Annotated in this window: 50 protein-coding genes and 1 pseudogene (2 of these 51 running past the window's edge); 31 read left to right on the top strand and 20 right to left on the bottom strand. The window is 68.8% G+C overall.

The window, feature by feature from the left end:
* The 4 genes from argS to BTH_RS13980 form a co-directional block, all read left to right on the top strand.
* Positions 1-1,731 carry the 3' portion of an arginine--tRNA ligase gene (gene argS / locus BTH_RS13995; RefSeq protein WP_009893259.1) on the top strand. The gene continues 54 nt to the left of window position 1, outside the view, so the window shows 1,731 of its 1,785 coding nt (coding positions 55-1,785); the start codon falls outside the window, past its left edge; the stop codon is at positions 1,729-1,731.
* A gap of 83 nt (positions 1,732-1,814) precedes the next feature.
* Positions 1,815-2,663: an SPOR domain-containing protein gene (locus BTH_RS13990; protein ID WP_011401740.1), complete on the top strand. Its 849-nt coding sequence runs from the start codon at positions 1,815-1,817 to the stop codon at positions 2,661-2,663.
* 51 nt (positions 2,664-2,714) lie between these two features.
* Positions 2,715-3,353, top strand: coding sequence for a thiol:disulfide interchange protein DsbA (dsbA, locus tag BTH_RS13985; RefSeq protein ID WP_009893263.1), 639 nt, complete (start codon positions 2,715-2,717; stop codon positions 3,351-3,353).
* Positions 3,354-3,372: 19 nt separating this feature from the next.
* Complete coding sequence (locus tag BTH_RS13980) at positions 3,373-4,152, top strand: SDR family oxidoreductase (protein WP_009893264.1); 780 nt, start codon at positions 3,373-3,375, stop codon at positions 4,150-4,152.
* A 30-nt stretch (positions 4,153-4,182) separates the two neighbouring features.
* Here the strand turns inward: BTH_RS13980 and BTH_RS13975 are convergent, their stop codons facing one another.
* Entirely contained in the window at positions 4,183-4,896 is a 714-nt protein-coding gene (locus BTH_RS13975; protein ID WP_009893266.1) for an SDR family oxidoreductase, read from the bottom strand.
* Positions 4,897-5,179: 283 nt separating this feature from the next.
* Between BTH_RS13975 and BTH_RS13970 the strand changes: the two genes are divergently transcribed.
* The 4 genes from BTH_RS13970 (at position 5,180) to BTH_RS13955 (ending at position 9,641) form a co-directional block, all read left to right on the top strand.
* A complete protein-coding gene (locus BTH_RS13970; RefSeq protein WP_009893268.1) occupies positions 5,180-5,596 on the top strand; it encodes a MarR family winged helix-turn-helix transcriptional regulator in 417 nt (138 codons plus the stop codon).
* A 211-nt stretch (positions 5,597-5,807) separates the two neighbouring features.
* Positions 5,808-6,095 carry a hypothetical protein gene (locus tag BTH_RS13965; RefSeq protein WP_127446427.1) on the top strand — a complete coding sequence of 96 codons (288 nt, stop codon included), beginning with the start codon at positions 5,808-5,810 and terminating at the stop codon, positions 6,093-6,095.
* A gap of 80 nt (positions 6,096-6,175) precedes the next feature.
* The gene (locus BTH_RS13960) at positions 6,176-7,762 is read left to right on the top strand and encodes an ABC transporter substrate-binding protein (protein WP_009893270.1); all 1,587 of its coding nucleotides are present in this window, start codon (positions 6,176-6,178) and stop codon (positions 7,760-7,762) included.
* 232 nt (positions 7,763-7,994) lie between these two features.
* Positions 7,995-9,641, top strand: coding sequence for an ABC-F family ATP-binding cassette domain-containing protein (locus BTH_RS13955; protein ID WP_009893271.1), 1,647 nt, complete (start codon positions 7,995-7,997; stop codon positions 9,639-9,641).
* A 201-nt stretch (positions 9,642-9,842) separates the two neighbouring features.
* On the opposite strand, the gene BTH_RS13950 is transcribed toward BTH_RS13955, so the two are convergent.
* Entirely contained in the window at positions 9,843-10,922 is a 1,080-nt protein-coding gene (locus tag BTH_RS13950; protein ID WP_009893273.1) for an MBL fold metallo-hydrolase, read from the bottom strand.
* Positions 10,923-11,210: 288 nt separating this feature from the next.
* Here BTH_RS13950 and aceK point away from each other — a divergent pair, with 288 nt between their 5' ends.
* From aceK to bioB, 10 genes are all read left to right on the top strand, one after another.
* Positions 11,211-13,022, top strand: a complete 1,812-nt coding sequence (aceK, locus tag BTH_RS13945) for a bifunctional isocitrate dehydrogenase kinase/phosphatase (protein WP_009893275.1) — start codon at positions 11,211-11,213, stop codon at positions 13,020-13,022.
* 61 nt (positions 13,023-13,083) lie between these two features.
* Positions 13,084-13,836 (top strand): carbonate dehydratase, encoded by a 753-nt coding sequence (gene can / locus BTH_RS13940; protein ID WP_009893276.1) that lies wholly within the window; start codon positions 13,084-13,086, stop codon positions 13,834-13,836.
* Entirely contained in the window at positions 13,823-15,016 is a 1,194-nt protein-coding gene (locus tag BTH_RS13935; protein ID WP_009893278.1) for an acetyl-CoA C-acetyltransferase, read from the top strand. Before can ends, BTH_RS13935 begins: the two co-directional genes overlap by 14 nt.
* A gap of 32 nt (positions 15,017-15,048) precedes the next feature.
* On the top strand, positions 15,049-15,726 hold the full coding sequence (locus BTH_RS13930; protein WP_009893280.1) for an SDR family oxidoreductase: 678 nt from the start codon (positions 15,049-15,051) through the stop codon (positions 15,724-15,726).
* A gap of 32 nt (positions 15,727-15,758) precedes the next feature.
* Positions 15,759-16,211 (top strand): YchJ family protein, encoded by a 453-nt coding sequence (locus BTH_RS13925; protein ID WP_009893282.1) that lies wholly within the window; start codon positions 15,759-15,761, stop codon positions 16,209-16,211.
* A gap of 103 nt (positions 16,212-16,314) precedes the next feature.
* Positions 16,315-17,616: a dienelactone hydrolase family protein gene (locus BTH_RS13920; protein ID WP_009908380.1), complete on the top strand. Its 1,302-nt coding sequence runs from the start codon at positions 16,315-16,317 to the stop codon at positions 17,614-17,616.
* 513 nt (positions 17,617-18,129) lie between these two features.
* Positions 18,130-19,476, top strand: a complete 1,347-nt coding sequence (bioA, locus tag BTH_RS13915; RefSeq protein ID WP_009893284.1) for an adenosylmethionine--8-amino-7-oxononanoate transaminase — start codon at positions 18,130-18,132, stop codon at positions 19,474-19,476.
* Entirely contained in the window at positions 19,473-20,657 is a 1,185-nt protein-coding gene (bioF, locus tag BTH_RS13910; RefSeq protein ID WP_009893287.1) for an 8-amino-7-oxononanoate synthase, read from the top strand. The genes bioA and bioF overlap by 4 nt, the downstream gene beginning before the upstream one ends.
* The gene (gene bioD, locus BTH_RS13905; RefSeq protein ID WP_009893288.1) at positions 20,654-21,376 is read left to right on the top strand and encodes a dethiobiotin synthase; all 723 of its coding nucleotides are present in this window, start codon (positions 20,654-20,656) and stop codon (positions 21,374-21,376) included. The genes bioF and bioD overlap by 4 nt, the downstream gene beginning before the upstream one ends.
* Positions 21,377-21,434: 58 nt before the next feature.
* On the top strand, positions 21,435-22,445 hold the full coding sequence (gene bioB / locus BTH_RS13900) for a biotin synthase BioB (protein ID WP_025369635.1): 1,011 nt from the start codon (positions 21,435-21,437) through the stop codon (positions 22,443-22,445).
* Positions 22,446-22,551: 106 nt separating this feature from the next.
* Here bioB and BTH_RS13895 read toward each other — a convergent pair whose 3' ends face one another.
* The 6 genes and pseudogenes from BTH_RS13895 to BTH_RS13870 all read right to left on the bottom strand — a co-directional run bounded on the left by BTH_RS13895 (position 22,552) and on the right by BTH_RS13870 (position 29,620).
* Positions 22,552-23,265 carry a copper homeostasis protein CutC gene (locus BTH_RS13895; RefSeq protein WP_009893291.1) on the bottom strand — a complete coding sequence of 238 codons (714 nt, stop codon included), beginning with the start codon at positions 23,263-23,265 and terminating at the stop codon, positions 22,552-22,554.
* 394 nt (positions 23,266-23,659) lie between these two features.
* Positions 23,660-24,481 (bottom strand): annotated as a pseudogene (locus tag BTH_RS13890) (hypothetical protein).
* A gap of 14 nt (positions 24,482-24,495) precedes the next feature.
* On the bottom strand, positions 24,496-25,896 hold the full coding sequence (locus BTH_RS13885; RefSeq protein ID WP_009893292.1) for an alkaline phosphatase: 1,401 nt from the start codon (positions 25,894-25,896) through the stop codon (positions 24,496-24,498).
* Between the two features lie 31 nt (positions 25,897-25,927).
* Positions 25,928-27,367, bottom strand: coding sequence for an alkaline phosphatase (locus tag BTH_RS13880; protein ID WP_009893293.1), 1,440 nt, complete (start codon positions 27,365-27,367; stop codon positions 25,928-25,930).
* A 317-nt stretch (positions 27,368-27,684) separates the two neighbouring features.
* Positions 27,685-28,062: a hypothetical protein gene (locus BTH_RS13875; RefSeq protein ID WP_009893295.1), complete on the bottom strand. Its 378-nt coding sequence runs from the start codon at positions 28,060-28,062 to the stop codon at positions 27,685-27,687.
* Positions 28,063-28,330: 268 nt separating this feature from the next.
* Entirely contained in the window at positions 28,331-29,620 is a 1,290-nt protein-coding gene (locus BTH_RS13870; RefSeq protein WP_009893296.1) for an EAL domain-containing protein, read from the bottom strand.
* 312 nt (positions 29,621-29,932) lie between these two features.
* Between BTH_RS13870 and BTH_RS13865 the strand changes: the two genes are divergently transcribed.
* Positions 29,933-31,600: a Na+/H+ antiporter gene (locus tag BTH_RS13865; RefSeq protein WP_009893297.1), complete on the top strand. Its 1,668-nt coding sequence runs from the start codon at positions 29,933-29,935 to the stop codon at positions 31,598-31,600.
* Between the two features lie 232 nt (positions 31,601-31,832).
* Here the strand turns inward: BTH_RS13865 and BTH_RS13860 are convergent, their stop codons facing one another.
* From BTH_RS13860 to BTH_RS13840, 5 genes are all read right to left on the bottom strand, one after another.
* Positions 31,833-35,408, bottom strand: coding sequence for an indolepyruvate ferredoxin oxidoreductase family protein (locus tag BTH_RS13860; protein ID WP_009893298.1), 3,576 nt, complete (start codon positions 35,406-35,408; stop codon positions 31,833-31,835).
* Between the two features lie 217 nt (positions 35,409-35,625).
* Positions 35,626-36,648, bottom strand: coding sequence for an ion channel (locus tag BTH_RS13855; protein ID WP_025404063.1), 1,023 nt, complete (start codon positions 36,646-36,648; stop codon positions 35,626-35,628).
* Positions 36,649-36,791: 143 nt separating this feature from the next.
* Positions 36,792-37,196 (bottom strand): hypothetical protein, encoded by a 405-nt coding sequence (locus BTH_RS13850; RefSeq protein WP_025404062.1) that lies wholly within the window; start codon positions 37,194-37,196, stop codon positions 36,792-36,794.
* 70 nt (positions 37,197-37,266) lie between these two features.
* Complete coding sequence (locus BTH_RS13845; protein WP_011401731.1) at positions 37,267-38,970, bottom strand: S10 family serine carboxypeptidase-like protein; 1,704 nt, start codon at positions 38,968-38,970, stop codon at positions 37,267-37,269.
* Between the two features lie 533 nt (positions 38,971-39,503).
* On the bottom strand, positions 39,504-40,517 hold the full coding sequence (locus BTH_RS13840) for a sulfate ABC transporter substrate-binding protein (protein ID WP_009893307.1): 1,014 nt from the start codon (positions 40,515-40,517) through the stop codon (positions 39,504-39,506).
* Between the two features lie 293 nt (positions 40,518-40,810).
* On the opposite strand from BTH_RS13840, the gene BTH_RS35170 reads away from it, so the two are divergent.
* Positions 40,811-41,044, top strand: a complete 234-nt coding sequence (locus tag BTH_RS35170; RefSeq protein ID WP_227739568.1) for a hypothetical protein — start codon at positions 40,811-40,813, stop codon at positions 41,042-41,044.
* A gap of 131 nt (positions 41,045-41,175) precedes the next feature.
* Positions 41,176-42,063, top strand: a complete 888-nt coding sequence (dapA, locus tag BTH_RS13830; RefSeq protein ID WP_009893309.1) for a 4-hydroxy-tetrahydrodipicolinate synthase — start codon at positions 41,176-41,178, stop codon at positions 42,061-42,063.
* Between the two features lie 270 nt (positions 42,064-42,333).
* Here dapA and BTH_RS13825 read toward each other — a convergent pair whose 3' ends face one another.
* From BTH_RS13825 to BTH_RS13815, 3 genes are read right to left on the bottom strand one after another with little or no spacing between them, the layout of a single operon-like run.
* Positions 42,334-43,167 carry an alpha/beta fold hydrolase gene (locus BTH_RS13825; protein WP_009893311.1) on the bottom strand — a complete coding sequence of 278 codons (834 nt, stop codon included), beginning with the start codon at positions 43,165-43,167 and terminating at the stop codon, positions 42,334-42,336.
* Positions 43,164-43,466 carry an AzlD family protein gene (locus tag BTH_RS13820; RefSeq protein ID WP_009893313.1) on the bottom strand — a complete coding sequence of 101 codons (303 nt, stop codon included), beginning with the start codon at positions 43,464-43,466 and terminating at the stop codon, positions 43,164-43,166. The genes BTH_RS13825 and BTH_RS13820 overlap by 4 nt, the downstream gene beginning before the upstream one ends.
* Complete coding sequence (locus BTH_RS13815) at positions 43,463-44,191, bottom strand: AzlC family ABC transporter permease (protein WP_009893316.1); 729 nt, start codon at positions 44,189-44,191, stop codon at positions 43,463-43,465. The genes BTH_RS13820 and BTH_RS13815 overlap by 4 nt, the downstream gene beginning before the upstream one ends.
* A gap of 124 nt (positions 44,192-44,315) precedes the next feature.
* Here BTH_RS13815 and BTH_RS13810 point away from each other — a divergent pair, with 124 nt between their 5' ends.
* From BTH_RS13810 to BTH_RS13800, 3 genes are all read left to right on the top strand, one after another.
* Positions 44,316-44,774 (top strand): Lrp/AsnC family transcriptional regulator, encoded by a 459-nt coding sequence (locus BTH_RS13810; protein WP_009893317.1) that lies wholly within the window; start codon positions 44,316-44,318, stop codon positions 44,772-44,774.
* Positions 44,775-45,128: 354 nt separating this feature from the next.
* Entirely contained in the window at positions 45,129-45,437 is a 309-nt protein-coding gene (locus tag BTH_RS13805; RefSeq protein WP_009893319.1) for a hypothetical protein, read from the top strand.
* Between the two features lie 46 nt (positions 45,438-45,483).
* Positions 45,484-47,601: a phosphocholine-specific phospholipase C gene (locus tag BTH_RS13800; RefSeq protein ID WP_009893320.1), complete on the top strand. Its 2,118-nt coding sequence runs from the start codon at positions 45,484-45,486 to the stop codon at positions 47,599-47,601.
* A gap of 386 nt (positions 47,602-47,987) precedes the next feature.
* On the opposite strand, the gene BTH_RS13795 is transcribed toward BTH_RS13800, so the two are convergent.
* A complete protein-coding gene (locus BTH_RS13795) occupies positions 47,988-48,626 on the bottom strand; it encodes an RBBP9/YdeN family alpha/beta hydrolase (protein WP_009893322.1) in 639 nt (212 codons plus the stop codon).
* A 149-nt stretch (positions 48,627-48,775) separates the two neighbouring features.
* Here BTH_RS13795 and BTH_RS13790 point away from each other — a divergent pair, with 149 nt between their 5' ends.
* The 5 genes from BTH_RS13790 to BTH_RS13770 all read left to right on the top strand — a co-directional run bounded on the left by BTH_RS13790 (position 48,776) and on the right by BTH_RS13770 (position 52,062).
* Positions 48,776-49,213 carry a VOC family protein gene (locus BTH_RS13790; protein WP_009893323.1) on the top strand — a complete coding sequence of 146 codons (438 nt, stop codon included), beginning with the start codon at positions 48,776-48,778 and terminating at the stop codon, positions 49,211-49,213.
* Positions 49,214-49,217: 4 nt separating this feature from the next.
* Positions 49,218-50,159, top strand: a complete 942-nt coding sequence (locus tag BTH_RS13785; protein ID WP_009893324.1) for a 2-hydroxyacid dehydrogenase — start codon at positions 49,218-49,220, stop codon at positions 50,157-50,159.
* A gap of 85 nt (positions 50,160-50,244) precedes the next feature.
* Positions 50,245-51,177, top strand: a complete 933-nt coding sequence (locus BTH_RS13780) for a hydroxymethylglutaryl-CoA lyase (protein ID WP_009893326.1) — start codon at positions 50,245-50,247, stop codon at positions 51,175-51,177.
* 49 nt (positions 51,178-51,226) lie between these two features.
* Positions 51,227-51,733, top strand: a complete 507-nt coding sequence (locus BTH_RS13775; protein ID WP_009893328.1) for a YbaK/EbsC family protein — start codon at positions 51,227-51,229, stop codon at positions 51,731-51,733.
* Entirely contained in the window at positions 51,730-52,062 is a 333-nt protein-coding gene (locus BTH_RS13770) for a DUF1289 domain-containing protein (RefSeq protein WP_009893330.1), read from the top strand. Before BTH_RS13775 ends, BTH_RS13770 begins: the two co-directional genes overlap by 4 nt.
* Positions 52,063-52,288: 226 nt before the next feature.
* Here the strand turns inward: BTH_RS13770 and BTH_RS13765 are convergent, their stop codons facing one another.
* Complete coding sequence (locus BTH_RS13765) at positions 52,289-53,203, bottom strand: DMT family transporter (RefSeq protein WP_009893331.1); 915 nt, start codon at positions 53,201-53,203, stop codon at positions 52,289-52,291.
* A gap of 111 nt (positions 53,204-53,314) precedes the next feature.
* Here BTH_RS13765 and BTH_RS13760 point away from each other — a divergent pair, with 111 nt between their 5' ends.
* On the top strand, positions 53,315-53,803 hold the full coding sequence (locus BTH_RS13760) for an Lrp/AsnC family transcriptional regulator (RefSeq protein ID WP_009893333.1): 489 nt from the start codon (positions 53,315-53,317) through the stop codon (positions 53,801-53,803).
* Positions 53,804-53,883: 80 nt separating this feature from the next.
* On the opposite strand, the gene BTH_RS13755 is transcribed toward BTH_RS13760, so the two are convergent.
* Positions 53,884-54,777 (bottom strand): alpha/beta fold hydrolase, encoded by an 894-nt coding sequence (locus BTH_RS13755; RefSeq protein ID WP_009893334.1) that lies wholly within the window; start codon positions 54,775-54,777, stop codon positions 53,884-53,886.
* Positions 54,778-55,073: 296 nt separating this feature from the next.
* Between BTH_RS13755 and BTH_RS13750 the strand changes: the two genes are divergently transcribed.
* Positions 55,074-56,033, top strand: a complete 960-nt coding sequence (locus BTH_RS13750) for an NAD(P)H-dependent flavin oxidoreductase (protein ID WP_009893335.1) — start codon at positions 55,074-55,076, stop codon at positions 56,031-56,033.
* A gap of 185 nt (positions 56,034-56,218) precedes the next feature.
* Here BTH_RS13750 and BTH_RS13745 read toward each other — a convergent pair whose 3' ends face one another.
* Positions 56,219-56,680: the 3' portion of a LysR family transcriptional regulator gene (locus BTH_RS13745; RefSeq protein ID WP_009893337.1), read on the bottom strand. 501 nt of this gene lie beyond the right edge of the window; the window shows 462 of its 963 coding nt (coding positions 502-963); its start codon lies off the right edge, out of view; the stop codon is at positions 56,219-56,221.

Genomic DNA, 56,680 nt, shown 5'->3' with positions numbered 1-56,680 from the left:
CAGGTCGTCCAGGCGTCGAAAGGCGACGCCGACGCCGCGTTCGTCCTCCCCGCGATCGCGCTCGAGCGCCCGAAGGTCGCCGCGCACGGCGACGTCGCGTGCAACGTCGCGCTGCAGCTCGCGAAGCCGCTTGGCGCGAATCCGCGCCAGCTCGCCGAGCGGATCGTCGCCGCGCTCACCGCGCAGCCCGCGGCGGCGGGCCTCGTCGACGCGGCCGAGATCGCCGGCCCCGGCTTCATCAACCTGCGCCTCACGCCCGCGTCGAAGCAGGCGGTGATCGGCGCGGTGTTCGCGCAAGGCCGCGCGTTCGGCGCGTCCGAGCGCGAACACGGCAAGCGCGTGCTGCTCGAATTCGTGTCCGCGAACCCGACGGGCCCGCTGCACGTCGGCCACGGCCGGCAGGCCGCGCTCGGCGACGCGCTCGCGAACGTGCTCGCGAGCCAGGGCTACGCGGTGCACCGCGAGTTCTACTACAACGACGCGGGCGTGCAGATCGGCAATCTCGCGATCTCGACGCAGGCGCGCGCGCGCGGCCTCAAGCCCGGCGACGCCGGCTGGCCGGAGGCCGCATACAACGGCGAGTACATCGCCGACATCGCGCGCGACTACCTGAACGGCGAGACGGTCGCGGCGAGCGACGGCGAGCCGGTGACGGGCAAGCGCGACGCCGATGATCTCGAGGCGATCCGCAAGTTCGCGGTCGCGTACCTGCGCCGCGAACAGGACATGGACCTGAAGGCGTTCGGCGTGAAGTTCGACCAGTACTATCTGGAATCGTCGCTCTACACGGAAGGCCGCGTCGAGAAAACGGTCGACGCGCTGATCGCGGCCGGCATGACCTACGAGCAGGAAGGCGCGCTGTGGCTGCGCACGACCGACGAGGGCGACGACAAGGATCGTGTGATGCGCAAGACGGACGGCACGTACACGTACTTCGTGCCGGACGTCGCGTACCACGTGACGAAGTGGGAGCGCGGCTTCACGAAGGTCATCAACATCCAGGGCTCGGACCACCACGGCACGATCGCGCGCGTGCGCGCGGGCCTGCAGGGGCTGCACATCGGAATTCCGAAGGGCTACCCCGACTACGTGCTGCACAAGATGGTCACGGTGATGCGCGACGGCCAGGAAGTGAAGATCTCGAAGCGCGCGGGCAGCTACGTGACGGTGCGCGACCTGATCGAATGGTCCGGCGGCGCGACGCCGGGCTCGGAAGTCTCGCCCGAGCTGCTCGACGAGGCGACCATCACGCGCGGGCGCGACGCGGTGCGCTTCTTCCTGATTTCCCGCAAGGCGGACACCGAGTTCGTGTTCGACATCGATCTCGCGCTGAAACAGAACGACGAGAACCCGGTCTACTACGTGCAGTACGCGCACGCGCGGATCTGCTCGGTGCTCAACGAATGGAAATCGCGCTACGGCGCGACCGACGCGCTGTTGCCGGGCGCCGACCTGTCGCCGCTCGACAGCAAGCAGGCGATGGCGCTGATGCAGAAGCTCGCCGAGTATCCGGACGTGCTCGCGCACGCGGCGAACGAACTCGCGCCGCACGCGGTCGCGTTCTACCTGCGCGAGCTCGCGAGCGAGTTTCACTCGTTCTACAATGCGGAGCGCGTTCTCGTCGACGAAGAAGCGCCGCGCACCGCGCGCATCGCGCTACTCGCGGCGACACGCCAGGTGCTCGAAAACGGTCTCGCGATGCTCGGCGTGTCCGCGCCCAGCAAGATGTAACGCCGGGACCGTCGGCCAAGCGCCGCGGCGCAGCGCAGCGCGCCGCGGCTGTTTCACGAAATCTTTCGCAGGTGACTCAAGCAATGGCAAAACCACGCCGCACGTCGAAGCAATCGAAACAAGCCGGAGGAACATTTCTTGGTATCGTGCTGGGCCTCATCGTCGGCCTGGCCATCGCGGTAGTGGTGGCGCTCTACATCACCCGCGCGCCGTCGCCGTTCGTGTCGAAGGTCGCGCCGCCCGCCGACAACAACGCGAGCCAGCCGCAGCAGTTCGACCCGAACCGCGCGCTGCAGGGCAAGACGCCCGGCCAGCCGGTGACGCCGCAGGCCGCGCAGCCCGCGCCGCCCAACACGGCGCCCGGCCAGGCCGCGAACCCGAGCCAGCCGCCGCTGCTGCCCGAGCCGCAGATCGTCGAGGTGCCGTCGTCGAACAACAACGGCAACGGCTCGTCGAGCGCGTCGAACAACGCCGCGGACAACGGCGTCGCCGTCGCGCCGAAACCCGCCGATCTCACGCCGCCGCCGGCGAAGAAGCCGCAGACGGCCGCGAACGGCAGCTCGGCGCCGCACGCCGCGAACAACAACGCGCAGGCGAGCGCAGCCGCGACGCCGCCGAAAACGGCGCAGGCGCCGAAGGGCGCGTCGTCGGCGACGACGGCCGCCGCGAAGCCGACCCCGAGCGCCGACACGAACACCGGCTACTTCCTGCAAGTGGGCGCGTACAAGACCGAGGCGGATGCCGAGCAGCAGCGCGCGCGCCTCGGCTTCCAGGGCTTCGAATCGAAGGTGTCCAAGCGCGACGTGAGCGGCGTCACCTACTTCCGCGTGCGGATTGGACCGTTCTCGAAATTCGAGGACATGAACTCCGCGCGTCAACGGCTGTCCGATGCGGGAGTCGATACCGCTGTGATCCGCTTTACGAAGCAGTAAGCCGCACCGTCATCCGACTTCGTTACCACGCAACCGATTGAACGTTCGAACATGAAAAAACTGCTTAGCTCGCTGTTCCTGTCCCTGAGCCTTGTCGCGGGCTTCGCGCAGGCGTCGCCGTCCGCGCCCGTCGCCGGCAAGGACTTCGAAGTGATGAAGTCGCCGCAGCCCGTGTCCGCGCCCGCCGGCAAGGTCGAGGTGATCGAGTTCTTCTGGTACGGCTGCCCGCACTGCTACGAATTCGAGCCGACGGTCGAGGCATGGGTGAAGAAGCAGGGCGACAAGATCGCGTTCAAGCGCGTGCCGGTGGCGTTCCGCGACGATTTCGTCCCGCATTCGAAGCTGTTCTACGCGCTGGCGGCGCTCGGCATCTCCGAGAAGGTCACGCCCGCCGTGTTCAACGCGATCCACAAGGAGAAGAACTACCTGCTCACGCCGCAGGCGCAGGCCGACTTCCTCGCGACGCAAGGCATCGACAAGAAGAAGTTCCTCGACGCGTACAACTCGTTCAGCGTGCAGGGCCAGGTGAAGCAATCGGCCGAGCTGCTGAAGAGCTACAACATCGACGGCGTGCCGACGATCGTCGTCCAGGGCAAGTACAAGACGGGCCCGGCCTACACGAACAGCCTCGAAGGCACCGCGCAAGTGCTCGACTTCCTCGTCAAGCAAGTGCAGGACAAGAAGCTGTAATCTCGCCCCGCGCACCGGCATGAACGCCCCTCCTCCGCTCAAGGTCTTCATCACCGGCGCGTCCAGCGGGCTCGGGCTCGCGCTCGCCGCCGAATATGCGCGGCGCGGCGCGACGCTCGGCCTCGTCGCCCGGCGCGCCGACGCGCTCGCCGAGTTCGCGCAACGCTTCCCCAAGGCCACGATCTCGATCCACCCGGCCGACGTGCGCGACGCCGATGCGCTCGCGCTCGCCGCGTCGCGCTTCGTTGCCGCGCACGGGTGCCCCGACGTCGTGATCGCGAACGCCGGCATCAGCAAGGGCGCGATCACGGGCGAAGGCGACCTCGACGCGTTCCGCGAGATCATGGATGTCAACTACTACGGGATGATCGCGACGTTCGAGCCGTTCATCGCGCCGATGACGGCCGCGCGGCGCGGCACGCTCGTCGGCATCGCGAGCGTCGCCGGCGTGCGCGGGCTGCCGGGCTCGGGTGCGTACAGCGCGTCGAAGGCCGCGGCGATCAAGTATCTCGAGGCGCTGAGGGTCGAGCTGCGGCCCGCGCAGGTTGCGGTCGTGACGATCGCGCCCGGCTACATTCGCACGCCGATGACCGAGCACAACCCGTATCCGATGCCGTTCCTGATGGATGCGGACCGCTTCGCGAAGCGCGCGGCGCTCGCGATCTCGCAGAAAGCCGCGTTTCGCGTGATTCCGTGGCAGATGGGCGTCGTCGCGAAGCTGCTGCACGTAATGCCGCGCTGGCTGTACGATCGCCTGTTCGAGAAGGCGCCCCGCAAGCCCAGGGCGAAGGCGGGCTGAGCCGGCCGGCGCGCGGCGTTCATCGACCCGTCACGCGCCCATCGGCGGCTGCGTGTAGACGGCCGGGTCGGCCGACAACCCCGCCTTGACGGCGCGCGTCAAATCGTCGACGAGCACTTCGTCGCGGCCCGCCGCGAGCGCGTCGAGCGTCTGCCGGACGACATCCTCCGGACGATTCTTCGGCACGCCCCGCGCGCTCGCGACCATATCGGTATCGATGTACGCGGAATGCAGCGCGAGCACGCGCGTGCGCTGCTCGCGCAGTTCGTTGCGGATCGCGTTCGTCGCGGCCCATGCGGCGGCCTTCGAAATGCCGTATGCGCCGGCGTTCGGCACGCCTAGCCACGACAGCACCGACAGCACGTTGACGATCGCGCCGCCGCCGTTGTCGCGCAGCACCGGCGCGAACGCGCGCGCCATTGCGAGCAGGCCGAAGAAGTTCGTGTCGAGTTGCGCCTGCAGGCCGCCTCCGTCCGCGTCCGCGACGAGCGATCCCGTCCGGTAGATGCCCGCGTTGTTGACGAGCAGATTGACGTCGCGCAGATCGCGTGCGGCGGCGGCGACGTCGTCCGCGCGCGTGACGTCGAGCCGCACCGGTTGCACGCCCGGCGTCGCCACGCGCGCCGGGTCCCGAGCGGCCGCATAGATCCTCTTCGCGCCGGCCGCCTTCAACCCTTCGACGAACGCACGCCCCAGGCCACGATTCGCCCCCGTCACCAATACGACAGCATCATCCGGTTTCATTTCGATTCTCGCTGACAAGACCACGGTTACGTACGGCCGGCGCCGCGCGCGCAAGCGCACTCGGTGCCGCCACTCTCCCGGAAAAAACGCCCTCGCCGAAATCGGCATGCGCGACTTCCCGTTGAATCGATGCAGCCGCATCGATTCGTCCGTCGACACGGCGCTTCGCAGCGCCGATACGCCGCCGCCGACCGACGCAAAATCATGCATATGCATCTTGTGCGTCATAGAATGTTCGTTGTCGACGAACGATTCCGAGGGACCCACGATGAGCGACGCCCCCATGAGACTCCTGTGCCATTGCGGCACGCTGCGCCAGGCCACGCGCGCCATCACGTCGCTCTACGACGCGCATCTCGCGAAGCACGGCATCCGCGTCACGCAGTTCACGATCCTCGCGGCGCTGCACGCCTGCGGCACGCTGCCGACGGGCGAGCTCGCGACGCGCCTGCTGCTCGACCAGACCACGCTGAGCCGCACGCTCGCGACGCTGCAGTCGAACCAGCTGGTGCGCGCCGAATCGGGCGACGACCAGCGGGTGCGCCTCTGGAGCCTCACGCCGAAGGGCGCCGCGCTGTTCAAGGCGTCGCGCGCCGATTGGGAAGCCGCGCAGAACGACGTGTATCGGCGCGTCGGCAAGCGAAACATGCAGGCGCTCGACGCCGAAATCTTCGCGCTCGCCGAGGCGCTCTCGAACTGACCCGCTCAGCTCGCCGCCACCCTGCCGCGCTGCACGCGCGGCGTTTCCTTGCGCGCGACGCGGCACCTCCCAGCGCACCGCGCGACACGCGACACGCGACACGCGACACGCGCACATCATGCTCGCCGCTTCTTCCGGCGCTCGCTCGCGATAAACACGCGATCCCTGCATCGGCATCGCACTCGATCATAATATATGCATACGCATGCAAATGCCAGATCGCCAATCCCGCACGCATGGACCGCGTCACGCCAGTCGATTCGATCGTGATTCCTTCCGTGGCACGCGCATTGTCGCCGCGCCGCTCGGCGTGTTGCGCGAGCGCGGCGCGCCGCGCGGCGTCGCGAGCCTGCGCATCGGCGGCGGCGAAGCGGCCGCACTGGCGATCGAGCCGCCGCGCCGACGCTCCCGCGCGGCGGCACGCCGCTGCGGCGGCGGCTCCGGCGTCGCGGCGCGGCGCGGCGCGCCCCGACGCCGATTAACGTCGAGCGCCCATTGACGGTATGCTATCCCGCTGGCGTGCGGCCGCTACGGCGTTGCCGCCCGCCGCCGTCAGAATTACGCCACGTGGGAGATCTCATGCGCTTCACGCACATCGCCGCCGCCGCGCTCGCCGCCGCTTCCGCCGTCGCCGTCGCCAAACCGCTGACGGTCTGCACCGAGTCGAGCCCGGACGGCTTCGACGTCGTCCAATACAACTCGCTCGTCACGACGAACGCATCCGCCGACGTCATCTTCAACACGCTCGTGTCGTACGACGAAGCAGCGAAGAAGGTGGTGCCCGCGCTCGCGGACAAATGGGACGTCAGCGCCGATGGCCTCACGTACACGTTCCATCTGCGCCCGAACGTCGCGTTCCAGACGACCGACTACTTCAAGCCGACGCGCGCGCTCGACGCGGACGACGTCGTCTTCACGTTCAGCCGGATGCTTGACGACGCGAATCCGTGGCACAAGGTCGCGGGCGCGAGCGGCTTTCCGCACGCGCAATCGATGGGCCTCACGAAGCTCGTGAAGGCCGTCACGAAGCTCGACGATTCGACCGTGAAGTTCGAGCTGAACGAGCCGAACGCGACGTTCGTGCCGATCCTGACGATGGGCTTCGCATCGATCTATTCGGCCGAATACGCGGGCCAGCTGCTGAAGGCGGGCAAGCAGGCGGACCTGAACGCGAAGCCGGTCGGCACCGGGCCGTTCGCGCTGAAGAGCTACACGAAGGACGCGGTGATCCGCTACGAGGCGAACCCCACGTACTGGGGGCCGAAGCCGAAGGTCGAGCGCCTCATCTACGCGATCACGCCCGATCCGTCGGTGCGCGCGCAGAAGGTGAAGGCGGGCGAATGCCAGATCGCGCTGTCGCCGAAGCCGCAGGACGTCGCGGCCGCGAAGGCCGACCGCACGCTGAAGGTCGTCGAGACGCCCGCGTTCATGACCGCGTTCGTCGCGCTCAACACGCAGAAGAAGCCGCTCGACAACGACAAGGTTCGCGAGGCGCTCAATCTCGCGTTCGATCGCGCGACGTACCTGAAGGTCGTGTTCGACAACACCGCGACGCCCGCGACGAACCCGTATCCGCCGAACACGTGGAGCTACGCGAAATCGATCGCGCCGTATCCGTACGATCCGGCGAAGGCGAAGCAGTTGCTCGCCGCGGCGGGCTTCCCGAACGGCTTCTCGACGACGATCTGGGTGCGCCCGACGGGCAGCGTGCTGAATCCGAACCCCAAGGCGGGCGCGGAGCTGCTGCAGGCGGACCTCGCGAAGATCGGCGTGAAGGCGGACGTGAAGGTGATCGAATGGGGCGAGCTGATCAAGCAGGCGAAGCTCGGCCAGCATGATCTGCTGTTCATGGGCTTCGCGGGCGACAACGGCGATCCGGACAACATCCTCACGCCGCAATTCAGCTGCAACTCGGTGAAGTCGGGGCTGAACTTCGCGCGCTATTGCGATCCGAAACTCGACAAGCTGATCGCCGACGCGAAGGAAACCGCCGACCAGGCGAAGCGCGCGAAGCTGTACGAGGCCGCGCAGAAGATCATCCACGACGAGGCGCTGTGGATTCCGCTCGGCTATCCGACCGCCGCGGCGATCACGCGGCCGAACGTCGCCGGCTATCGCGTGAGCCCGTTCGGGCGGCAGCACTTCGACGCGGTGTCGGTGCAGTAGCGCGGCGACATCGCCGCCGCGGCCCGCGCGCAGCGCCGCGCGCCGGGCCGCGCTTGTCCGCATCGCGCGGCGCTTGCTATACTCCCCGCACCTTTCCTCCGACGAATTCCGAGCCGCCAAGTGAACAACTGAGCCTTCCCCGAATGGTTTCGCCGCTGCGCATTGCCCTTCGTGCACACCATGCACGCCGCACGCGCCGCGCGAATGTCGCAATCCATTTCCGGAGGTGCTCATGGCCCGGACCGCTCCCATCGGCGCGCTCGTCGCGCTTCATCACGTTTCCTTTCGCTTCGACGACGGCGTCACGCTGTTCGATTCGCTCGACCTCACGTTCGATCGCACGCCCACTGCAATCGTCGGCCGCAACGGCGCCGGCAAGAGCGTGCTCGCGCGCCTGATCGCCGGCCGGCTCGCGCCGACGGCGGGCGCGATCGAGCGGCACGCGTCGATCGCGTTCGTCGCGCAGCACGACGCCGACGCGATGCCCGACCCGCAATGCACGGCCGCCGCCGTCGCGCGCCTCGACGCGCCGCTCGCCGCGCTCGAGCGGGTTGCGCGCGGCGACGCGCGCGCGGACGACTTCGACTTGCTCGACGGGCGCTGGGACCTCGCCGAGCGCTGGCAAGCGGCGCTCGGCGACGCCGGCCTGCCGCCGATCGACGCGCGCACGCCCGCGCACGCGCTGAGCGGCGGCCAGCTCGCGCGCGTCGCGATGATCGGCGCGCTGCTGTCGGGCGCGGACCTGCTCGTCGCCGACGAACCGACGAACCATCTCGACGCGCCCGGCCGCGACTGGCTGCGCGCGGCGCTCGCCGGCTGGCGCAGCGGCCTCGTCGTCGTCAGTCACGATCGCGCGCTGCTCGCGGGCGTCGAGCGGATCGTCGAGCTGACGCCGCGCGGCACGCGCGTCTATGGCGGCAACTACGCTGCGTATCGCGCGCAACGCGACGCCGAAGCCCAAACGGCGCAGGCCGCGCTCGATCACGCGCACGCGGAGCGCGACCGCGAGCGCCGCCGGCTCGCGCGCGAGCACGACACGATTCAGCGGCATGCAGCCGCCACGCGCCGCTATGCGGAAACGGCCAACCTGCCGAGCGGCAAACGCGTGTCGCTGAAGAACAGCGCGCGCGAGATCATGGGCCTCGTGCGGCGCGATCATCGCGACGCGAAGGCCGCTTTGGGCGACGCCGTGCGGGAAGCGGCGCAGCGCGTCGAGCCGGACGCGCCGGTGCTCGTGTCGCTGCCGGGCACCGAGGTCGGCGCGCGCCGGCGGCTCTTCACGCTCGACGCCGCGCGGCTGCCGTGGCTGCCCGCGCACGCGCGCGCGGCAACCGTCACGTGGTCCGCGCACGGGCCGGCGCGAATCGCGGTCACGGGGCCGAACGGCTGCGGGAAATCGACGCTGCTGCGCATGCTCGCGGGCGAATGCGCGCCGCGCGCGGGACGCTGCGACACGCATGTGCCGCTCGCGTATCTCGACCAGCGGCTCGCGCTGCTCGATCCGCGGCGCTCTGTGGTCGAGCAGCTCGCGGCGCTGCGCACGCCGCTCGCGGAAGGCGAGCTGCGCAGCCGGCTCGCGCTGCTTCAGCTCGACGCGGCGCGCGCGACGCAGCCGGCCGCGCGGCTGAGCGGCGGCGAACGGCTGAAGGCGGCGCTCGCGTGCGCGCTATGGCGCGAGACGCCCGCGCAACTGCTGCTGCTCGACGAGCCGACGAACCATCTCGATCTCGAATCGGTGCGCGCGTTCGAAGCGGCGCTCGCGGATTTTCCGGGGGCGATCGTCGCGGTGTCGCACGACGCGGCGTTCATCGACGCGCTCGCGCCGACGCACGCGATGCGGTGGACGAGCGAGGGCTGGCGCTTCGAGCCCGTTGCATGACGGGGCGCGCCGGCCGCCTCGGTGAGCCGGCGAAGCGGCGAGGCCGAGAGGCCGTATGGCGGCGGCAATCGACCGCCGGCCGCCGCGGCACGCGGACCGCACCCGGATCGACCGCCCACACCGAAACGCGCCACCCGGGAATCGCAAGCGCGCCCGCCGAGCCCGATCGTCCGACGTCGCCCCGCGCCCCCGCCCGTCGCGTCAGCCCGCGTGCCGGAACCGGATCACGCCGTCCGCACCCGTCTCGCGCGCGAGTTCGCCCGCGAGCCACAGCAGGTTCAGGTGCGCGATCGCCTCGCCGAGCGCGAAAGTCATCTGATGAATGTCGAGCCCGCCGCGCTTGAACATGATCGGCACGATGTCGGCCGCGCTCATCGGCCGCTCGCGGCACGCGGCGCGCACTTCGGCGAGGCGCGCTTCGTGATGCGCGCGCAGTTGCGCGATGCGCGTTCTCACGCCGCGAAACGGCTTGCCGTGCGAAGGCAGCACGAGCGTGCCCTCCGACATCGATTCGTAGCGGCCGAGCGAATCCAGATACAGCGCGAGCGGGTTCGCCTCCGGCTCGAGGTCGAACACCGACACGTTCGTCGAGATTCGCGGCAGCACCATGTCGCCGGAGATCAGCACGCCGTCGGCCGCGCAGTGGAGCGCGCAATGTTCGGGCGAATGGCCATAGCCCGTCACGACGCGCCATTCGCGCGCGCCGATCGCGAGCGCGTCGCCTTCGCGCAGCCGCCGGTAGCGCGGCGGCACGGCGGGCACGAGATCCGAGAAGTAGCTGCGGCGGTTGCGCAGCTTGTCGAGCGCGGCCGGATCGGCCAGGCCATGGCGCGCGAAATGATCGGCGGCGGCGGGCCCGCCCGCGTTCGAACCGTTTCCGGCCGCCATCAGGCAGCCGAACAGGTATTCGCCGAGCGTCATCCACAGCCGCACGTTCCAGCGCCCGCGCTCGCCGCCTTCGCACAGCCAGTTCGCGAGTCCGAAATGATCCGGATGGCAGTGCGTGACGATCACGCGCAGCACGGGCAGGCCGTCCAGATGCGCATCGAAGATCCGCTCCCAATGCGCCTTGATGTCCGCCGACGCGATCCCGCAGTCGACGACCGTCCAGCCCGCCTGCCCGTCGATCTCGTCGCGCAGCAGCCAGAGATTGATGTGGTCGAGCGCGAACGGCAGCGGCATGCGCAGCCAGCGCACGCCCGGCGCGACCTCGACGAAGCCGCCCGGCTCGGGCAGCGTGTCGGCGAGCGGGTAATCGAGTTGGTGTTCCAGTGCGTTCATCGGGGGTGTCTCGTTGCGTTGTCGTCGGGCCCGCGGCACGGCGCGAACCGGAACCGATTCTATCGCTCAACGCGCGAAGGCGCGCCGGACCGCCTTCGCGCCCCTGAAAAAAAGATCGCGCCAGAATCCCGCGCGAACTCCGATCGTTGCGTGAAGATCCGCCGAATGTCGCGCAACGTCGCCGAACCGGCCGCACCGGCCGCCTGCGCCGAATCGCCCTGCAATGGCTAAAGCGCGCCCGCCCGGCGCTAAAATGGCGTGAGCTTTCCGCCCGTGAGCCCGCGCACGATGAATCACTTTCCCAAACTGCTGTCCTCGCAGATCGGCTTCGACGTCGCGCAGACGATCCTCGAGAACTTCGATCGCCACTACCGGATCTTCCGCGAGGCGGCCGTCGAAGCGAAGGACCTGTTCGAGCGCTCGGACTGGCACGGGCTGCAGCGGCTCGCGCGCGAGCGCATCACGTCGTACGACGACCGCGTGCGCGAGTGCGTCGAGCTGCTCGAGGACGAGTACGACGCGGAGAACATCGACCACGACGTCTGGCCGCAGATCAAGCTGCATTACATCGGCCTCCTGACGTCGCACCGCCAGCCCGAATGCGCGGAAACGTTCTTCAATTCGGTGTGCTGCAAGATCCTGCATCGCGCGTACTTCAACAACGATTTCATCTTCGTGCGCCCGGCGATCTCGACCGAATACATCGAGAACGACGAGCCCGCCGCGAAGCCGACGTACCGCGCGTACTATCCGGGCAGCGAGGGGCTCGCCGCGACGCTCGAGCGGATCGTCACGAACTTCCAGCTCAACCCGCCGTTCGAGGATCTCGAGCGCGACATCGCGTGCATCATGCAGGCGATCCACGACGAGTTCGGCGCGTTCGACGAAGCGGTGAATTTCCAGATCCACGTGCTCTCGTCGCTGTTCTACCGGAACAAGACCGCGTACATCGTCGGGCGCATCATCAACGGCGACCGCGTGCTGCCGTTCGCGGTGCCGATCCGCCACGCGCGCGCGGGCGTTCTCGCGCTCGACACGGTGCTCCTGCGGCGCGACCAGCTGAAGATCATCTTCAGCTTCTCGCACTCGTACTTCCTCGTCGACATGAACGTGCCGTCCGCGTACGTGCAGTTCCTGCGCTCGATCATGCCGGGCAAGCCGAAGGCGGAGATCTACACGTCGGTGGGCCTGCAGAAGCAGGGCAAGAACCTGTTCTACCGCGATCTGCTGCATCACCTGTCGCATTCGAGCGACCGCTTCATCATCGCGCCCGGCATCAAGGGCCTCGTGATGCTCGTGTTCACGCTGCCGTCGTTCCCGTACGTGTTCAAGATGATCAAGGATCACTTCCCGCCGCCGAAGGAAACGACGCGCGAGCAGATCATGGACAAATACCTGCTCGTCAAGCGCCACGACCGCCTCGGCCGGATGGCGGACACGCTCGAATACTCGAGCGTCGCGCTGCCGCTCGCGCGGCTCGACGACGCGCTCGTGCGCGAGCTCGAAAAGGAAGTGCCGTCGCTCATCGAATACGAGGGCGACAGCCTCGTCATCAAGCACCTGTACATCGAGCGCCGGATGGTGCCGCTCAACCTGTATCTGCAAAACGGCAGCGACGCCGAGATCGAGCACGGCGTGCGCGAATACGGCAACGCGGTGAAGGAACTGATCCAGGCGAACATCTTCCCCGGCGACATGCTGTACAAGAACTTCGGCGTGACGCGCCACGGGCGCGTCGTGTTCTACGACTACGACGAGATCGAATACCTGACCGACTGCAACGTGCGCCGCGTGCCGCCGCCGCGCAACGACGAAGACGAGATGTCGGGCGAGCCGTGGTACACGGTCGGCCCGCACGACATCTTCCCAGAAACCTACGCGCCGTTCCTGCTTGGCGACCCGCGCGTGCGCGAGCACTTCCTCGCGCATCACGCGGATTTCTTCGATCCGCAGCTCTGGCAGGACAGCAAGGACCGCCTGCTGCGCGGCGAGCTGCCCGATTTCTTCGCCTACGAGCCGGCGCTGCGCTTTTGCCTCCGCTATCCGGAGCGCTTCGCGCCGGGCGACGCGGCCGAAGACGGCAAGCGCGCCGCCGCGTGAGCGCCGCCGCTCGCCCGCGTGCGAACGCTCTTTTTTTCATCCCACGGAACCTACACTTGAGATGAACACGAACGACCATCCGCTCTCCCATCTGTTCGACAACAACGACGCCTGGGTCAGGCGCAAGCTCGCCGACGACCCGCACTACTTCTCGCGCCTCGCCGACCAGCAGGCGCCCGAATATCTGTGGATCGGCTGCTCCGATTCGCGCGTGCCCGCGAACCAGATCATCGGCCTGCCGCCGGGCGAAGTGTTCGTCCATCGCAACATCGCGAACGTCGTCGTGCACACCGACCTGAACTGCCTGTCGGTGATCCAGTTCGCGGTCGACCTGCTGAAGGTCAAGCACATCATGGTCGTCGGCCACTACGGCTGCTCGGGCGTGAACGCCGCGCTGCACAGCCGCCGCGTCGGGCTCGCGGACAACTGGCTGCACCACGTGCAGGACGTGCGCGAAAAGCATGCGGCGCTGCTCGAGGATTGGCCGCTCGGCGAGGCGCGCTACCGGCGCCTGATCGAGCTCAACGCGATCGAGCAGGTCGTCAACGTGTGCCGCACGACGATCGTCAACGACGCGTGGGCGCGCGGCCAGTCGCTCACCGTGCACGCGCTCGTCTACGGCGTGCACGACGGCCGGATGCGCAACCTCGGAATGGCCGTGTCGCATGCCGAACAGCTCGATGCGACGTACCGCCGCGCGGTCGGCGCGCTCTCGGCAAACGGCGCGCATTCGGCGGACAATGACGTCGTGGCGGCCGATGCGGCCGATCTCATTGCCCAAACCATCAAGGAGACGAAACATGACGACTGTTGATCAGGACCCGATCGTCATCGCGTCGGCGGCGCGCACGCCGATCGCGGGCTTTCAGGGCGACTTCGCGTCGCTCGCCGCGCCGCAGCTGGGCGCGGTCGCGATCGCCGCGGCGCTCGAGCGCGCGGGCTTGAAACCGGAGCAGATCGACGAGGCGGTGATGGGCTGCGTGCTGCCCGCGGGACAGGGACAGGCCCCGGCGCGGCAGGCCGCGCTCGGCGCGAAGCTGCCGCTGTCGGTCGGCTGCACGACGGTCAACAAGATGTGCGGCTCGGGCATGCGCGCGGCGATGTTCGCGCACGACATGCTCATCGCGGGCTCGGTCGACGTGATCGTCGCGGGCGGCATGGAAAGCATGACGAATGCGCCGTACCTGCTGCCGAAGGCGCGCGCGGGCATGCGCATGGGCCACGGCCAGGTGCTCGACCACATGTTCCTCGACGGCCTCGAGGACGCCTACGACAAGGGCCGCCTGATGGGCACGTTCGCCGAGGAATGCGCGGGCGAATACGCGTTCTCGCGCGAGGCGCAGGACGCGTTCGCGATCGAATCGCTCGCGCGCGCGAAGCGGGCGAACGAGGACGGCTCGTTCGCGTGGGAAATCGCGTCCGTCACGGTGGCCGGCAAGAAGGGCGACACGGTGGTCGCGCGCGACGAGCAGCCGTTCAAGGCGAACCCCGAGAAGATCCCGACCCTCAAGCCCGCGTTCAGCAAGACGGGCACCGTGACCGCCGCGAATTCGTCGTCGATCTCCGACGGCGCGGCCGCGCTCGTGATGATGCGCGCGTCGACGGCGAACAGGCTGGGCGTCACGCCGCTCGCGCGCGTCGTCGGCCATTCGACGTTCGCGCAAGCGCCGTCGAAGTTCACGACGGCGCCCGTCGGCGCGATCCGGCGCCTGTTCGACAAGAACGGCTGGCGCGCGGCCGAGGTCGACCTCTACGAGATCAACGAGGCGTTCGCGGTCGTCACGATGGCGGCGATGAAGGAGCACGGCCTGCCGCACGACAAAGTCAACGTCAACGGCGGCGCATGCGCGCTCGGCCATCCGATCGGCGCGTCGGGCGCCCGCATCCTCGTCACGCTGATCGGCGCGCTGCGCGCGCGCGCGGCCAAGCGCGGCGTCGCGAGCCTGTGCATCGGCGGCGGCGAGGCGACCGCGATGGGCATCGAGCTGATCTGACTTCCGCCGCGCCCCCGAACAGGAGTCCTCCGATGAAGACCGTATTGATCGTCGGCGCATCGCGCGGCATCGGCCGCGAATTCGTCGGCCAATATCTGCGCGACGGGTGGCGCGTGATCGCCACCGCGCGCGACGCGGCGTCGCTCGCGTCGCTCGATGCGCTCGGCGCGCGCACGCTCGCGCTCGACGTCGCGCGGCCCGACGACGTCGCGGCGTTCGACGCGCGGCTCGGCGACACCGCGCTCGACGCGGCCGTCGTCGTATCGGGCGTGTACGGCCCGCGCACGGCGGGCGTCGAGCCCGTCGGCGCGGAGGACTTCGATGCGGTGATGCATACGAACGTGCTCGGCCCGATGCTGCTGATGCCGATCCTGCTGCCGCTCGTCGAGGCGAGCCGCGGCGTCCTCGCGGTGCTGTCGAGCAAGATGGGCAGCATCAGCGAGGCGACCGGCACGACGGGCTGGCTCTATCGCGCGAGCAAGGCCGCGGTGAACGACGCGCTCAAGATCGCGTCGCTGCAGGCGCGGCACGCGGCCTGCATCGCGCTGCATCCGGGCTGGGTGCGCACCGACATGGGCGGCGCGCAAGCCGCGCTCGAACCGCAGGCGAGCGTCGCCGGCATGCGCCGCGTGATCGCGCAGGCGGCGGGCGACCGCGAGCGCGCGAACGGCCGCTTCTTCCAATACGACGGCGTCGAGCTCGGCTGGTGAGCCGGCGCGCCGCCGTCGCTCCTCGAATCACGATGCAAGCCACAACGAATGTCTCCGAGCGCCCGCTCGATTGCCCGTGCGGCGGCGCCGCGCCCGGCGCGAGCGCGAACGCGCGCGCGCCGCGCTACGCGGATTGCTGCGCACGCCTGATCGACGGGCACGCCACCGCGGCGACCGCGCTCGAACTGATGCGCTCGCGCTACAGCGCGTACGTGCTCGGCGCAACCGACTATCTGCGCGCGACCTGGGACCCGCGCACCTGCCCGCCCGATCTCGACGCCGACGCAGGCCGCGCCGACGCGCCGCGCTGGCTCGGCCTCGCGATCAAGCGCCATGCGCAACTCGACGATACGCACGCCGAAGTGGAATTCGTCGCGCGCTACAAAATCGGCGGACGCGCGCACCGGATGCACGAAACAAGCCGTTTCACGCGCGACGCGCAAGGCGCGTGGCGCTACGTGGACGGCGATGTAAGCGAGCGCTGAGTCCATCGCTTCGCACCGCTGCGGATTCCGCCGCACATTTCGGCATGGCCGGGTAATTCCGGCGTTGCGCAATCGAAATTTGTCAGGCTAGGATGGCCCACGTTTGGTGCAATTCGCGTGGGTGGGCTCGGGCATGGCATTCGGCAAGGTGATGACGGGATGGATCGCGGCATGCGTGCTGTCTGCCGCTCAGGCCGGCCCGCTGCCGCCCGACATTCCGTCCGCACCCGCCGCCGCGCCGCGCGCATCCGGCGCGCTCGCGAACGCCGAGCGCTTCGACTACGGCGATTCGGGCCTGCCGCCCGTCGCCGCGAATCTCAACGAAACGGTCATCCGCATTCCGGTCGACGCGGCCGGCGCGATCACGCTCGAGGCGACGGTGTTCAAGCCGGATGGCCCCGGCCCCTTCCCGCTCGTCGTGTTCAACCACGGCAAGAATCCCGGCGATCTGCGCGCGCAGCCGCGCAGCCGGCCGCTGTCGTTCGCGCGCGAGTTCGTGCGGCGCGGCTACGCGGTCGTCGCGCCGAACCGCGAAGGCTTCGCGGGGTCGGGCGGCACCTACATCCAGGAAGGCTGCGACGTCGAGCGCAACGGCGTCGCGCAGGCGCGCGACGTCGCGGCGACGATCGGCTATATGTCGAAGCTGCCTTACGTCGACGCGAAGCACGTCGTCGTAGCGGGCACGTCGCACGGCGGGCTCGTGTCGCTCGCGTACGGCACCGAGGCCGCGCGCGGCGTGCGCGGAATCATCAACTTCTCGGGCGGGCTGCGCCAGGATCTCTGCGAAGGCTGGCAGAAGAACCTCGTCAACGCGTTCGACACGTACGGCTCGCGCACGCATGTGCCGTCGCTTTGGCTGTACGGCGACAACGACTCGGTGTGGTCGCCCGCGCTCGTCGCGCAACTTCGCGACGCGTACATGTCGCACGGCGCGAGCACGCTCTTCGTCGATTTCGGCCGCTACAAGGACGACGCGCACCGGATCATCGTCGATCGCGACGGCGTGCCGATCTGGTGGCCGCCCGTCGCATCGTTCCTCGCGCAGCTGAGCCTGCCGACGTCGGTCCGCTACGCGGTCGCGAACCCTCACGAGCCGAAGGCAAGCGGCTATGCGGAGATCGAATCGGTCGACGCGGTGCCGTTCATCGACGACGTCGGCCGCGCCGCGTATCGGCGCTTTCTCGCACAGCATCCGAGCCGCGCGTTCGCGGTGTCGAGCGAAGGCGCGTGGTCGTGGGCCGAAGGCGGCGACGATCCGATGGCGCTCGCGCTCGACGGCTGCCGCAAGCAGGGCGCGGGCGCGTGCCAGCTGTATGCGGTCGACGATCGCGTCGTGTGGCGCGACGCGGGCACGCAAACGGCCGACGAATCGGCGAGCGCGGCGCACGCGCTCGCAAGCCGCTGATCCGCCGCTGCTGACGATGCCGCTCGGCTGACCGCCTGGTCGATCGCGCGCGCCTGCCCGCCCCGCTTTTTCCCCCAGGTTCTTTCCTCATATTTCATATCGATGCGGCATCGCGCATCGCCCGTGCGCGCGGACGATTCGCGCGCGACGGGCGCATTCGGGCGCATCGACCATGCCCTTTTTTCGAGACATCGAACGTTTTTCAGCCGCCGCTCGCCCGATTGCCGCCCGACGGGTAGCGACTCTTTGCCGCCGTCTTCTCCGGCGTACTCGGAGGATCTGTCACGAACCGTCGCGAGACGCCGCGAAATGCGCCGAACTCCGCGTCCGGCAAGGCTCCGGCGTTTTGTAACGAGTACTGCAGCCGAGCGCAAAACACGCTAATCTCAGCCCCGGTTTTCGATTTGCACACGCGTTTTCTTCGCCATCCGATCGCACGCGTTCTCGCCGTCGATCCCGCATGAGCGAGCGGCGCTTCGCGCGCCCTCGACGCGTTTTGGTCCCGGAGCAGTCTTGAGCACACACGCAACCGACGACTGGGTCGCGCGCAGCCTGCGCGCGGTCTGGCATCCTTGCACGCAGATGAAGCACCACGAGCGGCTGCCGCTCATTCCCGTCGCGCGCGGCGAACGCGCGTGGCTGTTCGATCGCGCGGGCAACCGCTATCTCGACGCGATCAGTTCGTGGTGGGTGAACCTGTTCGGCCACGCGAACCCGCGCATCAACGCGGCGCTCAAGCAGCAGCTCGACACGCTCGAGCACGCGATGCTCGCCGGCTGCACGCACGAAAGCGCGATCGAGCTTGCCGAGCGGCTCGCCGCGCGCACGCAGCACACGCTCGGCCATGCGTTCTTTGCATCGGACGGCGCGTCGGCCGTCGAGATCGCGCTGAAGATGAGCTTCCACGCGTGGCGCAACCGCGGCCGCGGCGACAAGCGCGAATTCGTCTGCATCGCGAACGGTTACCACGGCGAGACCATCGGCGCGCTCGGCGTGACCGACGTCGCGCTGTTCAAGGACGCGTACGATCCGCTGATTCGCGCGGCGCACGTCGTCGCATCGCCGGACGCGCGCGGCGCGCGCGACGGCGAAACGGCGGCCGACGTCGCCGCGCGCGCGCTCGGCGACGTGAAACGCCTGTTCGCCGAGCGCGGCGAAAAGATCGCCGCGCTGATCGTCGAGCCGCTCGTGCAGTGCGCGGCCGGCTTCGCGATGCACGATCCGTCTTACGTGCGCGGCCTGCGCGCGCTGTGCGACGCGCACGACGTGCATCTGATCGCCGACGAGATCGCGGTCGGCTGCGGGCGCACCGGCACGTTCTTCGCATGCGAGCAGGCGCACGTGTGGCCCGATTTCCTGTGCCTGTCGAAGGGCATCAGCGGCGGCTACCTGCCGCTGTCGCTCGTGCTGTCGCGCGACGCGATCTTCGACGCGTTCTACGACGACGACGTGACGCGCGGCTTTTTGCACTCGCATTCGTACACGGGCAATCCGCTCGCGTGCCGCGCGGCCGTCGCGACGCTCGATCTGTTCGACACCGACGACGTGCTCGCCGAAAACGCGCGCAAGTCCGCGCTGATGCGCGAAGCGCTCGCGCCGCTCGCGTCGCATCCGCAGGTGCGCCACCTGCGCGAGCGCGGCACGATCTTCGCGTTCGACGTCGCGCTCGAAGGCGATGCGGCGAAAACGTTCCCGCGCCGCTTCTTCGAGCGCGCGCTCGCACGCGAGACGCTGCTGCGCCCGATCGGCACGACGGTCTATCTGATGCCGCCTTACATCCTCGCCGACGGCGAGATCGAATGGCTTGCATCGCGCACGCGCGCGACGCTCGACGCAACGCTTTCGGAGACTCACGCATGAATCTGCTCGCCACGCTCGAACGCGGCCTGGCCGACATCGACGCACAGGGGCTGCGCCGCCGCCGCCGCATCGCGGACACCGCATGCAGCGCGCACATGAGCGTCGACGGCCGCGAGATCGTCGGCTTCGCGAGCAACGACTACCTCGGGCTCGCCGCGCATCCGCGCTTGATCGAAGCGTTCGCCGAGGGCGCGCGGCGCTACGGCGCGGGCAGCGGCGGCTCGCATCTGCTCGGCGGCCACTCGCGCGCGCACGCGGCGCTCGAAGACGAGCTCGCCGCGTTCTCGGGCGGCTTCTCCGACGCGCCGCGCGCGCTCTACTTCAGCACCGGCTACATGGCGAACCTCGCCGCGCTCACCGCGCTCGCGGGCCGCGGCGCGACGATCTTCTCCGACGCGCTCAATCACGCGTCGCTGATCGACGGCACGCGGCTGTCGCGCGCGAACGTGCAGGTCTACCCGCACGGCGACGCCGACGCGCTCGACGCGCTCCTGCGCGCCTGCGACGCGCCGACGAAGCTGATCGTCTCCGACACCGTGTTCAGCATGGACGGCGACGTCGCACCGCTCGCGCGGCTCGTCGCGCTCGCCGAAGCGCACGGCGCATGGCTCGTCGTCGACGATGCGCACGGCTTCGGCGTGCTCGGCCCTCAAGGCCGCGGCGCACTCGCCGCGCACGGGCTGCGCTCGCCGAACCTCGTCTACGTCGGCACGCTCGGCAAGGCGGCGGGCGCCGCGGGCGCGTTTATCGTCGCGCACGAGACGGTGATCGAATGGCTCGTGCAGCGCGCGCGCAGCTACATCTTCACGACGGCCGCGCCGCCGTCCGTCGCGTGCGCGGTGTCCGCGAGCCTCGCGGTGATCGCGAGCGACGAAGGCGACGCGCGGCGCGCGCATCTCGCCGCGCTGATCGAGCGCACGCGAGCGATCCTGCGCGCGACGCCGTGGCAACCGGTCGATTCGCACACGGCCGTGCAGCCGCTCGTGATCGGCAGCAACGAAGCGACGCTCGCCGCGATGGCCGCGCTCGACGCGCAGGGCCTGTGGGTGCCCGCGATCCGCCCGCCGACGGTGCCGGCCGGCACGTCGCGGCTGCGGATCTCGCTGTCGGCCGCGCACTCGTTCGCCGATCTCGCGCGCCTCGAAGCGGCGCTCGTCACGCCGATCGAGGCCGCCGCATGAGCGCGCCGCTCTCGCTGTTCGTGACGGGCACCGACACCGAGATCGGCAAGACCTTCGTATCGACCGCGCTGCTGCACGGCTTCGCGCGCGCGGGGCTGCGCGCGGCCGCGATGAAGCCGATCGCCGCGGGCGCGTACCAGCGCGACGGCGTGTGGCGCAACGAGGACGCGGACCAGCTCGACGCGGCCGCGAACGTCGCGCTGCCCGCCACGATCCGCACGCCGTTCCTGCTGAAGGCGGCCGCCGCGCCGCACATCGCCGCCGCGCGCGAGGGCGTCGCGCTCGACATCGATACGATCGTCGGCGCGCATCGCCGCGCGTGCGAGAGGGCGGACGTCGTCGTCGTCGAAGGCGTCGGCGGCTTTCGCGTGCCGCTCGCCGGCACGCGCGACACCGCCGATCTGGCGGTCGCGCTCGGCCTGCCCGTCGTGCTCGTCGTCGGCGTGCGGCTCGGCTGCATCAGCCACGCGCTCCTCACCGCCGACGCGATCGCCGCGCGCGGCCTCGCGATCGCCGGCTGGGTCGCGAACCGCGTCGATGCCGCGATGCGCTTCGCCGACGACAACGTCGACACGCTGCGCGCGTGGCTCGAACGCGAGCACGGCGCGCCGCTACTCGGCGACATCGCGCACATGAGCCCGCCGTCGCCGGAAGCGGCGTCGCGCTCGCTCGACGTGAACCGCTTGCTGGGCGCGCTGCGCGAAACCGCGCCGCGCTGACGCGCGCCCCGTTTATCACTGATTTTTCGAATCGATCCCTGACCGAAGGATGACCGACATGACTGAAGCTCAAACCGCTTGCCCGACGACCGAAACGCCGGTGGCCGCGCCCGTCGCGCCGCGCTGGCGCGTCGCCGACGTGATCGCGCTCTACGAGCTGCCGTTCAACGATCTGCTGTTCCGCGCGCAGCAGACGCACCGCGAGCACTTCGACGCGAACGCGATCCAGCTGTCGACGCTGCTATCGATCAAGACGGGCGGATGCGAGGAGGATTGCGGCTACTGCTCGCAATCCGCGCATCACGACACCGGCCTGAAGGCGGAGAAACTGATGGAAGTGGACGCCGTGCTCGCCGCCGCGCGCACCGCGAAGGAAAACGGCGCGACGCGCTTCTGCATGGGCGCCGCGTGGCGCAACCCGAAGGATCGCCACATCGAGCCGATCAAGGAGATGATCCGCGGCGTGAAGGACATGGGCCTCGAGACGTGCGTGACGCTCGGCATGCTCGAAGAACACCAGGCGAAGGCGCTGGCGGAGGCGGGCCTCGACTATTACAACCACAACCTCGACACGTCGCCCGAGTTCTACGGCCAGATCATCTCGACGCGCACGTACCAGGATCGCCTCGACACGCTCGAGCGCGTGCGCGACGCGGGCATCAACGTGTGCTGCGGCGGGATCATCGGGATGGGCGAATCGCGCCGCGAGCGCGCAGGCCTCATCGCGCAGCTCGCGAACATGAACCCGTATCCGGAATCGGTGCCGATCAACAATCTCGTCGCGATCGAGGGCACGCCGCTCGAGAACGCGCAAGCGCTCGATCCGTTCGAGTTCGTGCGCACGATCGCGGTCGCGCGCATCACGATGCCGAAGGCAATGGTGCGCTTGTCGGCAGGCCGCGAGCAGCTCGACGATTCGATGCAGGCGCTGTGCTTCCTCGCCGGCGCGAATTCGATGTTCTACGGCGACGTGCTGCTCACGACCGGCAATCCGCGCGCCGAAGCGGATCGCAAGCTGCTCGCGCGGCTCGGGATGTCGGCGACCGAAGCGACGCAGTTGAGCGCCTGAACGCCGGCGGCATGCCAGCAAAAAGCCGGGCGACGTCCCGGCTTTTTTGCGCGATGCGCAGCGCACGTCGCCCGCCGATGCGCGCGCCGCACGCGCAACCGGGGCGCTACCCCCGCGCCGCCGCGTCGAGCGTCGCGCGCGCCTTCGCGACGCGCCGCTCGTCGACCGGCGCGAGCACCTCGCCGCGCTCGCGCACGCCCGAGCCGAAATGCACGGCCCGCACGCCCGTGGCGCGCACGAAGTCGCCGAGCGCATCGACTGTGAGCCCCGCGCCGGCGAGCACCGTGCACGTCGTGCCCTCGGCGCGCCGCACCATCCGCGCGACGACATCGCGCGCATCGAGCACCGACGGATGCCCGCCCGACGTCAGCACCGACGTGACGCACGGCACGCGCAGCAACGTATCGAACGCGGCGTTCAGATCGCGCGCGACGTCGAACGCGCGATGGAACGTGAGGTCGCGCCCGTCGGCCGCATCGGCGATGCGCCGCAATGCATCGAGATCGATGTCGCCGTGCGCGTCGAGCATCCCGAACACGACGCCGTTCGCACCCGCCGCGACGGCCGCGCGCACGTCGCGCGCGATCGCCGCGAGCTCGCTCGCGTCGTAGCGGAACGAGCGGCTGTGCGGGCGCACGATCACATTGACGGGAATCGGCACCGCGGCGACGACGGCTTCGATCACGCCGATGCTCGGCGTCAAGCCGCCCTCGCTGATCGCGGTCACGAGCTCGATGCGGTCGGCGCCCGCGCGCGCGGCGGCTCTCGCGTCGCCGATCGTCGTCGCGATGACTTCGAGAAGGATCGAGGAAGCTGGCATGGGGCGGCCCGGGTCGAGTTGAACCAGCCAGCATCGTAACCGACGGCGCGAACGCGCGGCTCGGGCCGAAGCCGGCGACGAACGCAGGGCGGCTGGTGCGGCGCGCCGCGAGACGCCGCAGCGGCCGCTGCGGTCTTTCCCGCGCCTATTTCTTTCGGCCTTTTCCGCCACGCGCGATGCGCGATGCCGCTTCGCCCGGGCGCGATAGCGCGCCGCCTCGCCGAATCGCGTCGCTTCGCGTTGCTTTGCGTAGCGCCACCGGGCTTCATCGCGCCGTGCACGCTTGGCGCCGCCCCGGCGCCGCTCAATTCCGCCCGGCTCGATCCGGTTCGCGTCGCCCGTGACGCGCGACGTCTCCGGCGCGAATCGAATCGCCCGTCAAATCGAACGCCCGTCAATCGAGATAGTCCGCATACTCCTTGCGCGCATACGACTGCAGTTGCCGCCACGGCAGCACCTTTGCGCGCGGCGCGGGCGTGAGCGTCAGCTTGCGCGACGCATGGCCGTTCGCGCTGCGGTATTCGACGATGAGCGGCGCCTGCAGCGTGTCGCTCCACAGAATGCGATTGACGCCCTGCGCGCGCGGTGCGCCGACCGTCTGCTCGTACCAGCGCGTGCCGGGTGCGGGCCCCGGCCGCCCCTTCGCGGCGAGGCGCTTCAGTTGCGACGGCGGCGTGATGTAGAACGCGTTGTCCCACGAGCCGTCGAAGCCCGTCGTCCCGTACTCGGCGGGCGGCACCGCGACGACCGTGCGACGCACCGCATCGACCTATTCGACACCGATCTTGCCGCCGTCGTTCGTCACATGCCGCGCGGCCGCGTCGAAATCGAAATGCCGATGGCCCGCGTGCGCATCCGCCGTCGCCGCGGCGGGACGCACGCCGCCGCGCGGCGGCGGCGTGCGCGCGTCGGCCGCACCGTCGTGCGCATGTTCATCGTGCGCATGTGCATCGTCGGCTTGCGCGTGCTTCGCGCCGGAAGGCCTCACGCGCTCGATCCATACGTGCCCGTGCCGGCGCACCATCCGCTCCCGATACGTGACGGTGCGCGTCACGCCATCCGCGCTCACCGTCGTGCTTTCGTGCAGCAGCACCGCATCCAGATCGGGCGCGGCGTCGCGCGATGCGATCGCCGGCGCGGCGGCGAGCATCGCGATCGCGCCGAACGCCGCGCCCACGCGCCGCGCGACGATCTGTTTCATCGCGAACGTCCGCATCGCAAACGTTGCGCTCAAAACCCGAACACCGATTTCACGAGGCCGAACACCTTCGTGTTGTCGAGCGTGCCCTTGAACGCCTTCGCGTCGGCGCCGTCGGCGAACAGCATCACGTCCCCGCCGCCGTGCGTCTCGGAGCCCGCGCCGCCCATCCGCACGCCGACTTCCTGCAGGTACGCTTCGTTCGTCGCGCTCGCCGAATCCACCGGCGTGCGCACGTTCGGGCGATTCGCGCCGTTGCCGAACACGAGCGTCGTATACGTGTTGCCGTCCGCGTCCCGGTTCGGCTGGCCGTCGCGATAGCTGCGGCTGATGTCGAGCACCGGATTGCCGCGCTTCGCATAGCCGTTGATCGTCAACGTGTGGTCGTGGTCGGCCGTCACGACGATCAGCGTGTTCGACAGATCGACCTTCGCGAGCGCGGTGCGAATCGCCTCGTCGAACGCCACCGTGTCTTCGAGCGCGCGCTTTGCGTTCGTGCCGTGCAGCGCGTGATCGATGCGCCCGCCTTCGACCATCAGGAAATAGCCGTTCGGATTCTTCCGCAACACGTCGATCGCCTTCGCGGTCATCTCCGCAAGGCTCGGCTGCGTCGCGCCCTCGCCCTTGCCCGCGACGCGATCGAGCTCGTACTCGAGATGGCTCGTCGCGCTGAAGAGCCCGATCAGCTTGCCGCCGCCCGCCTGCGCGAGCTGGTCCTTCGTCGCCGCGACCGCGTAGCCCTTCGCCTGCAGCTCGGCGAGCAGATTGCGCCCGTCCGCGCGGCCGCGCTTGTTCGCGACCGGATCGTACGGCGTCCAGTGATTGCGGCCGCCGCCCATCAGCACGTCGACGCCGTCGCCGAGCGCCGCGTTGTAGCCCGCGCCGCCCGGCACCGCCTGCGCGGCGATGTCGTACTGCGCATCGCGATGGCAGATGTGCGAGTACGTCGCGGCGGGCGTCGCATGCGTGAGCTCGGTCGTCGTGATCGCGCCGACCGCCTTGCCCCGCGCCTTCGCGAGCTCGAGCAGCGTCGGCACCGGCTTGCCGTTGTTCGCGCCGCAGTTGTTCACCGTCTTGTTGCCGTTCGCGTCGCTGCCGGGCGCGACCGCGCGCGTGTCCGGCGACATCGACAGCACCTCGTTGTTCATCTTCACGCCGGTCATGTACGCGGCCATCGACGGCGCGCTGTCGGTGGTCTGCGCGTCGTTCGAGAAAGTCTTGATGCGCGCGGTGCGCGGCAGCGTCTCCATCGTCAGTTGGCCGGCCTCGCCGACCTTGTAGAGGCGGCTCGCCGTCACGGTGGCCGGCCCCATCCCGTCGCCGAGGAAGAAGATCACGTTCTTCGCCTGGCCCGCGGCGTGCGCCGCCTGGCCGACACCGCCCGAAAGGGCCGCCGCGGCGAACGCCGCCGCGATGCGCTTGATAGTCGACATCCTGTATTCCCCTGTTCCGTCGAGGCCGCGCTCAGAGCTGCGCCGCGCCGCGCACGAGCTCGAACACCTTGTTGTTCTCGATCACGCCGTGAAAGCCCTCCGCGCCGCGGCCGATCGCGCCGAGGAACACGTCGGTGCCGCCGTGCGTCTCGCTGCCCTTCGCCATTCGCACGACCGCCTCCTGGCGATAGTCGTCCGCGCCCGTCACCGCGTCGGTAAGGTTCGTGCCCGCGCGGCTGCCTTGCACGCGGTTCTCGCCGTTGCCGAAGCCGATGATCGTGTACGGCGCGCCGTCCGCGTCCTTCGCGACCGCACCCGTCTGATAGTTGCGCAGCACGCCGAGCACGCCCGGCTTGCCCGCTTCCGTCTTGCCCGTGCGCGCCGCGTAACCGTTGAGCACCAGCGTGTGGTCGTGGTCGGCCGTCACGACGATCAACGTGTTCTTCAGGTCCGGATCGGTCTGACGGACCTTGTCGAGCGTCGCCTTGATCGCGTTGTCGAACGCAACCGTGTCCTGCAGCGCACGCTTCGCGTTCGTGTCGTGCAGCGCGTGATCGATCCGCCCGCCTTCGACCATCAGGAAATAGCCGTTCGGGTTCTTCTGCAACACGTCGAGCGCGCGCGTCGCCATGTCCGCCAGGCTCGGCTCCTTCGTCGCGCCGCGGTCGAGGTCGTAGCTCATGTGGCTCGATGCGAACAGGCCCGCGAGCTTGCCGCTCTTCGTCGCATCGGCGGCGAGGAGCTCGTCGCGGTTCTGCGCGATCGCATAGCCCTTCGCCTTCAGCTCGTTCACGAGATTGCGGCCGTCCGCGCGCTTGCCGCCGGCGTCCTTCGGCACGAAGAACTGCGCGCCGCCGCCCAGCACGACGTCGACGCCGCCGCCGAGCGCTGCGTTGTAGCCCGCGCCGCCCGGCACGAGCTGCGCGGCGATGTCGTTCTCGGCGTCGCGGTGGCACACGTGCGCGTAGGTCGCGGCGGGCGTCGCGTGCGTGACGCGGGTCGTCGTGACGACGCCCGTCGCGAGCCCCTTCGCCTTCGCGATCTCGAGCAGCGTCGGCACCGGCTTGCCGTTGTTCGCGCCGCAGTTGCCGGTGAGACTCGCGCTCGGCTCGATCGCCTTCGTGTCGGGCGTCATCGAGATCACTTCGTTGTTCGTCTTCACGCCCGTCATGTACGCGGACATCGACGGCGCGCTGTCCGTCACCTGCGCATCGTTCGAATAGGTCTTCACGAACGCGGTCTCGGGCAGCGTGTCGAGCGTGAGCGCGCCGTCCTCGCCGACCACATAGATCCGCGCGGCCGTGAGCGTCGTCATCCCCATCCCGTCGCCCAGAAAGAAGATGACGTTGCGCGCGGCGCTCGTTCGCGCGCCGTCGTCCGATGCGCCCGGCGTCTTCGGCTCGTCGCTGCCGCAGCCCGCCGCCGCGAAGACGCTCGCGCAAAGGAGCGCGGCCAGTCTCACTCGCTTCATGTTTTTCGGCTTCCCGTTGGTGTGATTTCTTTCAGAAACGCGAGGACGATACGGGGGCGATATGACGCGAATATGAATGAAATTGAAAGACTGAAGAATGGAAATCGAATGGTTTCGCGCGGCAGACGGATGCCGCCGGCGGACGGCTTCCGGTCGCGACCGGCCGTTGCCGGGGGGGCCGGGGCGGCAAGCGGGGCGGCCCGCGTCGGTGCGGCTGCGCCGGCCTTGGGCCACGCATGCCCCGCCGCGAGTGATTCCCGGCGAACGAGCGCCGGATCAGCCGCCGGCGACGAACCCGCGATGGCGCCGCGCGTTCATCATGCCGCGCGCCTGAAATAGGCGGTCGCGGCCGGGCGATACAGGATGAACAGGAACAGCGCGATCAGCCCGGCGACGACGATCAGCATGCCCTTGAACGGCGTCGTGAAGGCGGAGATCGCAAACCCGACGAGCGCGACGAGCGCATAGAGCGTGCGCCCCCAGATCAGCCGCTTCAGTATCGCGACGCCGGCGACGAGATGCAGCCCCTCGCTGACGACGGCGATCGCGACGGTCGCCTCGAGCGGCAGCGGCGAATGTCGAAGGATCGCAACGGCGTTCGGATCGCGCAGCGAAAACGGCAACGAGATCAGCCCGATCACGTTCGAGACGATCACGAACCACGCGAGAACGGTCAACGACAGCGGTCTTTTCATGATTTTTCTTCGCGTTGTGCCGACAACGGGATCGCGCGATGCCGGCCCGGCATCGCGATGCCTCCGCGCATTCTCGGCTTCGCATGCGCAAAATGCAACGCCGTTGCGGCGCTTGGGCGCTTGGGCGCTTGGGCGCTCCGGCGCGCTGAGTGCGCTGAGTGCGCTGAATGCGGATCGAAATGCGGCGTACGCGAATCCGCAATGCAACGCGATGCGAAACACGCGCCGCGCAACCCGCCGCCGCGCAGGCGGCTCATGCGCCCCGCCGCTATGCGCTCATCGACGCTTCGTCGTCGATCCAGTCGATATCGCCGCAGAGCACGCACAGCGCGTCGTGCACGCGGACCGCGATCGACAGCGTCACGCACGGCAGCGCCTCGTTGATCGACAGATACGGCCGCGTCGCCTGCACGCGCCCCGGCGCGGCGATCGCCGACCGGAAATACGGGCGCCTCAGCCAGTTCGCGCCCTGCGCGTCGGCAAGCGGCAGAAAGCGCGTCTCGTGCCGCGCGCGATCCGCGCGCCGCACGACGTTGCGGCCCGCCTGCCGTCCGCGCTCGTCGAGCAGGAAGCAGCGCGCCGCGTGGTCGAGCGCGAGAAAGTTCCAGCAGACCTCGTCGAGCGGCTCGCCCGCCGCGAGGCGCTCGGCCGCGCGCTCGAACGCGCGCTGGTACGGCGCGAGCCGTTGCGCGTCGCGCCGCTCGGACGCTTCGGCCTGCTGGCGATAGCGCTCGGTCAGCTCGCCGATGCAAGCGGACGCCGCCGCGCCGTCGGGCAGCCCCGGCGCCGGACGTCCGAAGAAATGGCCCTGCACGAAATCCGCGTCGCACGCCAGCGCGATCTGCGCCTCGTGCTCGGTCTCGATCCCTTCGATCAGCACGAGCTTGCCCGCCTCGTGCAGCAGTGTGACGAGCCCGTGCAGGATCGCCGTGAGCCCCGCGCGGTGCTGCGCGTGCGACAGCATGATCCGGTCGAGCTTCACGATGTCCGGGTTCAGTTGCCAGATTCGTTCGATGTTCGAATGACCGGCGCCGAAATCGTCGAGCGCGATCAGGAAGCCCTGCTCGCGGAATTCGCGCACCGCGTCGGCGAGCCGCTCGATGTCGTCGGCGCGCTGCTCGAGCACTTCGAGCACGATGCGCCGCGGCGGGATCTCCAGCCGTTTCAGGTTCGCGAACAGCGCGGCGGCCTGAAACGGATCGGTGAGCACGCCGGGATGCACGTTGAGAAACAGCCACTCGCGCTCGGCGCCGAAGCGCGCGAAGTTTTCGAGATGCAGCGCCTGCGCGAGGCGGTCGACCTGCGCCGCCTCGCCGTGGCGCGCGGCTTCGCCGAATACGTCGAGCGGCGAAACCGGCCGGTCGAGCGCGTCGTGCGCGCGCAGCAGCGCCTCGTAGCCGACCGCGCGCATGTGCGACAGGCTGAAGATCGGCTGGAACACGGACGTGAGCGTCAGATCGTGGTGATGCGCGGCGACGCGCTCGAGACCGGACGTCATCTCCGCCTCGAAGCGATACGGCGACGCGGCGACGGGACGTTCCTGCTGGGCGATGGTCATGAAGCGGCCCTCCTGATGACGAAAACGTCGGCAGGCGAAACGTGCGACTCGCGGGTTTTCATCGGTGGTCCTCGGTTGTTCGATAGTAGTTGTCGGCAAGCATCAAGCAAGCTCCGTGCTCACTCGCGCGGCGCCGCGCCCCGCCGCCCGCGCCCCGGCACGGACGCGGCGCGCGCGTCGCACCACGCATGCATGCCGGCGGGGATTGCGCGCACCATCACGGTGCACCCGCGCTCGCGCGTCGCTTCACGCCGCCCATCTCGCGCGCACGCTACACTGCGTACCGTCGTTTCATCCCCGTTTCGATCATCGATGGCAATCGTCTTCACTGTTTTGATCCTGTTGCTCGCGGTCGCGCTGTCCGGCATCGCGACGCGCGTGCTGCCGCTACGCCTGCCGTTGCCGCTGATGCAGATCGCGATCGGCGCGGCGCTCGCGTGGCCGAAGTTCAACCTGCACGTCACGTTCGATCCCGAAATCTTCATGCTGCTGTTCATTCCGCCGCTGCTGTTCGCGGACGGCTGGCGCATTCCGAAGCGCGAGCTGTATCTGCAGCGGCGCGCGATCCTGATGCTCGCGTTCGGCCTCGTCTTCATGACGGTACTCGCGGTCGGCTACTTCGCGCATTGGTTGATTCCCGGCCTGCCGCTGCCCATCGCGTTCGCGCTCGCCGCGGTGCTGTCGCCCACCGATGCGGTCGCGCTCGCCGGCATCGCCGGCAAGGGCCGCATCCCGCCGCAACTGATGCACATCCTCGAAGGCGAGGCGCTGATGAACGACGCATCGGGCCTCGTCGCGCTCAAGTTCGCGATCGCGGCCGCGCTGACCGGCGTGTTTTCGCTGCGCGACGCGTCGATCAGCTTCGTGATCGTCGCATCGGGCGGCCTGGCGACGGGCGCGGCCCTCTCATGGCTGTTCAGCGCGCTGTCGACGCGCTTTTTGAACGCCGCGCAGGAAGGCGATCCGGCCCCCGGCATCGTGATGACGCTGCTCGTGCCGTTCGCGTCGTATCTGATCGCCGAGCACCTCGGACTGTCAGGAATCCTGTCGGCCGTCGCGTCCGGGATGATGATGAACTACACGAGCTTCTCGAAGAGCAGCACGGTCGCCGCGCGGGTGCGCGCGGAAAGCACGTGGGCGATGATCGAATTCGTGTTCAACGGGATGGTGTTCATCATGCTCGGGTTGCAGTTGCCGCACATCATCGGCCGCGCGCTCGTCGACGCGCACCATACGAGCGATGCGCTCGTCGGCGCGATGATCGGTTATGTCGCCGCGATGCTCGCCGCGCTCTACGCGATCCGCTTCGCGTGGGTATGGCTGCTGCGCTGGATCGCGAGCCGCCGCGCGGCGAAGCAGGGGCTCGCCGGCACGATGGCGGGCCTGCGCACGATCGCCGTGATGACGGTGGGCGGCGTGCGCGGCGCGATCACGCTCGCCGGCGTGCTGTCGGTTCCGGTCGCGCTCGGCGACGGCACGCCGCTCGCCGGCCGCGACACCGCGATCTTCGTCGCGTCGGGCGTGATTCTCGGCTCGCTCGTCGTCGCGGTGATCGCGCTGCCGCTGCTGCTGCGCGGCGTGCGCCCGATGCGCAATCCGCACGCGGAGGAAGAGCGCGCCGCGCGCGCGGCGGCCGCGCAGGCGGCGATCCGCGCGGTGGACGCGGCGCACGACGCGCTCGCCGTCGATCTCGACGAAACGGCCGCCGCGCGCTGCGCGGACGTGACCGCGCGCGTGATGGACCTGTACCGCCGCCGGCTCGCGGGCCTCGCCGCGGACGGCGCGACGCCGCGCGAGGAGGCGCGGCAAACGGAGAAGATAGAGCTGGCGCTGAAGATCGCCGCGATCCGCGCGGAGCGCGCGGTGCTCTACCGGCTGCGCGGCGAGCAGAAGATCAACGACGAGACGCTCGCGAAGCTGATGCGCGAAATCGATTTGTCGGAGACGGCGCTGTCGACGCGCAAGAAGGGAATCGTCTGACGCGGCGCGCGCCGCTGCATCGGACGACTAACGAACCGCGGCGAAGCGGCGAAGCGGCGAAGCGGCGAAGCGGCGAAGCGGCGAAGCGGCGAAGCGGCGAAGCGGCGAAGCGGCGAAGCGGCGAAGCGGCGAAGCGGCGAAGCGGCGAAGCGGAAACGCGCAAATGAAACGGCGAGCGGCCGTGCGCTTGTGCCCCCCGCCCGCCGCGTTTCATAGCCCGCTCACGCCATGCTCACGACTTCGCGACGACGATCGGAATCCCGCGCAACGCGCCCGCGCCCTTCATCTCGTCGAGCGCGCGCTGCACGGCGGCGCTTGTCGCCGCATCGATCGACAGGCGCGCGGCGAGCTCGCGTTCGCTGCGCTTCACGCCCGCGACGTTCGCGAGCTTCACGTGCCCGTAGCCGCGCGCCTTCGCGTGCAGCTCAGCGAGCCGCGCGACGAGGTCGGCCGTCTGCGGCGTCAGCACCGCGAATGCGCGGCGCATCGTCGTCTCGTAGTCGTCGGCGAGCGCACGCTCCATCCTGCGCTCGACGGTGCGGCCGAACGGATCGAGCCGCGTGCCGCGCAGGCCGCGCACGCGCGCGAGCACGCCGAGCACCGGCCACAGCCACTGCCCGAACACCTGCTTTCGCGGCGCGGCGCCGTTGCTGCCCGCCTTCGCGGTCGCGGGCGGCGCGAGATTGAACTTCACGCGAAAGTCCCGGCCGGCCGCGCCTTCGAACTGCGCTTCGAGCGCCGCGCGGAACGCGCCGTCCGTGTAGAGCCGCGCGACCTCGTACTCGTCCTTCACCGCGAGCAGCCTGTAGAACGTCGTCGCCACCGCGCGCGCGACGCGCTCGGCGCCCGTCGCACGCGCCGCGCCGACGAGCGCGCGGTAGCGCTCGGCGTAGCGTGCGCCGCCGTATTCGGCGAGCCGCGCCTCGCGATCGGCGACGATCGCATCGAGCGTCTGCGGCGGCAGCGGCGCGTGCGCCGGATGGCGCGCGTCCCACAACGCGTCGAGACCCGCCGCGTCGGCGGCCGCCAGCCGGCCGATCGAGAACGCGAGCCGGTTCATCGGCACGGCAACGTTGTTCAGCTCGATCGCGCGCATCATCGCGTCGAGCGACACGGGCACGAGCCCCTGCTGCCAAGCGAAGCCGAGCATCAGGATGTTCGCGCCGATCGTGTCGCCCAGAAACTTCGTCGCGAGCGCCTGCGCGTCGCAGCGCGACAGGAAGCCGTCGCCCGCCGCATGCCGCATCTTCTCGACGAGCGCGTCCGCGTGCAGGCTCGCGTCCGGATCGCGCACGAACGCCGCGTTCGGAATCGCGTGCGTATTGACGACGATTCGCGTGCGCTCGCGGCGCACCGTCTGCAGCGCATCGGCGCTCGCGCCGACGACCATGTCGCACGCGAGCAGCACGTCGGCCTGCTGCGTGTCGATGCGCACCTGATTGAGCCACGCATCCGACGACGCGATCCGCACGAACGACAGCACCGAGCCGCCCTTCTGCGCGAAGCCCATGAAGTCGAGCACCGACGCGCTCTTGCCTTCGAGATGAGCGGCCATGCTGACGAGCGCGCCGACGGTCACGACGCCCGTGCCGCCGACGCCCGTCACGAGCATGTCGTACGGCGCGTCGGCCAGATGCGTCGCGGGGCGCGGCAGCGCTTCGACGCGCGCGGCGAGCGCGGCCTCGTCGAACGCGACGCCCGCCGCCTTCTTCAGCTTCGCGCCCTCGACCGTCACGAAGCTCGGGCAAAAGCCGTTCACGCACGAAAAATCCTTGTTGCATGACGACTGATCGATGCGCCGCTTGCGGCCGAGCGTGGTCTCGACGGGCTCGACCGACAGGCAGTTCGACTGCACACCGCAATCGCCGCAGCCTTCGCAGACCGCTTCGTTGATAAAAAGCCGCTTGTCCGGATCGGGGAACTCGCCCTTCTTGCGGCGGCGGCGCTTCTCGGCCGCGCATGTCTGGTCGTAGATCAGCACCGTGACGCCCGGCGTCTCGCGCAGTTCGCGCTGCACCGCGTCGAGCTCGCGGCGGTGATGGAACGTCGTGCCCTTCGGAAACAGATCGTGGTGGCCGTCGTACTTCTCGGGCTCGTCGGACACGACGACGAAGCGCGACACGCCTTCCGCCTCCACCTGTCGCGCGATCTGCGGCACCGAGATGCTGCCGTCGACAGGCTGGCCGCCCGTCATCGCGACCGCGTCGTTGTAGAGGATCTTGTAGGTGATGTTCGCGCGCGCGGCCACCGCCTGCCTGATCGCCAGGATTCCTGAATGAAAGTACGTGCCGTCGCCGAGATTCTGGAACACGTGGCGCGTGTTCGTGAACATCGCGTGCGCGGCCCAGTCCACGCCCTCGCCGCCCATCTGGATCAGGCCCGTCGTGTCACGATCCATCCACGACGCCATGAAATGGCAACCGATTCCCGCCTGCGCGATTGAGCCCTCCGGCACCTTCGTCGACGTGTTGTGCGGGCAGCCCGAGCAGAAATACGGCGTGCGCCGCACCACGTCCGCCTCGTTCGACAGGATGCTCGGCGCGACGAGATCGACGACCCGCTCACGGCGATCGAGCGCGCTCTTGTGGCGCGCGAGCCATTCGGCGAACACGGGCAGGATGCGCGACGGCCGCAGCTCGCCGAGCTCGGACAAGAGCGGCGCGCCGGCGGCGTCGTGCTTGCCGAGCACGACGGGCCGCGCATCCGGCGGGCGGTTATACAGATGATCCTTGATCTGCTGCTCGATCACGGGGCCTTTCTCCTCGATCACGAGCACTTCGGACAAGCCGTCGACGAACGCATCGATCCGCGTCATCTCGAGCGGAAACGACAAGCCGACCTTGTAGATCCGCACGCCGGCCGCGTCGAGGTCCGCAACCGTCAGATCGAGCCGGCGCAGCGCCTCCATCAGGTCGAGATGCGCCTTGCCGCACGTGACGATGCCGATGTTCGCGCGCGCGCTTCTCGCGATCCACTTGTCGATGCTGTTCGCGCGCGCGAAGTGGCGCACCGCATCGAGCTTCGCGGCGAGGCGCGCCTCGATCGTCAGGCTCGGCAGGTCGGGCCAGCGGTTGTGCAGGCCGCCAGCGGGCGGCGCGAAGCCCTCGGGCGCGGGCCAGCGCACTGTCAGCGCGTCGAGATCGACGGTCGAGCCGGACTCGACCGTCTCCGAGATCGCCTTGAAGCCGACCCACGCGCCCGAGTAACGCGACAGCGCCCAGCCGTACAGGCCGAATTCGAGCATGTCGGCGATGTTCGACGGATTCACGATAGGCATGTGCCACGCGATCATCGCGAAATCGCTCTGGTGCGGCATCGACGACGACACGCAGCCGTGATCGTCGCCCGCCACCACGAGCACGCCGCCGTGCGGCGACGAGCCGTACGCGTTACCGTGCTTGAGCGCGTCGCCCGCGCGGTCGACGCCCGGCCCCTTGCCGTACCACATCGCGAACACGCCGTCGACGGTGCGCTCCGGATCGGCCTCGACACGCTGCGTACCGAGCACCGCCGTGCCGCCGAGCTCTTCGTTGATCGCCGGCAGGAAGCGCACGCCGCTCGCGTCGAGCTGCTTCTTCGCCTTCCACAGCTGCTGGTCGACCATCCCGAGCGGCGAGCCGCGATAGCCGCTGACGAAGCCCGCGGTGTTGACGCCTTGCGCGGCGTCGAGCGCGCGCTGCATCAGCAGCAGGCGCACGAGCGCCTGCGTGCCCGTCAGGAAGATGCGGCCGCGCGTTGCGGAAAGATTGTCGGTCAGGCGATAGTCGGCCAACGCGGGCGGGCCGTCGATCGGCAAGCGAGCGTTCATGGTTGTCTCCTCGATGTGCTGTTCGCCGTTGCGGCATCGCGTCGCGCCGGAAAGGCGCGCCCCTCTGTTTCGATGCACAACGCAATGCGCTTTATTTTTTTACGCCAATAGAAGAATTTTTTTGCTCATCTTGATATCGATCAGCGTTTTATCGAAAGACAGCTGAAGCTTTGATTGCAATTCGAGAAAGATTTCGCTTCCGGCGCGCGCGACGGGGTCAGACCGGGCGGTCGTCGCCTCCGCCGGCAGGCCTCGCGCCGTTCGCGTCCGCACCCGACGCCTCCACGACGGACGCGTCCGCCGCCTGCCGCTCGACCGGCTCGATGTCGTCGAAGCGCGTGTAATCGATGTGCGTCATGCCGTCGACGTCGCTCATCAGGTCGACGTAGCGGTGATGCCAGCGGATCTCGGCGTGCTCCCATGCGTGGCGCGCCTGCATCACCTGCGCGGTGGTCTCGTCGGAACCCTCGATCATCACGAGCAGCATCGCGCTGCGCTCCGCGAGCGACTCGGGCGTCTCGCCGAACAGCGGGCTCGACTCGTTGATCACGTGCATCATGTTCCAGCCGAGCAGGAAGATCGGATGCTCGCTGCGCACGAGCTTCAGATCGTGGATCTTCATCAGCGAATACCCCTCGGACGAGCGCTCGCGCCGCATCAGCCGCATCTTCGCGCGCGCCTCGGCGATCACGTTCTGCCGCGCGTTCGCCGCGCGCACCATCAGCGTCATCCGGCCGTTGAGCGGGCGCACGATCGCATGGCGCGCGAACATGATCTTCGCGCGCGGCCGCGCGAAGCGCGCGAACACGAGCCCGGTCGACAACGCGATCCCCGACATCCCGACGAAGATCTCGAGCGTCGCGACCATGTGCGCGTAGACGGTCTGCGGATGCATGTCGCCGTAGCCGACGGTGGCGAGCGTCTCGACGCTGAAGAAGAACGCGCCGACGAAACCGGGCGGCGACTGGTTCGCGATCGGCGCGTCGCCCAACTGGTAGAGCAGCGCGAACAGCGTATTGTTGACGACGAACAGCGCGGCGAGCGACGCGAAGAACACGGGCCAGCTCACCTTCAGCGCCCAGTAGTAGAGATCGCGCCAGACGGACGCCGGCATGCCGTGCGCGATCACCTCGCGCGTGCCGGACCAGATCCGGCGGCCGCCGCGCGGCGGCGTGCGCACGGGCGCGCCGTCTTGCGCGAAAGGATCGGGGGAGTGCGGGGAAGAGGGATCGACGTTCATCGCGGTCTCGCCGGAATCGGTGCGGCGAGCGTAGCACGCGGCGAGCGCGATGCGCGCGTCGCGCGCCCGGGGCCCGCGCGATTCGCGGCGGCGGCGCGCCCGGCCTTCGGCGGGCCGGACGCGCCGCCCGTCAGCGCATTCCGTTACTGACGCTGCTGCTCGATGAACTGCTGGACCTGCTTGAGCGTGACCTTGCCGGTATGCGCGGCATCGATCTCGTCGAAATGCTGCGCGACGTAGCCGAGGCCGCCTGCCTGCGCCTGCGCCTTCGTGACCGCCGCGCCGTTGCGAAGCGCGCCGCTCGCGCCGAGGCTCGCGGCGAGCCGGCTTTGCGCCTGCTGCTGCAACTGCGCGCCCGTCGTCGCCGAAGCCGATGCCGGCACGGCGGACGCGGCCTTCGGGAAGAACGGACCGTCGACGCCGCCGTGCAACGGCGCAACAGACGAGACGGCCTGCACGGTTTCGGCGGATGCGCCGCTCGAACACGCGGCGGCGAACGCAAATGAGGCCGCCGGAAGGATGCGTCGCAACTGGAGAATAGGGAACATGTCTGGACTCGCAATATCGGGGGTTCAACGGAGCGGGCCGCGCGCGTGACGCGGCCCGCTCGCCGCAATCTCAGCGGGCCGCGGCGGCCCGCGCGATCTTCGCCGTCGGCGTGTTCGCCGGGCTTTCGTCGGGCCACGGCGACGGCAGCGCCGCGAGCGTCAACGCGTTCGCCACCGGCCGGTTCTGATAGAACGCGACGAGATCCGCCTGCATCTGCGGCCTCGCGACGTCGTCCAGATAGATCATGTGGCCGCCCTGATAGAACGTGACCTGCAGGTTCGGATTGAGGCCGGACACCGTCTGCAGCCGCGCGAGCTCCTTCTCCGTTTCGAAATACGGCGTCGCGAGATCATGATAGCCGTTCGACGCGAGCACCTTCAGCTTCGGATTCAGTTGCAGCGCGGCGAGCAGATCGGGAATCGTGTCCGGATACGGCTGCCCCGCGTGGCTGAAGTTCCACGCGCCGATGATGGCGGGATTCAGCGTCTGATACGTTGCGTTCGGCGCGGTGTAGCCGAGGTAGTTCGGCATCTGCGAGGCGAGCGCATTCGTGAACGGCGTCGAGATCAGGATGTCGGACGGATCGTCGTCGCTCGCGAGGCGCGCGTCGCCGTTCGGCAGCGACACGCGGCCGTCGTAGCGGCCGATCGTGTAGCCGGGCACAAGCGTCGTCTGGCCGGGCGACGCCTCGGTGTCGTAGAAATACTGGAAGTACGCGGCGAGCGACGCCGTCGTCATGCTCGTCTGCGTCGACCAGGCGGCGAGCGTGCCGGCGTCCGGCGACACGGGCGGCGAGGCCGTCGCGTAGTGGACGATCGGCGTGTACTGCGCGGTCGTGAAATCCTGGATGCGCTGCGCGTACGCGCCGAGGTTCGTCGGCGACGGCGACACCTGGTTGAAGTACACGGCCACCTGCGCGTACGACGGCAAGGTGCCTACCGCCTGATCGCCCGTGGCCGCCATGTAGTTCAGGATCGACGACTGCAGCACGATGCCCGTGAGCGGCACGCCCGCCGATTCGAGCGCGAGCGCGAGCATGTCGGTGCGCGGCGTGCCGTACGATTCGCCGTACAGGTAGATCGGCGAGCCGCCGCGGCCGTTGACCGATAGATAGCGGCGAATGAAATCACGCATCACCTTCACGTCGGCGTCCGCGCCCCAGAACGTCTGGTTCGTGTTCGGCTGGATCGCCTCGGACAGGCCCGTGCCCGGCGGATCGATGAACACCATGTCGGTGGTCGCGATCAGGCTTTCCGGGTTGTCCACGAGCGGGAAGTTCGGCCAGTTCGTCATCAGCGGGTCGGGCGTCGCGACGCGCGTCGGCGCGAACGAGCCGAGCCGCAGCCACACCGACGACGAGCCCGGGCCGCCGTTGTAGAAGAACGTGACGGGCCGCGGCGAGCCGTCGCGGCTCGGCACCGTGTACGCGACGTACGACATCGTCGCCTGCGCGTTGCCGCTCGGATCGTAGGCCGTCAGATGCCCGGTCGTCGTCAGGTAGTCGACCGTCGCGCCGTTCGCCGACCACTGATGGCTCATCACCGCGGCGCGCTCCGATACCTGCGACGCCGGCAGCCCGTCGCCCGCCTTCGGCGAGTACGCGGTCGTGTCCGTGTACGGTTGATTGAGCTGCGCGGGTGTCGTGGTGCTCTGCAGATCGTCGCCACACCCGCCGAGCGCGAACAGCATGGCTGCGGCGGCGGCAGCCGCGGCCGACATCCGGCCGTACGATCGCGTCGGGCCGGCATACCCTCCATCCATCGATTTTTTCATTTTCGCTTTCTAATTATTTCAAAGACGTAAGATATTGCAACGCAATATCTCCCTCGATAAAGTCTCAATTGATTTATTCAATTTCGGCGCATCGTAATAATGAAAAAATGGCGCGTCAACCGTCGAAGCCCACTATTCGCTCACCATTCGCCGATCGATCGACAATCGACGAATGCAATCGCATTTGCCTCTGTTCGGAAATCAATCAAGCGCCGTTTGTGAGGCCTCGCGCACATACCGCTTGCCTCGGCGCGCGAACATTTGTTGCGCGCACAACGAACCGGCAGACTGCCGCGCGAACGCGACCGAAGGAGGAGCGAGCCCTGCCTCGAATGCCGAAATGCAGGAAATCATTCGGCATTCGAATCATCAAAGGAAACAAAAACGGGCGCATTCCGATTCAATGGAATGCGCCCGCCAATTTTCGAATGGATAATGTAAGAATTATCCGGCCCGCGAATCATGAAACGGCCGCGCCGCGATGACGGCCCGCGCGGGTGCCGCCCGGCGCCCGCAATGCCGCCCGGCGGCGCTTACCTCCGGTCGACGATGATCTTGTCGAACGTGCCGCCGTCGGCGAAATGCGTCTTCTGCGCGTTCGCCCAGTTGCCGAAGATCTGCTCGACGGTAAACGTCTTGAGCGGCTTGAACTCGCTCGCATGCTTCCTCAGCACGGCCGCGTCGCGCGGACGCAGATGGTGCCGCGCGACGATCTCCTGCGCGGCGGGCGAGTACAGATAATCGAGATACGCCTGCGCCGCGCGGCGCGTGCCCTTCTTGTCGACGACCTTGTCGACGATCGCCACGGGCGGCTCCGCGAGAATGCTGGCCGACGGGTAGACGGCGTCGAAGCTCGCGCCCGCCGCACCCGTGCCGATCAGCGCGACCTCGTTCTCGAACGTGACGAGCACGTCGCCGATGCCCCGCTGCGTGAACGTCGTCGTCGCTCCCCGGCCGCCCGAATCGAGCACCGGCACGTTGCGGAAGATCGCCTTCTCGAAATCGAGCGCCTGCTGATCGGTCGCGCCCTTCAGCTTCTGATAGCCCCACGCGGCGAGATACGCATAGCGGCCGTTGCCCGACGTCTTCGGATTCGCGATGATCACCTGCACGCCGGGCTTCGCGAGATCGCTCCAGTCCTTGATGCCCTTCGGGTTGCCGTGGCGCACGAGGAACACCATCGTCGTCGAGTAGGGCGAGCTGTTGTTCGGCAAGCGCGCGCGCCAGTCCTTCGGCAGCAATTGGCCGCGCTCGGCGAGCAGATCGATGTCGTTCGGCTGGTTCATCGTCACGACGTCGGCCTGCAGCCCTTGAAGCACCGACAGCGCCTGCGCGCTCGACGCGCCGTGCGACTGCCGCACCGACACCGTCTCGCCCGTCTTCTGCTTGTACGCGGCGACGAAGCTCGCGTTGATGTCCTTGTACAGCTCGCGCGTGACGTCGTAGGACACGTTCAGCAGCGATGTATCGGCGTGCGCGGCCGTCGCGAGCAGCGCCACGGCGACGCCGGCGACGAGCCGGCGGCCGATTCCCCTGTTGTGCTTCATCGTTGATGCTCCACTGGTGGTTCGACGTGAGTCGTCAGGTTTTCGCAAGCGACGATTCTAGCGGCGATCGTCGCGGCGCGAGCCAATCCGTCATGGATAGCGATGCACGAATGACGATTTGGCGACGACGGCGGTGAAGGTTCGGCGGGCGGTGATCGGGGGACGAGGTGATCCGATGGTTGGGGATTCGAGCGGCTCGGCGGCTTGACGGCTTGGCTATTGGCGCATCGACGATTCGCCGTTGCGCGCCGAAGCGCGCCGCAACAGGCGATCCGACGGCGCCACGAACGGGCATGGCCGCCGCGCCCGACGCACGAATCAGCGCACGAATCGGCGCGCCCGGCATGCGCCGCCACGTCGCAGCCGCTCGCCATCTCGAGCGCGATGGTGCTAAGATCGCCGCTCAGCCTATTTATCATTCAGCCATGCCCGCCGCATTCGATTCGCGTTCGCTGTCGCTGCCCGCCGCGCTTGCGGCGTGCGCGCGCATGGCCGGGCTGAACCTCAAAAAACGACTCCCCAACTGACGGGGACGTCGTGTCCCGTCAGGCGATCGCCGGACGGGATGCCCGCGTGTTGACTCACTCTTCGCATACCTCGATCCGGCGCCGGCCGGCAGGACGGTTCCCCCTCCACCCGTTTCACCTAGAGGATGCACATGCAATCACGTTTCGAAGGTATCTGGCTGCCGATCGTCACGCCGTTTCGCGCGGGCGAAATCGACCATCCGTCGCTCGCGCGCCTCGCCCGGCACTATGCGGACGAAGGCATCGCGGGCTTCGTCGCAGGCGCGACGACGGGCGAAGGCGCGCTCCTCGACGCGGGCGAACAGGAAGCGATTTTCGCGACGCTGCGCGACGCCGCGCCGACGCATCCGATCGTGCTCGGCATCTCCGCGAGCGCGACGCACGCGGCCGCCAAGCGCGCGCGCGAACTCGCGGCGCTCGGCCCGAACGGGCTGCTCGTCACGCCGCCCGTCTACGTCCGGCCGACGCAGGCAGGCGTGCGGCGGCACTTCGAAGCAATCGTCGAAGCGGCGGATCTGCCCGTGCTCGTCTACAACATTCCGTACCGCACCGGCGTAAGCGTCGAGCTCGACACGCTGCAGGCGCTGTCGCGCGATGCACGCGTCGTCGGCGTGAAGGAGTGCGGCGGGACGATCGAGCGGATGCTGCGTCTCGTGCACGAAACGCCGCTGCGCATCCTCTCCGGCGACGACAACCAGAATTTCGCGGCGCTGTGCGCGGGCGCGCATGGCGCGATCGCGAGCGCCGCGCACGTGCTGCCCGCATGGCACGTGCGCGTGCAAGCACTGCTGCGCGAAGGCCGGCTCGACGATGCGCGGCGGATCGCGGTCGCACTGCGGCCGCTCGTCGCCGATCTGTTCGCGGAGCCGAATCCCGCGCCCGTGAAGGCGCTGCTCGCCGCGCAAGGCTGGTGCGACAACGCGCTGCGGTTGCCGTTCCTGCCGGTGAGCGATGCGCTCGCGGCGCGGTTGATCGCGCATTGGGAAGCGCTGCGGCAGAGCGAGACCGCCGACGTCTGAGCGAATCGGATTGCGTCGATCAGGGGCATGTGCGCGATGTGGCGTGGCGACGGTTCGAATGTGTCGATTCGGGCGTCGCTTTATCGAGCGATGCGTGGTTTCGACGTTCGACGCTTCGAAGTTTCAGTGTTTCAGCGTCTCGACGCGCCGACGCCCCGGCATGTCGGCGCATCATCGCTTCGCCGTGGTCGCAAATTCGGGAACAGGGCAGCCGGCCTCCGGCGGATTCGCGCGGCAAGAACCCGCCGCGCGCCGCCGATGTCACGCGGCCTATTCGGAAACGCCGCGCCGCGCCTCACGAAGAAACGCCGCGACCCGCTCCGCCACCCACCGCTCGCGCTCGCGATGCGGCACGTGCCGCACGCCCGGCACGATCTCGATCTGCGCCGGCCCGCCGACCAAGCGCACGATCGTCTCCGGATGAAGGTTCGAGCCGTATTCGTCGTCGCTGCCGTGGATCGCGAGCGTCGGGCACATCACTTGCGGCAGCGCATCGGCGAGCGACCAGTCGGCGAACCCCGGCGACAGCCACGTGTCGATCCACGCATCGAGCACCCAGCGCGCCTTGTCGCCGTGATACGCGCGCAAACGCTCGAACGCGTCGCGCTGCTCGAACTGCTCGCGCGCCTGGACGATGCCGGCGCGCGTTCTGTCTTCGACGAACGCCTGCGCGGATTCGGTGACCAACGCTTCGCACGCCGACGGATACGCGGCCGCGCAATGCACCGCCATGCCGCCGCCGATGCTATGGCCGAACGCGACGAAGCGATCGAAACCGAACGCTTCGCGCAGCATCGCGAAGAACCGCTGCGCCTCGTCGCGCACGAAGCCCGCTTCGAGCGGGCCCGCGCGCGGCTCCGATTGCCCGAAGCCGAGGCGATCATAAGCGATCACGCCCCGCCCCGTGCATTCGGCCAGCGTCTGCGGAAACGTCCGCCACAGACGAATGCAGCCCAGCGAATCGTGCAGCAGCACGATGGGCGGCGAATCGTCCGACGCGCCCGCGCGATGCGGCGCGGGCCAGCATCGCGCGAACAGGCGTCCGCGCCCCGTGTCGATCCAGCGATCCTCGGCGGCGCGCAGGCGGTCGTTCGTGTTCGTCATTGACCGAGCAGGTGGCGCAGCAGGCCGGCGGACACGATGCCGACGATCACGGTCGGCAGGATCGACAGGCGGGTTGCCGCGAGCAGCGTGATCGCCAGCGCGAGCAAGTTGGCCGGCTTGTCCGAGACGAACGCCGGCGCGATCACCGACACCAGCACGCATCCCGGCACGTTCTCCATCACCGCCATCATGCGCGGGCTCAGCGTGCGATTGCGCAGCACGACGTACCCGAGAATCCGGCTCAGGTACGTGGACGATGCCATCAGCACGATCGTCAGCAGCGTCGAGACATCGGTCATGCCGGCTCTCCGCAGGCGACGGCCGCGACGAGGCCCGCGAGCGCGCCCGCCGCGACGTACCACGCGCCCGGCACGAGCAGATAGGTCGCCGCCGCGACGACGAGGCTGACGAGCCACGGGCGGCTCGCGCGCGCGCCTTTCCACATGCCGCGCAGCAGCACGAGGAATACCGCGGTGAACGCCATGTCGAAGCCGTATTGCTCGACGTCGCCGATCGTCGGCCCCAGCGCCGCGCCGAGCGCGGTGCACGAGATCCACGTCAGATAGAGTCCCGCCGACACGCCGAGGTAGTACGGCAGGCTCACGCGGCCGCGCCCCTCGCGCCGCGCGTCGGCGAGCGCCATCGCCCAGCTTTCGTCGCACATGAAGAACAGCGCGGGAAAGGTCTGCTTGCGCGACAGATGCCGCAGATACGGCGCGAACGCCGCGCCCATCAGGATGTGCCGGCAGTTCACGAGGAACGACATCGCGACGATGAGCAGGATGTGCGGCGGCGACGTCCATAGCCGGATCGCCGTGAATTCGGAACCGCCGCCGAAATTCAGGCCGGTCAGAAGCGGCACTTCGGCGATGCTCAAGCCCTTTTGCGTCGCCTGCGCGCCCAGCACGAGCGCGAACGGAACGAAGCCGAGCATCACGGGCAGCGATGCGCGCAGGCCCCGCCGGGCTTCGGATCTTGCCGTGGATTCCTCGGCAATGACGGTTGATGTTGACAGACTGTTCATTAAACCTCCTTCGAGGCAATATTGTCTGCCAAAATCGATGAAATCGGGTTGCGTTGTTGCCATATGCCGATGTTGAATTGGCACGAACAACCTATTTCTCTCATATTCCTGGAATTGAATTCCAATGAAACTTGACGCCATCGACCGGCGCATCCTGCAAGCGCTGCAACGCGACGGCCGGCTGCAGAACGTGGAGCTCGCCAAGGAAGTCGGCCTGTCGCCTTCGCCGTGCCTCAGACGGGTCCGGCTGCTCGAGGAAGCCGGCGTGATCGAACGGTACGTCGCGGTGCTCAATCCCGCGAAGGTCGGCCGAGGATTGACCGTGTTCACGCGCGTCTGGCTCAAAGAGCAGGATGCGGACACCGTCGATCACTTCGCCGCCGCGGTCCAGCAGTTGCCGCAGGTCGTCGAGTGCCACCTGATGGCGGGCGACTGCGATTTCCTGTTGCGCGTCGTCGCCGCCGACATCGACGACTATAGGCAGTTCCAGATGCATCACCTGACGCGGATCAAGGGCGTGCAAAGCGTGAAAACCGAGATTCCGCTGCAAAAGGTGAAGTTGACGTCGGAAGTGCCGGTTTGAAGGTTTGAAGGTCCGATGCCCCGGGCGCGCCGCGCGCTCGCCCCAGGCCTCGCACCGCGCCATGACGTGAGCATCGGCGGCGTCGACGTTCCCCCCTCTCGTCCGGCGGCCCGCGCAATCGAAGGTCCGCGCGATCGCCGCGCGTCTCGACTGGCTGCGCGACGAGACGCGCCGCAACACGCCACAACACGCCGCGCCGCGCGCCCTCGTCCGACGCGCCGGCCGCGCGACGCCGGCGGCCAATCGAAAGCCAATCGTCATAATATGGCGGTCGCAAACGATTCACGTAACCGACGCATCGTTTCCTCATACTTGCGGACGTTCAAGACTCGCGATCTTTCAGGAGACACGCCGATGCGCCAGCCTCTCGCCGCTCTCGCCGCTTCCGGCGCCTGCGTCGCCGCACTGTGCGTCGCGCCGCTCGTCGCCGCGTGCGGCGACGACGCTTCGCACGCCCGCGCACGGGCGAACGCCGACGCGTCGCCGGCGCCGGCGCAAGGCGCCGACGCGAATGCGTTCAACGGCAACGCGACGGCGGCCGGCGATGCGGGCGCGAGCGCGCCGCTCGCGACGCCCGTGATCCACTACCCGCCCGAAGATGGCGCCGACGACGCCCCCGGCGCAACGGCGGCGTCCGCGCAACCCGCCTCGAATCCAGGCTGATCGCTTTTTGCCGCCCCCTCTTCCCCGCAGAGTCAAAGGTGAAAACATGACGTCAGAAAGCCGCCGCCGTTTCCTGCATGCCGTTGCGCAATCCGCGAGCGCCGCCGCCGCGCTCACCGTGTTTCCCGAATCGATCCGCCGCGCGCTCGCGATTCCCGCCGCGTCGCGCACGGGCACGATCCGCGATGTCGAGCACATCGTCGTGTTCATGCAGGAAAACCGCTCGTTCGACCACTACTTCGGACACCTGCGCGGCGTGCGCGGCTACAACGACCGCTTCCCGATCACGCTGCCGAACGGCAAACCGGTCTGGTATCAGCCGTCGAAGGCGAACCCGGGCAAGCCGGTGCTGCCGTTTCGCCTGAACACGCTGACGACGAGCGCGCAGTGCATCGGCGACCTCGATCACTCGTGGTACAAGACGCACGCGGCGATCGACGGCGGCCGCTACGACCAGTGGCCCGCGAACAAGACCGACATGACGATGGGCTATCACGTGCGCGAGGACATTCCGTTCCACTACGCGCTCGCCGATGCATTCACCGTCTGCGACAACTACTTCTGCTCGCTGCCCGGCCCGACGCATCCGAACCGCTCGTATCTGATGACGGGCACCGTCGACCCAACCGGCAAGTACGGCGGCCCGCTTCTCGACAACAGCGATTACGTCGACGGCGACGCGCCGCCGAAATACGACTTGCTCACGTGGACCACGTACCCCGAGCGCCTCGAGGCGAACGGCATCTCGTGGCAGATCTACCAGCAAGGCACGACGGGCGCCGATCCGCTGAACGGCAACTACGGGACGAACATCCTGCAGAACTTCGCGAACTTCATCGACGCGAAGCCGGGCTCGTCGCTGTATCGGCGCGCGCAGACGGCGCGCACGCTCGACGACCTGAAGGCCGACGTGCTCGCGAACAGGCTGCCGCAGGTGTCGTGGCTGCTGCCGCCCGCGGCATTCTCCGAGCATCCGAAATACACGCCCGCGTACGGCGCGAACTACACGTCGCAAATCCTCGACGCGCTGACGTCGAACCCCGACGTGTGGCGCAAGACCGTGCTCTTCATCATGTACGACGAGAACGACGGCTTCTTCGATCACGTCGTGCCGCCGCAGCCGGCGACGACGCGCGCGCAGGGCCTGTCGACCGTGCCCGTCGACGGCGAGATCCACGACGTCGTGAACCCGGGCCGCGGCGGCAGCTACACGGCCGACGGCCTGCCGTACGGCCTCGGCCCGCGCGTGCCGATGACGGTCGTGTCGCCGTGGACGAAGGGCGGCTTCGTGTGCTCGCAGGTGTTCGACCATACGTCGGTGATCCGCTTCATCGCCGCGCGCTTCGGCGTCGACGAGCCGAACATCACGCCGTGGCGCCGCGCGGTGTGCGGCGACCTCACGTCCGCGTTCGACTTCCGCACGCCGGACGCGACACTGCCGCCGCTGCCCGACACGAGCAACTATCGGTCGATCGCCGACCAGCTCTGCTCGACGAAGCCCGCGCCGAGCGTGCCCGCCGCGCCGAGTCCCGTCGATCCGCAGGAGCCCGGCGTGCGCCCGGCGCGCGCGCTGCCGTACGAGCTGCACGTGAACGCGACGGTGCACGGCGGCGCGCGCTTGCGCATCGAGTTCGCGAATCGCGGCGAACAGGGCGCGCACTTCTACGTGTACGCGTCGAATCGCAGCGACGGCCCGTGGCGCTACACGGTGGGCGCACACCGCTCGCTGCACGACGAATTCGATCTCGGCGCGACGAACGGCGCGTATGCGTTCACCGTATATGGTCCGAACGGCTTCGTGCGCGTGTTCGAAGGGCTCGCCGCAGCCGAGGGGCACGGCCGGCATGCGGCCGCGCATCCGGAAGTGAAGGCGGGCTACGACGTCGCGAACGGCAACCTGTATCTGAAGCTCACGAATCACGGCGGACAGAGCGTGCGACTGACGCTCGCCGACAACGCGTACGGCGCGCCGCCGCGCCAGATCACGCTGCGCGGCGGCGACGAGCGGGTGGAGCAATGGGCGCTTGCCCCGAGCCATCACTGGTATGACGTGACGGTGTCGGACGGCGCGACCGGCCAGTTCGTGCGCCGCTTCGCCGGGCACGTCGAAAACGGCAAGTCGAGCTATTCCGATCCGGCAGCAGTCGCGCCCGTCACGGGCTGAATAAAGGGGCCCGGGCGGCGGCGCGCGTGAGCGGATGCCGTCGCCCTGTCGATTCGTTCAATCGGTTCGATCGGTTCGATCGCGCTCGCCCGATCCGTTCCGATGCGGCCCAACGCACGTATGGCAAGACAGGCCGGGCCGAACTCGATTCGCGACGCCTGATCTGGACGCGTGTCGCCCGTGCGTCGAGCGTGACACGCGCGAAACATTCGGCTCGTTCACGCCCGGCGATCCGTCGAAGCCGTTCACGCACGCGGCGCGCGTCGCGCATCGCGCATCGAGGATGCCGGGCGATTGGGTCGGACGATTGGTCTGACATGGCGGAGGTAAAAAACTCAAACGGCATCCAATGGGCATCACGCGACATCGAGCGGCATCAAATGGCATCAAGCGGCCGTCACGAACGGCGCCGGCGCAAGCGCGCCGGCCGCCTGTGCATCGCCGTCGCGAAACCTGAGCGGCGCCGCGCCATGCACGAGCGTGTCGACGAAGTGCTTCGCGCGCGGCCACGGCCCGTAGCCCGCCGCGGTGTTGATGTGGCCCGCGTCGCCGAGGTTGACGAACGCGCCGCCGAGCCGGTGCGCGAACTCGCGCGCGTCGGCGAGCGTCATCCACGGGTCGCTTTCGCTGCCGACCACGATCGACGGCACGGTGAGGCGCCGCGCGTCGAAATCACCCGCGAACGCGAACTTGCGAGGATTCGCCGGCGCGACGAACAGCACGCCGACGACGTCCGCGCCCCGCGCATTCGCGTGCGCCGCGTGCCGCGAGAGCGCAAGCGCGGCCGCGAGGCAGCCGAAGCTGTGCGCGGCGAGCACGAACGGCCCGCGCTCGCGCGCAAGCAGATCGCTCACCTTCCGCGCCCAGCGCTCGATATGCGGCGCGTCCCAGTCATCCTGCTCGACGCGCAATGCGCGCGCGAACTGTCTCTCGAGCCAGGTCTGCCAGTGCGCGCCTTCGCTGCCGTGCAGGCCCGGCACCGTGACGAGCCGCGGCGGCCACGTCGATTTGCTGCATGAGCGCATGTGTCCCTCGCGAAGCTAGGAGCCCGGCGCCGATTGTCGCGTGCGCGCCGCGCGCGGCGAACCAATTTTTTGTGCTTTGCATTTCCCCGTTTGGCGGCGCAACGCGCGGCAAAACCGTAGAATGATGGCTTCCCTTCAGGAGACGATGCATGTCCGCCACGCCGCGCGGCGCGTTGCGCCCGTTTCATCTCGCGTTTCCGGTCACGAGCCTCGAGCACGCGCGCCGCTTCTACGGCGGCCTGCTCGGCTGCCCGGAGGGCCGCAGCTCCGATCGCTGGATCGATTTCGATTTCTTCGGGCACCAGCTCGTCGCGCATCTCGCGCCCGGCGAGACGGGCCGCTCGGCCGTCAATCCGGTCGACGGCGACGACGTGCCGGTGCGCCATTTCGGCGTCGTGCTGTCGATGGACGAATGGCACGCGCTCGCCGACAAGTTGAAGGCGGCCGGCACGCGGTTCGTGATCGAGCCGCACATCCGCTTCAAGGGCGAAGTCGGCGAGCAGGCGACGATGTTCTTCGTCGATCCGTGCGGCAACGCGCTGGAATTCAAGGCCTTCGCCGACATCGGCCAGCTGTTCGCGAAATAGGCGCATGCGCATTCTGCTCTACACGCCGCATCAGGACGCGCAGGACTGGAAGCGCGACATCGAGCGCGCGCTGCCCGGCGCGCAACTGCGCGCATGGACGCCGGGCGACGACGCGAGCGCCGATTACGCGCTCGTGTGGCGCGCACCGCGCGAGTTCTTCGCGCCGCGCGCCGATCTGAAGGCGGTGTTCAATCTCGGCGCGGGCGTCGACGCGATACTCGCGCTCGAGCGCGCGCATCCGGGCCTGCTGCCGCGCGACGTGCCGCTCGTGCGCCTCGAGGACGCCGGGATGGCGCAGCAGATGGTCGAATACGCGACGCACGCGGCGCTGCGCTATCTGCGCCGCTTCGACGAATACGCGCTGCTGCAGCGCGAGCGCCGCTGGCAGGTGCTCGAGCCGCATTCGCGCGAGACCTTCGTCGTCGGCGTGCTCGGGCTCGGCGCGCTCGGCGCCGAAGTCGCGCGAGCGCTCGCCGCGCTCGGGCTGCCGGTGCGCGGCTTCAGCCGCGCGCCGAAAACGCTCGACGGCGTCACGACGTTCGCGGGCGCAGCACAGCTCGACGCATTCCTCGGCGGCGTGAAGCTGCTCGTGAACCTGCTGCCGAGCACGGCGGACACCGACGGCATCCTGAACGCGCGCACGTTCTCGCAGCTCGCGCACGGCGCGTATCTCGTGAATCTCGCGCGCGGCGCGCATCTCGTCGAAGCGGATCTGCTCGACGCGCTCGCGAGCGGCCGCATCGCCGCCGCGACGCTCGACGTGTTCGCGACCGAGCCGCTGCCGGCCGATCACCCGTTCTGGCGCGAGCCGCGCATCGCGGTCACACCGCACTGCTCGGCCGACACGCTGCGCGCGGAGGCGGTCGAGCAGATCGCCGCGAAGATCGGCGCGCTCGAGCGCGGCGAGCCGATCGGCGGCATCGTCGAGCGCGATCGCGGCTACTGAACGCGGCCCGCGAACGCGCGCCGGAAAGCCGCATGCCACGATACATTCGATGCATTCATCAGAAGACAGGAATCAGGAGACCCGGATGACGCTCCCCCAATCCGTGAAAATCGTCGAAGTCGGCCCGCGCGACGGGCTGCAGAACGAGCAGGCGTTCGTGCCGACCGACGTGAAGATCGAGCTCGTGAACCGGCTGTCGCGCGCCGGGTTTCGCAACGTCGAGGCGGCGTCGTTCGTGTCGCCGAAATGGGTGCCGCAGATGGCCGACGGCGCCGACGTGATGGCCGGCATCGAGCGCCGCGCGGGCACGGTCTACTCGGCGCTCACGCCGAACCTGAAGGGCTTCGAGAACGCGCTCGCCGCGCGTGCCGACGAAGTCGTGATCTTCGGCGCGGCGAGCGAAGCGTTCTCCCAGCGCAACATCAACTGCAGCATCGCCGAGAGCATCGCGCGCTTCGAACCCGTCGCGCGCGCGGCGAAGGACGCGGGCGTGCGGCTGCGCGCGAGCGTGTCGTGCGCGCTCGGCTGCCCGTATCAGGGCGACGTGCCGATCGCAGCCGTCGTCGACGTCGTCGAGCGCCTCGCCGCGCTCGGCTGCGACGAGATCGACATCGCCGACACGATCGGCGTCGGCACGCCGGGCCGCACGCGCGCGGTGCTCGACGCGGCCGCGAAGGTGTTTGCGCGCGAGCGGCTGTCGGGCCACTTTCACGATACCTACGGGCAGGCGCTCGCGAACATCTACGCGGCGCTGCTCGAAGGCGTCGCGATCTTCCACGCGTCGGTCGCGGGCCTCGGCGGCTGCCCGTACGCGAAGGGCGCGACCGGCAACGTCGCGACGGAAGACGTGCTGTACATGATGCGCGGGCTGAACATCGACACGGGCGTCGACCTCGATCAGGTCGTCGCCGCCGGCGATTTCATCTCGAACGCGATCGGCCGCGCGAACGTGTCGCGCGCGGGCCGCGCGCTGCTCGCGAAGCAACGCGCGGCCGCCGGGCCGTCCGCCTGCGCATGAAGCGCGCGGCGCCCATTCACTCCATTGCACGAGGATACGAAGCGCACTCATGACTACCTCCGCCCCCATCGACAAGCTTCCCGATTCCGCCCGCCGCGTCGCGCTGCTGCTGCGCGAGCGCGGCCACGCGAAGGGCATCGTGATGCTCGAGGAAACCGGCAAGACGTCGGCCGAAGCCGCCGCGGGCCTCGGCTGCTCGGTCGCGCAGATCGCGAAGTCGATCCTGTTCAGGCGCCGCGCCGACGGCGCGCCGGTGCTCGTCGTCGCGAGCGGCGCGAACCGCGTCGACGAAAGAAAGGTCGCCGCGCAGGTCGGCGAAGTGGGCCGCGCGGACGCGAAGTTCGTGCGCGACAACACCGGTTATGCGATCGGCGGCGTGTGCCCGATCGGTCATCTCGTCGAGCCCGTCACGCTGATCGATCGCGACCTGCTCGAGCTCGACAGCCTGTGGGCGGCGGCCGGCCACCCGCATGCGGTGTTCAACCTGTCGCCGCAGGAGCTCGTGTCGCTGACGGGCGCGCCCGTCGCCGACGTCGCGCAACGCAGCGACGCATGAGCGCCGTGACGCCAACGCGCCGCGCGACGCCCGCCGAGTGCGCGGCGGGCACCGCGGGCGCGATCGATGCGACGGCGCATGCGCCGGCCGCCGCGCGCCCGGACACCAGCGCCAACTCACGCGCCGCGGCGGCGCCCCCCGCTGCGCAGGACACGACGCCGACTACGGGCGTGCCGTCGCCGTGCACGAACGTCTGCCGGATCGATGCGAAGACTGGCTGGTGCGAAGGCTGCCGCCGCACGCGCGACGAGATCGCCGGCTGGCGCAAGCTCGACGACGACGCGAAGCGTGTGGTGCTCGCGCGCATCGCCGCGCGACAGGCCGCATGAGCGGCGCTCAGGGTTCCCCGGTCATCCGCGATGAACCAAAAAAAAGCCGTTCAACCTGACAGGCGAACGGCGTATCGAATGAGAATTCTGTGGACGTGATCAACGTCACTGCGCATCATACGAGCGCCCTCGCTGCATCGCATCAGGAATTTCCCTACAACTTTCTTGCGCGTGTCGGAATGTCGCAGCGCGTGCCCGCCGTTGCGTTCGCACGCGCCCGTTGCGCTCATCCGCGCGCCGCGACGCGTCGCGGCGGTACGATCCGCCATCCGAGGTTCACGCCCGCCGCGGCGAGCAGGATCAGCGCCGCGCCCAGCACCTGGCTCCACGCGAGCGTCTGTCCGAACGCGATCCGGTCGACGGCGATCGCGACGACCGGATAGACGAACGACAGCGCGCCGATCGTCGCGGTCGGCAGCTTCTGGATCGCGCCGTACAGCAGCACGTACATGATCCCCGTGTTCACGACGCCGAGCACGACGAGATCGAGCCACTGCCCCGCCGTCGCGGGCAGCGCATCGTAGTGGACGAGCGGCGCGAGCGCGAGCGCGCCGACGCCCGTCTGGAACAGCGCGAGCAGATGCGGCGGCGTGCCCTTCAATCGCTTCGTGATGATCGACGACACCGCGTACAGGAACGCCGCGCCGAGCGCGAGCGCGACGCCCGAGAGATACTCGCCGGACACCGCGAGCACCGCGGGCTCGACGCGCACGACGAGCGCGAGCCCGCCGAAAGCAAGCACGAGCCACGCGACGGCCGACGCGGTGAGCCGCTCGCGGAACACGATCGCGCCGAGCGCAACGAGCATGAACGGCTGCGTGTTGTAGACGGCCGTCGCCATCGAGATCGACGCGCGCGAATACGCGGCGAACAGCAGCACCCAGTTCGCGACGATCGCGACGCTGCCGGTCAGCGCGAGCGCGATCGCGCGCTTCGTCAACAGATCGCGGCGCAGCAAGCCGAGCGCCGCGCAAATGATCAGCATCGTCGCGCCGCCGAACAGGCAGCGGAAAAACACGACATTCATCAGATGCTGCCGCGACGACACGACGAGCCAGCCGATCGTCCCGGACATCAGCATCGCGACCACCATTTCGAGCGCGCCGCGGCGCGCGTCGTACGAAACCGAGCTCGAAGCCATGTGCATTCCCGCATGAAGAAAGCCTGACTTCGATTCTAGGGACTTGATTCGCGCATCTCCATCGATAAACTGAGCGCAAAGCGTCTTTCCACCTTTGAAAAGAAGGCTGTCATGCAAAAACGCCTTTCCACGCCGCCCGCCGCGGCGAGCGCGCTCGATGCGATCGACCGCGAACTGCTGCGCGCGCTCGCCGACGACGCGCGCCAGCCCGTCAGCGAACTCGCGCGGCGCGTCGGGCTGTCCGCGCCGAGCACGGCGGACCGGCTGCGCCGGCTCGAAGCGCAGGGCGTGATCGCGCGCTTCACGGTCGAGCTCGATCCGCTCGCGCTCGGCTATACGCTGCAGGCGATCGTGCGCGTGAAGCCGCTGCCCGGCCAGTTGCATCTCGTCGAGGAATTGCTGCGGCGGATTCCCGCGTTCGTCGAATGCGACAAGGTGACCGGCGAAGATTGCTTCATCTGCCGGCTCTACCTGCGCTCGATCGAGCAACTCGACGGGATACTCGCGAAAGTGACCGAGCGCGCGGAGACGAGCACGGCGACCGTCAAGTCGACGCCCGTCGCGCGGCGATTGCCGCCGCTCGCGCCCGAAGAAGATTGACGCGCGGGCGGCGCGAAACGCAGCGCATCTCAGCGCAGCGCATCGCGATGCCGCCGATCGCCGCCTGCGCGGCGGCGGCCTCACGCCGCCTCGCGCGCCTCGAAGAACGACACGATCTCATCGATCAGCGCGACGGGCGCCTCTTCCGGAATGTAATGCCCGCATGCGAGCGCCCGGCCGCTCACGTCGCGCGCGACGCGCCGCCATTCGTCGAGCGGCGCGAAGCAGCGCGCGACGACGCCGTGCTCGCCCCACAGCACGCGCAGCGGACACGCGAGCTTGTGCCCGCGCTCGAGATCCGCACGATCGTGATCGAGATCGATCGTCGCCGACGCGCGATAGTCCTCGCACATCGCATGCACCGCGCCCGGCTGCCGCAACGCTTCGCGATACGCGTGCAGCGCCTCCGGCGCAAACGGCGCGAGCCCCGCCGAGCGATTGCCCATCACCGCGTCGACGTACGCGTCCGAATGGCCGCCGATCAGCGTCTCGGGCAACGGCTCGGGCTGAATCAGGAAGAACCAGTGGAAGTACGCGGTCGCGAACGCGCGGTCGGTGCGCTCGTACATCGCGAGCGTCGGCGCGATGTCGAGCAGCAGCATCCGCTCGACCGCATCCGGATGATCGAGCGCCATCCGGTGCGCGACGCGCGCGCCGCGGTCGTGCGCGCACACGTAGAAGCGCGCAAAGCCGAAGTGACGCATCACGGCGACCTGGTCGGCCGCCATCGTGCGCTTCGAATACGGCGCGTGCCGCGCATCGCTCGGCGGCTTGCCCGACGCGCCGTAGCCGCGCAGATCGGTGGCGATCACCGTGAAATGTCTGGCGAGCGTCGCGGCGACGCGATGCCAGATCATGTGCGTTTGCGGGTGCCCGTGCAGCAACAGAAGCGGCGGTCCCGCGCCTCCTTTGACGCCGAAGATGTCGACGTCTTGCGCCGTCACGCGAAACGGCGCGAACTCCTCAAACGACATGGTCTTGTTCTCTCGAATTGTTGTCACGTTATTGTAGGAGCGCGATCGTCGCGTCATCGTCGCCATACCCGCGCAAAGCGTAGAAACAGAGCACTCATTCGACAGCCGCGCGGCTACGCGTTCGTCCAGGCGCGTCTATAATGGAACGACCGTTCGTATTAATTCGTCGCGAGCGCGCAGCCGGCACGACACTCCCATAACATATCGGCCGCGCGTGACGCGCGTCCGCAAGGGCGCGCGGCGCGACGAACCTCAAGCATTCGCCGCGCTCGCGGCGACGATTCAGGAGACACCGCATGGCCCTGCCCGCCGTCCTGCAAAACCTCGCGCTGCCCGTCATCGCGTCGCCGATGTTCATCGTCAGCTATCCGGAGCTCGTGCTCGCGCAATGCAAGGCGGGCATCGTCGGCTCGTTTCCCGCGCTCAACGCGCGCCCGGCCGAATTGCTCGACGAATGGCTCACGCAACTGCAGTCGCAGCTCGCCGAGCACAAGGCCGCGAACCCGGACGCCGTGATCGGGCCGATCGCCGTGAACCAGATCGTCCATCAGTCGAACGTGCGGCTCGAGCAGGACATTCGCGTGTGCGTCGAGCACAAGGTGCCGATCTTCATCACGAGCCTGCGCGCGCCGGCGCGCGAGATCGTCGACGCGGTGCACAGCTACGGCGGCATCGTGCTGCACGACGTGATCAACCTGCGGCACGCGCAGAAGGCGCTCGAAGCGGGCGTCGACGGCCTCATTCTCGTCGCCGCCGGCGCGGGCGGCCATGCGGGCACGACCTCGCCGTTCGCGCTCGTCGGCGAAGTGCGCAAGATCTTCGACGGCCCGATCGTGCTGTCCGGCTCGATCGCGAACGGCGGCTCGATCCTCGCCGCGCAGGCGATGGGCGCCGACCTCGCGTACATGGGCACGCGCTTCATCGCGACGCAGGAAGCGCACGCGGTGGACGCGTACAAGCACGCGATCCTCGAGGCGAAATCGGCCGACATCATCTACACGAATCTCTTCACCGGCGTGCACGGCAACTACATCCGCGAGAGCATCGTGAACGCGGGGCTCGATCCGGACGCGCTGCCCGAATCCGACAAGACGAAGATGAACTTCGGCAGCGACAAGGCGAAGGCGTGGAAGGACATCTGGGGCGCGGGCCAGGGCGTCGGGCTGATGGATGACGTGCCGAGCGTCGCGGAGCTCGTCGCGCGGCTCAAGCGCGAATACGACGACGCGAAGGCGCGCCTCGGCATTCGCGCGTAGCCGGCTCGCCGCGCATCGCCCGGGCAACGCGAGCGAAGCGTTGAAAGCGAGGCGCGAGCCAACGCGAAGAACAACATGCGGTAAACGACAAAACCCTCGCCGCGCGAGGGTTCGTCTTGAGTCTTGAGTCTGGAGCGGACCGAACGGTCCGCTTTTTTTTCGTCGCTACGCGGCGCCCGTGCGCATCATCCGAGCCGCTTCATCCGCGGCATCGCGAACTGCCGCAACCGCTCGTCGATCGACGGGCACAGCGACTGGCCGGCGAAGCGATCGGCGAGGAAATCGACGAACGAGCGCACCTTCGCCGATACGTGCCGGCGGCTCGCGTACACCGCGTAGATCGGCAGCTCGCGCGGCGGCAGCGCATCGAGCAGCAACGGCACGAGACGGCCGGACTCGATGTCCTCGCCCACCACTTCGGTGCCGAGGAGCGCGATGCCCGCGCCGTCCAGCACCGCGACGCGCAGCCCTTCGAGATGATTGACGATCACGTTGCCCGACAGCGGCACGCGCGAGGCGGCCGCGACGTCGGAGATCGCCGCGTCGAGCAGCGTCTCGTTCGGCTCGCGGCGAATGAAGCTGTGATGCTGAAGATCGGCGATCGTCGTCGGCGTGCCGTGCTTCGCGAGATAGTCGGGCGAAGCGAC

Origin of the sequence: Burkholderia thailandensis E264 (assembly GCF_000012365.1) — a bacterium.
Lineage (GTDB): Bacteria > Pseudomonadota > Gammaproteobacteria > Burkholderiales > Burkholderiaceae > Burkholderia > Burkholderia thailandensis.
The sequence above is the reverse complement of the archived record's forward strand: the minus strand, read 5'-3'. Positions and strand labels throughout refer to the sequence as shown.

Excerpts from the sequence above, each read along its gene's own strand:
- BTH_RS13990 (WP_011401740.1), top strand. The coding sequence starts at position 1,815 with ATGGCAAAACCACGCCGCACGTCGAAGCAATCGAAACAAGCCGGAGGA.
- dsbA (WP_009893263.1), top strand. The coding sequence starts at position 2,715 with ATGAAAAAACTGCTTAGCTCGCTGTTCCTGTCCCTGAGCCTTGTCGCG.
- BTH_RS13980 (WP_009893264.1), top strand. The coding sequence starts at position 3,373 with ATGAACGCCCCTCCTCCGCTCAAGGTCTTCATCACCGGCGCGTCCAGC.
- BTH_RS13975 (WP_009893266.1), bottom strand. The coding sequence starts at position 4,896 with ATGAAACCGGATGATGCTGTCGTATTGGTGACGGGGGCGAATCGTGGC.
- BTH_RS13970 (WP_009893268.1), top strand. The coding sequence starts at position 5,180 with ATGAGACTCCTGTGCCATTGCGGCACGCTGCGCCAGGCCACGCGCGCC.
- BTH_RS13965 (WP_127446427.1), top strand. The coding sequence starts at position 5,808 with ATGCCAGATCGCCAATCCCGCACGCATGGACCGCGTCACGCCAGTCGA.
- BTH_RS13960 (WP_009893270.1), top strand. The coding sequence starts at position 6,176 with ATGCGCTTCACGCACATCGCCGCCGCCGCGCTCGCCGCCGCTTCCGCC.
- BTH_RS13955 (WP_009893271.1), top strand. The coding sequence starts at position 7,995 with ATGGCCCGGACCGCTCCCATCGGCGCGCTCGTCGCGCTTCATCACGTT.
- BTH_RS13950 (WP_009893273.1), bottom strand. The coding sequence starts at position 10,922 with ATGAACGCACTGGAACACCAACTCGATTACCCGCTCGCCGACACGCTG.
- aceK (WP_009893275.1), top strand. The coding sequence starts at position 11,211 with ATGAATCACTTTCCCAAACTGCTGTCCTCGCAGATCGGCTTCGACGTC.
- can (WP_009893276.1), top strand. The coding sequence starts at position 13,084 with ATGAACACGAACGACCATCCGCTCTCCCATCTGTTCGACAACAACGAC.
- BTH_RS13935 (WP_009893278.1), top strand. The coding sequence starts at position 13,823 with ATGACGACTGTTGATCAGGACCCGATCGTCATCGCGTCGGCGGCGCGC.
- BTH_RS13930 (WP_009893280.1), top strand. The coding sequence starts at position 15,049 with ATGAAGACCGTATTGATCGTCGGCGCATCGCGCGGCATCGGCCGCGAA.
- BTH_RS13925 (WP_009893282.1), top strand. The coding sequence starts at position 15,759 with ATGCAAGCCACAACGAATGTCTCCGAGCGCCCGCTCGATTGCCCGTGC.
- bioF (WP_009893287.1), top strand. The coding sequence starts at position 19,473 with ATGAATCTGCTCGCCACGCTCGAACGCGGCCTGGCCGACATCGACGCA.
- bioD (WP_009893288.1), top strand. The coding sequence starts at position 20,654 with ATGAGCGCGCCGCTCTCGCTGTTCGTGACGGGCACCGACACCGAGATC.
- bioB (WP_025369635.1), top strand. The coding sequence starts at position 21,435 with ATGACTGAAGCTCAAACCGCTTGCCCGACGACCGAAACGCCGGTGGCC.
- BTH_RS13895 (WP_009893291.1), bottom strand. The coding sequence starts at position 23,265 with ATGCCAGCTTCCTCGATCCTTCTCGAAGTCATCGCGACGACGATCGGC.
- BTH_RS13885 (WP_009893292.1), bottom strand. The coding sequence starts at position 25,896 with ATGTCGACTATCAAGCGCATCGCGGCGGCGTTCGCCGCGGCGGCCCTT.
- BTH_RS13880 (WP_009893293.1), bottom strand. The coding sequence starts at position 27,367 with ATGAAGCGAGTGAGACTGGCCGCGCTCCTTTGCGCGAGCGTCTTCGCG.
- BTH_RS13875 (WP_009893295.1), bottom strand. The coding sequence starts at position 28,062 with ATGAAAAGACCGCTGTCGTTGACCGTTCTCGCGTGGTTCGTGATCGTC.
- BTH_RS13870 (WP_009893296.1), bottom strand. The coding sequence starts at position 29,620 with ATGACCATCGCCCAGCAGGAACGTCCCGTCGCCGCGTCGCCGTATCGC.
- BTH_RS13865 (WP_009893297.1), top strand. The coding sequence starts at position 29,933 with ATGGCAATCGTCTTCACTGTTTTGATCCTGTTGCTCGCGGTCGCGCTG.
- BTH_RS13860 (WP_009893298.1), bottom strand. The coding sequence starts at position 35,408 with ATGAACGCTCGCTTGCCGATCGACGGCCCGCCCGCGTTGGCCGACTAT.
- BTH_RS13855 (WP_025404063.1), bottom strand. The coding sequence starts at position 36,648 with ATGAACGTCGATCCCTCTTCCCCGCACTCCCCCGATCCTTTCGCGCAA.
- BTH_RS13850 (WP_025404062.1), bottom strand. The coding sequence starts at position 37,196 with ATGTTCCCTATTCTCCAGTTGCGACGCATCCTTCCGGCGGCCTCATTT.
- BTH_RS13845 (WP_011401731.1), bottom strand. The coding sequence starts at position 38,970 with ATGAAAAAATCGATGGATGGAGGGTATGCCGGCCCGACGCGATCGTAC.
- BTH_RS13840 (WP_009893307.1), bottom strand. The coding sequence starts at position 40,517 with ATGAAGCACAACAGGGGAATCGGCCGCCGGCTCGTCGCCGGCGTCGCC.
- BTH_RS35170 (WP_227739568.1), top strand. The coding sequence starts at position 40,811 with ATGGCCGCCGCGCCCGACGCACGAATCAGCGCACGAATCGGCGCGCCC.
- dapA (WP_009893309.1), top strand. The coding sequence starts at position 41,176 with ATGCAATCACGTTTCGAAGGTATCTGGCTGCCGATCGTCACGCCGTTT.
- BTH_RS13825 (WP_009893311.1), bottom strand. The coding sequence starts at position 43,167 with ATGACGAACACGAACGACCGCCTGCGCGCCGCCGAGGATCGCTGGATC.
- BTH_RS13820 (WP_009893313.1), bottom strand. The coding sequence starts at position 43,466 with ATGACCGATGTCTCGACGCTGCTGACGATCGTGCTGATGGCATCGTCC.
- BTH_RS13815 (WP_009893316.1), bottom strand. The coding sequence starts at position 44,191 with ATGAACAGTCTGTCAACATCAACCGTCATTGCCGAGGAATCCACGGCA.
- BTH_RS13810 (WP_009893317.1), top strand. The coding sequence starts at position 44,316 with ATGAAACTTGACGCCATCGACCGGCGCATCCTGCAAGCGCTGCAACGC.
- BTH_RS13805 (WP_009893319.1), top strand. The coding sequence starts at position 45,129 with ATGCGCCAGCCTCTCGCCGCTCTCGCCGCTTCCGGCGCCTGCGTCGCC.
- BTH_RS13800 (WP_009893320.1), top strand. The coding sequence starts at position 45,484 with ATGACGTCAGAAAGCCGCCGCCGTTTCCTGCATGCCGTTGCGCAATCC.
- BTH_RS13795 (WP_009893322.1), bottom strand. The coding sequence starts at position 48,626 with ATGCGCTCATGCAGCAAATCGACGTGGCCGCCGCGGCTCGTCACGGTG.
- BTH_RS13790 (WP_009893323.1), top strand. The coding sequence starts at position 48,776 with ATGTCCGCCACGCCGCGCGGCGCGTTGCGCCCGTTTCATCTCGCGTTT.
- BTH_RS13785 (WP_009893324.1), top strand. The coding sequence starts at position 49,218 with ATGCGCATTCTGCTCTACACGCCGCATCAGGACGCGCAGGACTGGAAG.
- BTH_RS13780 (WP_009893326.1), top strand. The coding sequence starts at position 50,245 with ATGACGCTCCCCCAATCCGTGAAAATCGTCGAAGTCGGCCCGCGCGAC.
- BTH_RS13775 (WP_009893328.1), top strand. The coding sequence starts at position 51,227 with ATGACTACCTCCGCCCCCATCGACAAGCTTCCCGATTCCGCCCGCCGC.
- BTH_RS13770 (WP_009893330.1), top strand. The coding sequence starts at position 51,730 with ATGAGCGCCGTGACGCCAACGCGCCGCGCGACGCCCGCCGAGTGCGCG.
- BTH_RS13765 (WP_009893331.1), bottom strand. The coding sequence starts at position 53,203 with ATGGCTTCGAGCTCGGTTTCGTACGACGCGCGCCGCGGCGCGCTCGAA.
- BTH_RS13760 (WP_009893333.1), top strand. The coding sequence starts at position 53,315 with ATGCAAAAACGCCTTTCCACGCCGCCCGCCGCGGCGAGCGCGCTCGAT.
- BTH_RS13755 (WP_009893334.1), bottom strand. The coding sequence starts at position 54,777 with ATGTCGTTTGAGGAGTTCGCGCCGTTTCGCGTGACGGCGCAAGACGTC.
- BTH_RS13750 (WP_009893335.1), top strand. The coding sequence starts at position 55,074 with ATGGCCCTGCCCGCCGTCCTGCAAAACCTCGCGCTGCCCGTCATCGCG.